Origin of the sequence: Exiguobacterium sp. s64 (assembly GCF_018618035.1) — a bacterium.
Taxonomy (GTDB): domain Bacteria; phylum Bacillota; class Bacilli; order Exiguobacteriales; family Exiguobacteriaceae; genus Exiguobacterium; species Exiguobacterium mexicanum_A.
In genome coordinates, this window is record NZ_JACSLH010000005.1 from 111261 (window position 1) to 167831 (window position 56571).

Below are 56571 nucleotides of genomic sequence, written 5' to 3' on the forward strand. Positions count from 1 at the left end.
CGCCTGTGATTTTGCCCCAACCTGCTGTGAGCCAGTGATAGCCGAGCCAGACGCGAAGGACTGTCAAAATACCGGTGGCGACGTTGTGGTTCTGCCAAAATTTTGTGAACATGATAATTCCTCCTTAGAATGAGTGAATGATGACTTATATGTGATTACATTCACAATATACCATCCATGTTCATCTTTTCACATAGGTTAGGACAAAAGTTCACGTTTCGTTCATATGTGCGTCACAGGTCAGTCACTTTTTGGAAATTAGTCAATTCGAAAAGGACGTCCGCGAGGGACGTCCTTGTTTGAGTTACAACTTCACCTCTTGAGGTGGCTGTCCTTTTTTATTCATCACGCGCATCGATTGTGGCGCGATTTTTAAGATGACGAGTTTTGGATCATCCGGACCGTCGAACCAACCTTCGAGTTTCTCGTTCCATACCTTTTCTTTCATCGATTCATCGTCAGATACACTCGTCTCGCCTAAAATCTCGAGGTACGTATCCCCGACGCCGTCCCCGTCATAGCCAATCAAAATATGTGTATACGGATTATTTTTCAGTTCATCCACTTTATCCGTTTCTTTCGAAGTTGCGGTGTAGAGCGTCAAGTCATCATGGAAAAATGTCATATAACGGCTGTGCGGCTTCCCTTTATAAACCGTTGCCATTGTCCCTACGTTACTATGATCTAAAATCTGTTTTGCCGTTTGCATTGCATCCATTCTGAAAAACCTCCTTGTGGTAGTCACTCGTATATTGATTCCCCCGGGGCAAGTGATTAAACACGCGGACAACAAAAAACCTGCTCGCCGAAGCGAGCAGGTTATAAAATTCCTTAGAAAGGAAGATTAGATTTTTTCAACGTTAGAAGCTTGTGGTCCACGAGCTCCGTCAGTGATTTCGAAAGTTACTGCTTGGCCTTCTTCAAGTGTCTTGAAGCCGTCGCCTTGGATTGCTGAGAAGTGTACGAATACGTCGTCTCCGCCTTCCATTTCGATGAAGCCGTAACCTTTTTCTGAGTTAAACCATTTTACTTTACCTGTGTTCATAATGAACCCTCCTGAAATAAACGCTGTGCGTTCTAGTAGTGCCTTACTAGAAAAAACTGACCAATAAAAAATCACAAACCTCTAGGATTATCTTAAACGAAAAATAATCCAAAGCGTTTTGTGAATTATGTTTCCAGCTATTCTTAATTAAGCACATATAGAATATACCATGGATAAATGCTTCTGTCTACTAAATACTTCGGTTTGCTAAAAATACTTCTAAAACGGGTACATCCAATTGTAGTGAACGCTAGGAGGATGAACCATATGACAGCATACATTGACCGTTCGAACATTGCCGCCACGATCGCCCAGCATTCGAATTGGGCACTTGATAAGTTACTGACGGAAACACTCGATTGGCATGAGGCGACTCGACGTACGGCCTATCCCGATCAAGCAAAAACTTATCTCTCCCATTTGCCAATGACGGAGCGTATCGTTCCAGTGACGAGTTCGTTGCCGCTTGAAATAGTAGAAGGAATCGTCCGCCCGGTGTGGATGCGCCGGCTCGACGCCGAGCACTTGAACTTGAGGCAAATGACGCGTCAGCACGTCGACGTCACCGATTATGGCGCCATCGGGGATGGGCAGACGGATTGCACCCTCGCTTTCCGGCTCGCCCTTAGGTCGAACCGCCACGTCCACGTGCCGGCCGGCGTATATATCGTCCGCGGCATCCGTATCCCGTCGAACTGTGTGCTTGAAGGGGCAAGCCAGCAGGAAACGATCATCAAGCTCTCGGACCGGGCCCCGAAACATCGACGATTACTTCGAAATGCGACTCCCTTCGCCGGCAACCACCATATCGAAGTCGCACATTTGACGCTCGACTGGAACGTGGAGCGCCTCGGTGACGTCGACCGGACGTCGAGTGGCGATACCGCTTCGAGCGCGTTGACGTTCGCGCACGTCAAATTCGGTTGGATCCATCACGTCACGGCGAAAAACGCGGGACTGCATGCCTTTGATATCACTGCACCCCACTATCATTACTTGGGAGACGGATTACGCGCCAAAAAAGGTAGCCGCTACGTGTGGCTCGATCATTGCGAGGCGACGAATTACGGCGACGATGGCATCACGACCCACCATAGTGACGCCATCTATATCACGAACTGCTATTGTCATCATCCACACGGACGCACCCATGCCCATGGATTCTCGAACTCGAACGGAATCGAGATTGATGACGGGTCACGCCATGTCACACTCGTCAACAATATGAGCGAGGGTTGCTTCGGGGGCGTCGAAGTGAAGGCGCACGGGACGTCTTCAGCCGCTCACGACGTCCACATATTCGGACACTTCTCATATCACGATAATCGCTCGTTCAACTTCCGGCACATCAGCCACCACTTGGCTGATGATCCGCAGTCGAAGACGGCACGCTTCCTTTCAGGGACGAACCTCGTCTCAATGGAGCCGGTCCGTTCGAGTCTTTATAAGAAGTCTTCTGCGCGTAGCCTCGTCATATCAGCGTATCAAGACGTGTTCATTCACGGGTTCACGGCGATTGGGAATCCTGAATATGACTATCGTGGAAATCCGGCGCTCGCCGTTCAATACAAGTCTCGGAACGTCCGCTTGAAACGGATTGCGGCGAGCGGGTTTACTTCGGGACGGGCCGACATCGAACTGTTCGGCGGCGATAACCGGACCGATCACGTCACGATCGAGGACGTCATTTGCCGTAACTCGGCCCCGGTCGCGTTGAAAGTCGGCGGGCAACTGACGAACGTCATGCTCCGTCGGATTGAAGGCGAACAAAAAAGTGGAGATGTACTCATCTCCACGAGTAGCCCGATCGAGGCCCATGATTTATTCGCTTATGGGTTTTCCGATCGCGTACGCAATGACGCTTGAGCCGACTCGACGAGTTCATCGAGCATCGCCTCATCTAAATTGAGTGAACTCACCGTCTGTTTCGCCATCATGCGGACGATGGCTTTGTCGAGAAAGCCCATTCGTTCGAAATCATAGCCGTTGCCGACGACTTCGACGAAATAAGCATGTGCCCGCAACACTTCTCGATAAGCATCCTCGAGTTCTCGTTGCCGTTCGGCCGCAGTCGGCGTACCGGCACATAAATAGAGGCCGAGCGGTCGTTTGAGCAGTTGGGTTTCGTTCCTGTGCAGCCAAGCCGTCATCTCGTCTTGAATTTTGCCCATCCGGATCGAGCTGCCGACAATCACATGGTCGACCGTCTCCCACTCGACATCCGGCTGCTCGACTACATTTTGGATGTGAACGTCTCCCGGAAGCCGTTCGGCCAACAAATGGGCAACTTTCTCACTCGTCCCGTAGCGGGTCGAATAAGCGATTAACGTATTCATCGCGTTTCCCCCTTTTCGTTCAGACTCTCCTATCCTTATTCCCGAAACGGGGCATCTTTACTAACGACACAACAAAAACTCGCCACGGAGGCGAGTTTTTTTCGTCACACTTTATACACTTGCGCTTCATACGGACGAAGCGTGAACGGTTCGATCGGTTCCATGTTCCCGATGACTCGTTCTGTCACGTCATACGGGAGTTCGCGTGTCACCGTCTCATCCGAGAAGTTGCAGAGCACGAGCCACGTCTCCCCTTCGAACGTTCGAGTGAAGGCGTATACCGCTTCATCGTCTGGGAGTAACAGTTCATACTTCCCGTAGACAACGATCGGATTTTGTTTCCGGAGCTGAATCAACTGGCGATAGTAATGGAACAGCGAGTCTGGATCACGCCGCGCCGCTTCCGCGTTCACGGTCGTATAGTTCGGGTTGACCCCAATCCACGGCGTTCCGGACGTGAATCCGCCTTGCGGTTCGGCCGACCACTGGACCGGTGTCCGCGAGTTGTCACGCCCACGTGCGTGAATACCGCGGAAAATCTCATCATGCGTCAACAAGCCATTCGTCGTGTAATCCCGATACGCGTTGAGTGTCTCGATGTCACGGTACTCATCAATCGAGTCGAACGCCACGTTCGTCATCCCGAACTCTTCACCTTGATAGATGTATGGCGTCCCTTTCAGCATGTGCAGGAGCGTCGCCAGCATCTTGCCAGAGACGACACGATACTCGTCCGAGTCGTTCCCGAACCGTGAAATGGCTCGCGGTTGGTCATGGTTGCTCCAGTAGAGACTGTTCCAGCCATCTTCTTCAAGACCTTCTTGCCAACGCGAGAAGATTGTCTTCAAGTCCGTCAACTTCCAGTCCGTCGGATTCCATTTGCCGAAACTGCCGTTGCCGACGTCGACGTGTTCGAAATGGAACACCATGTTCAACTCGTCACGGTCTGTTCCTGTATAAAGCTTCGCCTCGTCGACGCTGACGCCCGGCATCTCACCAACCGTGATCGTATCGTATTTCGACAGGACCTCACGATTCATCTCCTGCATGAACTCATGGATGCGCGGCCCATTGAAGAAGAACGGTGTGCCGTCCCCGTAACCTGTCCCCCGCGTCTCGCCGTCTGGATAACTCGGATCTTTCGAAATCATGTTGATGACATCCATTCGGAAACCGTCGACCCCTTTGTCGAGCCAGTACGTCATCAAATCGTATACTTCACGGCGCAACGTCTCTGACTCCCAGTTCAAGTCTGGTTGCTTTTTGCTGAACAGATGCAAGTAGTATTCGTCGCTTGCCTCATCGTATTGCCAGGCACTCCCTCCGAAGAAAGCACCCCAGTTCGTCGGTGGCTGACCGTTCTCGCCTTTTTTCCAAATGTAGTAGTCCCGATATGGGCTGTCTTTTGAGGAGCGCGACTCCATGAACCATTGGTGTTCGTCCGACGAGTGGTTGACGACGAGGTCCATCATAATTTTGATGCCGTGACGATGCGCTTCTTCGAGCATCGCATCAAAATCGTCCATCGTTCCGAACTCATCCATGATGGCCCGGTAATCGCGGATGTCGTATCCGTTGTCGTCGTTCGGTGAATCGTACACCGGCGATAGCCAGATGACATCGATGCCGAGTTCCGCCAAATACGACATCTTCTCGGTGATTCCAGGGATGTCCCCAATCCCGTCACCGTTCGAGTCATTAAAGCTGCGCGGGTAAATTTGATAGACGACCGCTTCTTTCCACCATTGTTTCATGTTTCATCCTCCTCATACGTTCTGTCGATTTCATCGTACCCGCTCCTCGCCTTGATTTCTATCCATGATATGATGAGAATATGCACGATTTTGCTATTAAGAAAGGATGATTCGATGGAAATTGGCTTTTGTGGCTATTCGTATCATACAACGACCTACACTTTTCCTTCCCCTAATCGATTGGAGACGTATTTGATTCGCTTGCAGACTGAAGGCACGGCACGAATCGTCGTCAATGGAGAGACGTATACGGTACGGCCTGGCGATTTGTTGCTCGTCAAACCTGGTGACGAGTACGAACTGCATGTCGACACCCCGGCGAGCGGAGATTATCATCTCTTCTGCAACGGTTCATCACTTGATACGTGGTGGACTGCGACGAATCGTTCCCGCATCACGTCCATCTCGATCGACCCTCGCCTGTTGTCACTCTGGCAACACATCACCGAAGAGGCACGACGCCCGACGACTGAACAAAGTCCGGCCTTGATTGAAACGCTGATTGAAGCCTTGCTTCTCATGCTCGACCGTTCCGTCCAAGAAGTGCAAGCGAACGTGCGGCCACCGGTCGTGTCACGCATGATGCGTTATATAGAAGGAAACGTCACGAGCGACTTCAAAGTGGCGGACGTCGCCGACGCGGTCGGGCTCAGTGTATCGCGGACCGTCCACTTGTTCAAAGAAGTGACCGGTATGACGATTGTCGCCTATGCCCAATCGATTCGACTCCAGCTCGCCGAAGAACAGATGCAGTATACGCAACACTCTCTCGAACGGATCGCCGAGCTGTCCGGATTCCGCTCCTATCCATATTTTCATCGAATCTTTAAACGAAAATATGGCGTCGCACCAGGGGTTTATCGCACACTTCAACAAAAAAACGAAAAAAAATAAAAAAAGAGTGATCCATTTTTTGAACCGCTCCGTTAGATGGGTGTAAACAACGACAACCACTCAAAAAAAGGAGCGATTACCCATGAAGAAGAAAACAATGAACAAGATTGTAGCACCGGCACTCGCACTCGGCTTACTCGTCCCATTGAATGCACAGGCAGCGGATCACGCGCCGACAGCAAGCACACCAGCAGGTGACTTACGAGCCACGCTCGATCAATTACTGTCTGAGCATTACGTCTTAGCCGTCACATCGATGATGAAAGCTTATGATGGAGCACCAGACGCTGAAGTCGCGATGAAGGCACTCGATCAAAACGCACTCGACATGACACCGGCCATCGCTTCAATTTACGGAGATGAAGGCGCAGCCCAGTTCGAAGACATCTTCGCTGGTCACAACGACTACTCAGCTGACTTCGTTGAAGCGGCTAAATCAGAAGACAAAGAGCTTCGCGCTGACGCTGAAGCTGAGGTCGACGAATTCGTCGAAGAGTTCTCAACATTCCTTGATGCAGCAACAGAAGGTAACTTACCAAAAGACGCAGCCGCTGACGTACTCGAGCTTCACGAAGACCAAGTTCTCTCAGTATTCGACAACTATGTCGCAGGTGACTACGAGTCGGCATACATGACGTACCGTGAAGGGTACAAGCTCATGTTCGACATCAGTAAAGCCCTCTCAGGCGCAATCGTCACACAGATGCCTGACAAGTTTGAAACTGCTGCTGACACACCGGCCGTCGAGCTTCGTTCAACATTGAACAGCCTTGCTGGTGAACACTTCGCCCTCGCAGCAATCGGCATGCAAAAAGGCTACGATCAAGCAGAAGACTTCGACTACGTGAGCTGGGCTGAAGATCAGAACACACTCGATTTCAAAGCAGCCATCGGTTCAGTCTACGGTGATGAAGGTGCGGCCCAATTCGAAAAAGTATGGAATGGGAACCACATCACAGCACAAGGTGACATCGTTGCCGCTACACTCGAAGGCGATGAAGCTAAAATTGAAGAAGCACGCATGAAGCTCGACCAGTTCGCTGTCGATTTCAGTACATTCCTCGATGCAGCGACAGAAGGTAACTTGCCACAAGAAGCTGGCCAAGAAGCGATCAAACAACATGAGGCCCTCGTGCTTCAAACGTTCGACCAGTATGTAGCTGGTGATGCGGATGCCGCTTGGATGTCATTCCGTGAAGGATACGCGTTCATGTTCGGTGTTGGTGAGACACTCGGTAACGCGATCGTGACACAAATGCCTGACAAGTTCGCTGAAACAACAATGCCTGAAGAGATGCCTGAAACAGGTCTCGGTGGTGCACAAGAACAATCAATGAACACGCTCTACGCTGGCCTTGCTGTACTTGGCGGAATCTTGCTCGCCTTTGTAACGCTTCGCAACCGTAAAGAATCTGTTCAATAATTCAATAAGGAGGGAGCCCCATGAACAAGCGCCATTTGTTTCTGGCGCTCTCTCTCTTTTGTTTTAGCTTCTGGACGTGGACGAGCGCCCAAGAATCGTCGTCACCACCTGTAGAAGAAAAACAAATAGAGGAGAGCCCAGATTTATCGGCTGAATTCTCACTTCTACAGGAAGAGGTGAAGAAGCTCCGATTAGCCGAGGAAGAGGAAAGTGCCAAGGCCGCGACACCCGTCCAACTTCAAATTCCCAAAATCAAGGTCGACACCGCGATCGAACAGGTCGGCGTACTCGACAACGGACAGATGGGCGTCCCAAAAGACGAGAACCAAGTCGGTTGGTTCGAGCCGGGCGTCAAGCCAGGCAGTAAAGGGAATGCCGTCATCGCGGGACATGTGGACAGTAAGACCGGCCCTGCCGTCTTCTATGAGCTCGATCAGCTGAAGACAGGCGATGACGTGACGATCATCGATGAGAATGGCAACACGTTGACGTTTCGTGTCACAAAAACAGAGAGTTACGATACGAAAAACGCACCGATCGAAGATATTTTCGGGGCCACGTCGAGTCGACATTTGAATTTGATCACGTGTTCCGGTACGTTCGGTGACGGCGGTTACGACGAGCGTTTCGTCGTCTATACCGAACTTGTCGATACCGAGATCAATACCGAAGTCGAACTCGACGCACCGACGAGCGTCGAACTCCGCGGGAACTTATTGACGTGGCACGCCGTCCGTGACGACGCCGTCATCGGCTATCGCGTCTATGAGGTCGTCGATGGTGAAGAGACCCATATCGAGAGTATCCCGTCGCACGCTCGGAAGAGTATAGAAGTCATGAACGAACAGGCCACTTATTACGTGACAGCCATCGATCAACTCGGGAACGAGTCGAGTCCTTCCGCACAGACGAAGTGATGACCAAAGCACCCACAGATGGCGGTCTGTGGGTGCTTTGTATCTGATTTCGCCTTCAAAAAAAGCATCCCTCGATGAGGCATGCTTTTTCGTTTAGACGAAACATGGAATCTGCGGATTGAACGTCTTGTTGTTCTCCGTCATAACCTGCTTTTTAATTTTGCCTTCTCCGAGATAGACGATACGGTCGGCGAGCGCCTCCGCATCCTCTTCATCGTGGGTAACGAAGATGGTCGTCGTTCCCGTCTGTTTGAGGAGGCGGCGCAAATCGTCCCGAATGCGATGTTGGAGCGACGTGTCCAAGTTGCTGAACGGCTCATCCAAGATGAGGAGCGATGGTTTCGGTGCCAACGCACGCGCGAGCGCGACACGCTGTTGCTGACCACCACTGAGCTCATACGGATAGCGATGACGGAACTCGGACAAGTTCACGAGCGTCAGCATCTCTTCGACACGCTCGTTCCGCTCTTTCCGGCTCAATTTATGCAGACCGAAGCGGATGTTCTTCTCAACGGTCATATGCGGGAAGAGCGCATAGTCTTGGAACACCATCCCGACACCACGCTGTTCAGGCGGCATGAACTGGCAATCGTCGCAACAGACACAATCGTTGACGACGACGACGCCTTGATTCGGCATCTCAAGTCCTGCGATGAGGCGTAAAATCGTACTCTTCCCAGAACCGCTGTCACCGAGAAGCGAGACGATTTCACCTTTCGTGATCGAGATTGAGAATCCTTTAATCGTCTCGGCTTGCGCACCTTTATAGCTGAAGTGTAAATCGTTGATTTGAACAAACATTAGTCGGCCTCCTTATCAAGCACCTTATGGAACACAAAGATCAACAGTCCGCTCATGAGCACGATGACGATTGAGGCGAGCGCGGCCTCATGTATCTTCTCGTCACTGACATATTTGAACGCCTGTGTGGCGAGCGTCGAAAAATTGAACGGCTGTAAAAACAGCGTCAGCGGCAATTCTTTCATAATATCGATAAAGACGAGGATGAACGCGCTCATGATCGCCCCTTTAATCATCGGGATGTCGACTCGGAAGAACGTCTGCACCGTTCCCCAGCCGAGCATGCGCGACGCTTCCGTGAACGATTTGCCGACTTTCTCAAATCCGCTCTCGATCGAGTTATAGCCGATGGCGAGGAAGCGGATGACGTAGGCGAAGATGAGCATGATGAGCGTCGTCCTGAACACGAACGTCTGGCCTAAATCCAAGGCGAGCGCCACGTTCAGCACCCACTCATCAAGCAGCAAGAACAACGTGATGACGGCGATGGCGATGGCCGCTCCCGGAATCGAATAACCGAGCGTCGTCACTTTCGAGATGACGCGTGTCATGTTCGACGGGAACAGGCGCGTGTAGTTGGCGATGATGAGCGCGAACACGAGAATGATCACGGTCGCAATGAACGCCACGCTCACCGTGTTCCAGACGAGGCGGAAAAACTCGGCCGTGAACACTTGTTCGAACGTCAATACCGTCCAAGCGACGAGCTGCACGAACGGGATGAGGAACGCGACGGCGAAGATGGTCGCCACATAGCCGAATACGGCGTAGCGGTGCCACCCGTTCAATTGTCTCGGTTTGAGCGGCTTCACTTTCGTCGTCGCATAGCTGAACTGCTTCCGACCTCGGACGAGCCGTTCCATCGTCAAGATGGCGATGACGAGAATCATGAGCGTCCCGGCGAGTTTCAGCGCCGAGGACGTATCTTTCATCCCGAACCACGTACTGAAGATGGCCGTGCTGAACGTTTGAATCCCGAAGTATTTGACGACCCCATAGTCGTTCAATACTTCCATCAACACGAGGCTGACCCCGCCGATAATGGCGACACGCGAAATCGGGATGACGACGGTGAAGAAGATATCCCATGAGCCGCGGCCGAGGATGCGGGCGTTCTCAATCATCGAGGACGATTGGTTGTGCAAGAAGGCCCGCGTGATCGTGTAAATGTATGGATACAAGAACAGCGTGAAGATGAACACCGTTCCTTGAATCGTCATGATGTTGAAATACGTCTGGTCGACGGTGATGCCGAACTCATTGCGTAGCGTCGTCTGGATGACGCCCGTATAGTTCAAAATCCCGTGATACGTGTATCCCCCGATATAAGGCGGGATGGCGAGCGGTAAGATGAGCGCCCATTTGAAGAACTTACGGAACGGGAAGTCGTATACCGTGACGAACCAAGCTAAGCTCGTCCCGATAATCGTCGTCAGCAGGCCGGTCGCAAGCATGATGAACAGGGTATTGCGTACGTAAGTCGGCAACAAATACTCGCGGATGTGTTGCCAGTTGTCATTGACCGGTGCGAATAGTTCGACCAAGACGACGACACCTGGCAGGACGATGAACAAGAGCGCGATAAAGCTGAGGATGGCCCATCCATTCAGTTGTCGTTTCAACGCGTACCAGTTCATGTCGTACAACTCCCGTTCTTCTTTCGTTCAGTCACTTCCTGTCCCATCATATCAGGTTCAACGCTCTCGTTGTACCGCTAGCGTGTCGAGAAACGCAAAAATCTTCGGCCTGAACGTCTGTTCAAGCCGAAGTCTTCTTATTTCCAGCCCGCTTCGTTGAAGACGCGGATGGCTTCTTGCTGGTTTTCACCGAGGACAGACAAGTTGATGTCCTGCTCTTTGAACTCACCCCATGATTTAAGGAGTTCGTTCGGTTCAACCGATTCATTTACTGGATACTCGTAGTTTACGCTCGCGAACTGCTCTTGTGCCGACGGATCAGACATGAACTCCATGAGCTTCTTCGCGTTCTCCGAGTTCTTCGAGGCTTTCGTCATCGCGATTCCTGAGATGTTCACGTGTGTCCCCGTCGTATCTTGGTTCGGGAAGAAGACGCCAAGTTGTTCAGCGACTTTCTTCTCTTCCGCATCTTCCGAATTCAACATGAGACCCATGTAGTAGGTGTTCATAATGGCGACATCACCTTCACCGGCCACGACTGCTTTCGCTTGGTCACGGTCGTTCCCTTGTGGGTCGCGTGCAAAGTTGTTGACCATGCCTTTCGCCCACTCTTTTGCCTGGTCGACACCGTTCACTTCGATGAATGAGGCGAGGAGCGAGATGTTGTACATGTTCTCAGACGGACGGACGAGTACTTTGCCGTTCCACTGTTCTTCTGTGAGTGCTTCATACGTTGACAAGTCTTCTGGTTTCACGCGGTCTTTCGCATAGACGATGACACGCGCCCGTTTCGTGAGACCGAACCATTCTTTATCTGTGTCACGATATTTCTCTGGGACGTTCGACTCAAGCACGTCGCTATCGACCGCTTGCAGGTGTCCCGCTTCTTTCGCTTGATACAAGTTCCCTGCATCCGCTGTGATGAAGAGATCGGCTTCCGTGTTATCGCCTTCTGTGTTCAAACGCTCGAGCAACTCATCGCTCTTCCCTTCGACGACGTTGACTTTCACGCCTGTCTCTTCTTCGAACTGCTTGTAAAGCTCTTTATCGACATCATAGTGACGGCTCGAGTAAACATTAACGACTTTTGACTCTTCTGCTGTCTCGTTGTCGCTTGAAGTCGTCGTTTCTTCTGTGCTGGCGCAAGCCGCAAGAAGCGATGTTGTGAGCGCAGCCGAAAGGCCAAGTGCCATGTACTTTTTGTTCATTTCATAATCCCCCACTTATTCATCTCTATTATTGGTAATGATAATTACTCTCAGTTACTATCATCACTGATAATCATTCTCACGTCAACCTTTTTTTGAAATCGTTTACCGTAGTTATACGTATATAACTTAACAGTTTTGACCTTATCATTTCTTGACTTTAAAACGACTAGCCCTCTATAGTGAAAGAGAACAAACCGTCTGGTCGGTACAGAAAGGAGGCATGACATGACAAACCGATCAATGATCACGAAACAGAAATTGTTGGATGCCGCGACGGATATCATCATGGAGCATGGTGTGCATCATCTTACATTAGATGAAGTCGCCAAGACGGCTGGCGTCTCGAAAGGTGGTCTCCTGTATCATTATCCATCCAAAGAAGCGCTGTTGACCGCCATCGTCGAACGGCTCCAAACCGAGCAAAACGAGTTGTACGAGTCGCTTCAAGCGGACGGCAACGGTCCTGTCGAAGCGTTCGTCCGCCTATTTGACGAGACGAAACTCCATCCCGAGCGTTCACCGATTCAAATCGACGCCGAGAAGATGATTGCCTTCTTGACGCTGTTCGCTGTCGACCAAGAGTACGCCGAACGGTGGAAGCATGACCTCGACACGTTCTTCGCAGCGTTTCAACAGACGAGCGACCCCGTCGAGACGATGATCATCCGTTATGCACTCGAAGGCATGATGATGTCCGAGCACTTCAACGTCGGCGTCGCCCCCCCTGCCTTGAAGCACGACATTATCGCTCGCTTGATCGAGCGAGCCCGGCATATCGATGCGGGTAAAACAGACTAAACCATCAGAGGAGAAATGAACCCCATGCAGAAAATCACGTCCTTCTCCGTCAACAACAAGTTCGCAGTCTGGTTGATGACGATCATCTTGACAGCCGCCGGAATTTTCGCCGGCTTGACGATGAAACTAGAAACATTGCCTGACATCACGACACCGACCGTCTCGGTGACGACGATTTATCCAGGAGCCTCACCTGAACAAGTGCTCGATGAAGTGAGCACCGTGCTCGAAGAGCGCTTGAAGAGCTTGAACGGTGTCGAACAAGTTCGTTCGTCTTCGTTCCAGAACGCTTCAAACATTCAAATTGATTACGACTTCAGCACCGACATGGAAGAGGCTGAACAACTCGTCAAAGACGCGCTCAGCAACGTCGAGTTGCCTGAAGCCGTTCAAGACCCGCAAGTGTCGCGTCTCAGCTTTGACGCGTTCCCGGTCATCGGGGCAGCCGTCTCGGATGAGAGTCTCGATTTGGCTGAATTGACGAAATTGGTTGAAGATGAGTTACAACCAGCGCTTGAAGGTGTCGAAGGCGCTCAGACCGTGCAAATCGCCGGACAAGAGATTCGTCGCGTCGAGCTTCAGTTCGACGAGGAGGCACTTGCCGAATACAACTTGACGGAAGACACGGTCAAACAGTTGATTCAAGCGAACGATGCCCGCATCGCGCTCGGCTTGTATGAACTCGGTGATACGGAACAAGCCGTCGTCATCGACGGGAAGTCAGAGACGCTCGAGGCGTTCCGCGACCTCCAAATCCCGTACTCACCCGCACAAACGGAACAGCCGGTGCCAGGTGCGCCAACAGAACTTCCGACTGGCGAGACTCCACAAGTCCCGACTGAAGTGCCAGGTGCCGTGCCACCAGCCAACATCCCGACGACTGTCCCGACCGTCGCCTTGAGCGAACTCGCGACGATTGAAGACCGCGGGATCGAGGAATCGATTTCACGGTCGAACGGGGAACGTTCCATCGGGATTCAAGTGACGAAAACACAAGATGCGAACACCGTCGACGTCGTCAACGCCGTCAAAGACGTGCTCGCCGACTTCGAAGCCGACTATGACACGGCCAAAGTATCGGTCACGCTCGACCAAGGTCAACCGATTGAAGAATCGGTCGAGACGATGGTCTCGAAAGCGTTGCTCGGTGGCTTGTTCGCCATCTTGATCATTCTCGTGTTCCTTCGTAACTTCCGCTCGACGATTATTGCGGTCATCTCGATTCCGCTCTCGCTCCTTATGGCATTGATCGTCTTGAAACAGCTCGACATCACGCTTAACATCATGACGCTCGGCGCGATGACCGTCGCCATCGGACGCGTCGTCGACGACTCCATCGTCGTCATTGAGAACATTTACCGCCGCCTCACCCGTCCGAACGAAACGTTGCGAGGCAAAGAACTGATTATCGCCTCGACGAAAGAAGTGTTCATTCCGATCGCGTCGTCGACGATCGTCACAATCGCTGTCTTCTTGCCGCTCGGGTTCGTCACTGGCTTCGTCGGTGAGCTGTTCTTACCGTTCGCCTTGACCGTCGTCTTCGCCTTGCTCGCGTCATTACTCGTCGCGATCACGGTCGTACCGATGATGGCCGACTCGTTCTTTAAGAACCGCGATAAATTGAAACCAGAAGAAGGACCAGGGAAGCTCGCGCAATGGTATCGTGGTGTCCTCAACTGGTCGCTCAACCATAAACTCGTCGTCTTCGGTCTCGCGACAGCACTCTTAATCGGAAGTTTCGCCCTCGTCCCAGCCATCGGGGTCAACTTCTTGAACCAAGAGTCGGAGAAGACGCTTTACGTCACGTTCGACCCAGAACCGGGCCAAACACTTGACGATTCGATTGCGGCAGCTGAAATCGCCGAAACTTATTTCATGGAAGAGCAAGCAGACGCGACCGACGTCCAATTCACGGTCGGTGGCGAGAACCCGCTCAACCCGGGGAACAACAAACAAGGGATTTTCATCGTCCAGTATGACCCGGACACAGAAGATTTCGCTGACGTCAAAATCGCTGACGTCGAACGCTTGAACGAACTCGCTACAGGCGGGGAATGGAAAGAGCAAGACTTCGCCGGCGGCGCCGGCACGAGTGGCGTGACGTACAACGTCTATGCCAACTCGCTCGAAGATCTAGAAGCCATCGTCCCGACATTCATCGAGACGATTGAAGAAGAGACGGATTACGTCCGTCAAGCGACGTCCGATCTTCGCGAATCTTACGTGCAGTACACGTTCAACGTCGACCAGCAAGCTACTGCTGAGGCAGGCGTCTCGGCCGCTCAGCTCGCCCAGACGATTGGACAGTTCCAAGCGCAAGAAAGCCCGCTTTCGACCGTGACGATCGATGACAAGCAACTCGATGTCATCATCCCGACAGAACAAGTCACGTACGACAGCATCGAAGAGTTGCAAGAACAAGAAGTGACGACGCCGTTCGGCCCTCGGCCAATCTCGGACTTCATCGAAGTCGAGGAAGGTACGACACCGGATACGCTCGTCCAACGCGACGGGAAGCTCCTCGCTCGCGTCAACGTCGAGCTCAGCACGGACAAAGCGACGGAAGCTTCGGCTGCTATCGAAGAACGTGTGTCTGACATCGAGCTCCCGACTGGTGTCTCGTATGACGTCGGTGGGGTCACTGAACAGATTCAAGAATCGTTCACCCAGCTCGGTCTCGCCATGCTCGCGGCCGTCGCCATCGTCTACTTGGTGCTTGTTATCACGTTCGGTGGTGCTGTCACGCCGTTCGTCGTCCTATTCTCGCTCCCTTACGCGATTATCGGGGGACTTGTCGCTCTCCTCATTACAGGCGAGACGATCTCGGTATCTGCCTTGATTGGAGCGCTCATGTTGATTGGGATTGTTGTCACGAACGCCATCGTCTTGATTGACCGTGTTATTCATAAAGAAGAAGCTGGTCTCTCGACGCGTGATGCCTTGCTCGAGGCAGCCGGTACGCGCCTCCGTCCAATCCTCATGACGGCACTCGCGACGATTGGTGCCCTCGCACCGCTCGCGCTCGGTCTTGAAGGTGGCGCTTTGATTTCGAAAGGTCTCGGTGTGACCGTCATCGGTGGATTGACAAGTTCAACGCTATTGACGCTCCTCATCGTTCCAATCGTGTATGAGTTCTTCGCACGGTTCCGTAAGAAAAAAGAAGCGTAATTCAAAAGAGAGTCGCCCGCACAGGGTCGACTCTCTTTTCGATTCGGTCATTTTTGATGTGTTCCACACCTCTTTCCGTACTTTTATAAAACCTCTTTGGAGAGAAGAACTTCACTTTTTGATGATTGCCTAACCTTGACCTGTACAAATAAATCTGAGAAAATTCTTACGTTTTGAACGTATTCGCGAAGGGATGGTATACATGCAACTCTTTATCAAATGGATGATCGGCCTTTCGCTCTTATTCGGGTTAAGCGCGCTCGGCAATTGGATCGTCGCCACTTTAGAATGGAAAGTGCCTGGGAACGTCGTCGGGATGATGCTGTTGTTGATATTCCTTATGACAAAAATCATCCGAGTCGAATGGATCGAGGACAGTGCCGGCTTCCTCACGAAACATCTCGCTTTCTTCTTCATCCCGATTGCGGTCGGTCTCATGTCTTATAGTAATCTATTAAAAGCAGAAGGGATCCCGCTCTTTCTCGCCTTGATGATCAGTCTAAGTGTGGGGCTCATCGTGACCGCCATCATCTCCGGAAGACGAGGTGAAGCGTCATGACATTATTTTGGGTACTCGTCACAGTTGGTGTCTATCTCATCAGCCGAAAACTATCATTTAAATGGGCGTCTCCGTTCACGAACGTCGTCTTCTTGAGCACAACTATTTTGATTGTGATCCTCCTTCTCTTTGAACAACCGTACGACGTGTATGAACCGGCCAAAGATTTGATCACGATTTTACTCGGCCCGGCGACCGTCGCCCTCGGTCTGCCGTTGTACCGCAACTTGCCGACGCTACTCGCACGCGCGAGACGTGCCCTCAGTGCAATCGTTGCCGGTACCGTCTCGACGATTATCGTCGCAGTCATGATTGGAACGGCGCTCAAACTGACGGACCAAGTGCTCATCGGGCTAGCGGTCAAATCCGTCACTGCTCCGATTGCACTCGAACTGGCAAAACAGCTCCAAGGAGACGCGGCGCTTGCTGCCTCCATCACTGTCGCCTGTGGCATACTCGGTGCCATGTTCGGTCCGCTAATGTTGTCGCTTTTCAAAGTGACTGATCCGTTCACGCGAGGACTCGCACTCGGAACGATCAGCCACGGCATCGGCACGGCTCAAGCCGCGACAGAACATCCGCTCTCAGGGGCCACCGGGGGCGCGGCGATGGGCCTGTCCGCCATCTTCACGTCGTTTTTGTTGCCGTTTCTCCTGCCGTTCCTTCTTTAAAAAAGGCCAGCACCCTTGTTTCATACAAATTGAGTAAAAGTAGAGGCCTTAGCGCCTCTCTTTTTATTTTCAAACAATTTCGATACTTCTCAAAACCGGCTCTCATGCTACACTAAACGAGAACAGATTGATTAGAGGAGGCAGACCATGCAATCGAAATTAATTGAACGTTTAATCACGTATGCAAAAATTGATACACAGTCCGACTTCACGAGTGAGACGACACCGTCGACGGCGAAACAATGGGATTTGATTCGCCATCTCGAGGCTGAGTTAAAAGCGATTGGACTCGAGGACGTCGAGACGGATGACTATGGCTACTTGTTCGCCACCCTTCCGAGTAACGTCGACCATGACGTACCGACGATCGGCCTGCTCGCCCACGTCGATACGGCGACCGACTTCACCGGGACGAACGTCAACCCGCAACTCGTCGCACATTACGAGGGCGGCGATATCGTCTTGAACGAGGCGCTCCAAGTCATCTTGTCGCCGCGTGACTTCCCGGAGCTCGATGGCTACGTTGGACATACACTCATCACGACAGACGGCACGACGCTGCTCGGTGCCGACGACAAAGCCGGCATGGCCGAGATCGTCACCGCGGTCGAATACTTATTGGCCCATCCGGAAATCCCGCATGGCCCGGTGCGAATCGCCTTCACACCGGACGAAGAGATTGGCCGCGGACCACATAAGTTCGACGTCGCCCGCTTCAACGCCGATTTCGCCTATACGATGGACGGCGGCCCGCTCGGTGAACTGCAATACGAGAGCTTCAACGCTGCCGGCGCCACGGTCACGTTCCATGGGACGAACGTGCACCCGGGCAGTGCCAAAAACAAGATGGTCAACTCGATGAAGTTGGCGATGGCGTTCCACAACCGCCTTCCGGCTGATGAAGCCCCAGAGCATACGAGCGACTATGAAGGCTTCTTCCATCTGAACGGCTTCTCTGGCGACGTGGAGACGACGACGCTGCAATACATCATCCGCGACCACGACCGCACGAAGTTCGAGGCGCGCAAAGCGTTGCTTGAAAAGCTCGTCGTCGAATGGAAACAGAAGTACGGCGAAGCACGCGTTGACTTAAAAATGGACGACCAATATTACAACATGGCCGAGAAAATCGAGCCGGTGAAACACATCGTCGACACCGTCGCCGACGTCATGCGCGAACTTGGCATCGAACCGAAAATCGAACCGATTCGCGGTGGGACGGACGGTTCGCAACTGTCGTATATGGGACTCCCGACCCCGAACATCTTCACGGGCGGCGAGAACTATCACGGCAAGTTCGAGTACGTCTCCGTCAACAACATGGAAAAAGCGACCCACGTCATCATCCAGACGCTCCGTACGTTCGCTGAACGCGCGCGAGCATAACACATGCGCCTCCAATCGTTCTCTTCTAGAATAGAGACATTGGAGGCGATTTTTTATGAAGCATACGTTTCAAATGAACCTCGACTGGACCGGCGGACGCAACGACGTCGGAACGATCGAGGCCGAACGGTTAAAGACACAGATATCGATTCCCCCGGAAATGGACGGACCGGGCATCGGGACGAACCCGGATGAGATGTTGCTCGGTGCTGCGGCGACCTGCTATATCATCACACTTGCGGCTATGCTCGGGCGAAGCGAACTGCCTCATCAAGGCATCACGATTGACGCCGAAGGCATCGTCGACGTGACGAACGGTGTCTTCACGTATGAGACGATTCGCTACACGACACGAATCAACGTTCCAAAAACGGCCACAGATCGCGATATCACGCTCGTCGAACGAATCGCCAAAAAAGCGAAGGATGGCTGTATGATTTCACGCGCCTTGGCCGGCAACGTCGCGTTCGAACTCGACACGACGGTCACGCGCGTCGTCTGACGATGTATCGCTTTGTATCTCCCCTGCAGGAAGGGGTCATCCTGAAACGCCGCAATCGGTTCGTGATGGACGTATTGCTCGGCGACACTGTCGTCGCCTGCCACTGTCCGGTCACCGGTCGCATTGGCGACCTCGTCTTCGACGGGGTGCCTTGCCTCGTCTCAGCGACGGACGACCCGCGACGGAACACCGCCTTCACAGTGGAGGCCATCTCGATCGACGCGGACCGACAATGGATTGGAATTCATCAAGGCCGCGTCAACGATTTCGTCGAACATTGGTTGCGGACGAACGTGATTTCAGCTTTTCCTTCTCCGAAACATGTGGAACGAGAGAAAGTCGTCGATGCGTCACGAATCGACTTTAAAGTCGATGGCACTTATATCGAAGTGAAAGCACCTCTAGCCGAGTTGTTCGTAACGCCTCTCCCCCGCTTTGAACGGCGTGCGGTGACGAGACCGATCGAGACCGAACGGTTGATTCGACATCTCGAGACACTCATTGCGACGTTGCCGAAAACGGGTCGGGCCGTCTTGCTGTATGTTTTCTTATATGATGCGCCCATCTTCACCGGCAACCCGAATCGGAAACATGACTTACGAATTCGGCAGCTGATTCGCGACGCAATCGCGGACGGACTTGAAATCTGGCAAGTGAATGGCGAGGTGTCTACGGAAGGGATTCGTTTAACCCACTGTGTCGAGACGACGCCTCATTTCAAGTAAAAAAGCCATCAGCGATGGCTTTTTTACTGTAATAACAGTGGGGTCACGTACGTCTCGATGATCGCAGAGATGACGAGGAGCGGAACTGCGACGACGAGGAATGTCTTCACGCCTGCCACGAACAACGCCTTGAACGTGACGTCGGTCTTTTTCCCGCGTAGTTTTTTCCAGATGTAACGGTTGAGCGACAACCCCATCGCCGCTCCGAGCAAGATGGCCGAGATTTCGGTGATGCCGTGGGGCAAAATGCCGAGCACGATGACCCGGATCACGGACTCGCCGGCAACCCCAACGAGCATGGCGACCAGGCCGATGACCGCTGCGTTGATGACGACGAACATATACGGGATGAAGAGCGGGATCATCCCGAGCAGGAAAGCGAGCAACGTGACGCGCGTATTGTTCACGAATAGGGCGATCATCGTCTCGCGTGCGCTCGAATCGAACGTCAATCCTTGTGATTCAAATGATTCGCCGAGCTGAGCTAAAATTTCGTCCACTTGTTCAGGGGCGATGACGGCCCTGAATAGAAAATACGACCCGATGCTCGTCACGAGGAAGATGACCCAGAGCCGGAAGAAATCTCGGCTGTAGTAGTTTGACCACGCTTCTTTCAGCGAGAGCGTTATTTTCATGGCTGATTCCCCCTTTCTTCTCTATACGAATCAGGCTGCTGTTTGTTTCATTTTTACCCACGACTGCGCGTTTTCAAAAAACGTGATACAATACACGTCGTAAACTAATCAGAAAAACGAGGGATCCTATACATGATTACAGTAAATAACGTAAGTCTCCAATTCGGTGGACGCAAGTTGTTCGAAGACGTGAACATCAAGTTCACACCAGGCAACTGCTACGGCTTGATCGGCGCGAACGGTGCCGGGAAGTCGACATTCTTAAAAATTCTTGCCGGTGAGCAAGAAACGACAACAGGTGACGTCAGCTTTTCACCTGGCGAACGCCTCGCCGTCCTCAAGCAGGACCATTATGCGTACGAAGATCAAGCGGTACTCGAGACGGTCATCATGGGCCACGAGCGTTTGTATCAAGTCATGAAAGAGAAAGACGCCATCTATATGAAGGAAGATTTCTCTGACGAAGATGGTATGCGCGCTGCTGAACTCGAAGGCGAATTCGCTGAGATGAACGGTTGGGAAGCCGAATCAGAAGCTGCCATGGTCCTTCAAGGACTAGGGATCACGGATGCATCACACCACAAGCTCATGAGCGAGCTCACAGGTGGCGAGAAAGTCAAAGTCCTCCTTGCTCAAGCATTGTTTGGCAAACCTGACATTCTTCTCCTCGATGAGCCGACGAACGGTCTTGACCTCAAAGCGATCCAATGGCTCGAAGAGTTCTTGATCAACTTCGAGAATACCGTCATCGTTGTATCCCACGACCGTCACTTCTTGAACAAAGTCTGTACACACATGGCCGACCTTGATTTCGGGAAGATCCAATTGTACGTCGGGAACTACGACTTCTGGTACGAGTCGAGCCAACTCGCTTCGCGTATGGCCAACGATCAGAACAAGAAAAAAGAAGAGAAAATCAAAGAACTTCAAAACTTCATCGCCCGTTTCAGCTCGAACGCCTCGAAGGCGCGTCAAGCGACGTCGCGTAAGAAGTTGCTCGATAAAATCACGCTCGACGATATCCGTCCATCATCACGTCGCTATCCGTTCGTCGGTTTCTCAATGGAACGTGAAATCGGGAACGACGTGCTCTACGTCGACAACGTCTCGAAGACGATTGATGGCGTCAAAGTACTCGACAACGTCACGTTCTCACTCAACAAGACGGACAAAGTCGCATTCGTCGGCCGTTCGGACGTTGCCATCACGACGCTCTTCAAAATCATCATGGGCGAGATGGAACCGGACACGGGTACGGTCAAATGGGGCGTGACGACGACACAGTCGTACTTCCCGAAAGACAACTCGGAATACTTCGAAGGCTCGGATAAGAGCATCTTGGATTGGTTACGCCAGTTCTCACCAGCCGACGAGTCGGATACGTTCCTTCGCGGTTTCCTCGGTCGTATGCTCTTCTCAGGCGAAGAAGTCATGAAGAAAGCATCTGTCCTCTCAGGGGGAGAGAAAGTGCGTTGCATGCTCTCGAAAATGATGCTCTCGAACTCGAACGTCCTCGTCCTCGACGATCCGACGAACCACTTGGATCTCGAGTCGATCACAGCGCTCAACAACGGTCTCGAAACGTTCAAAGGCGTACTCCTCTTCAGCTCGCATGACCATCAGCTCATCTCGACGATTGCCACGCGCATCATCGAAGTGACGCCGAACGGGATTGTCGACAAAGAAGCGACGTACGACGAGTTCCTCGAGAACGAATCGCTTCAACAGCAAGTCGAGTCACTCTATCAGAACGCATAAAAAAATCGATCGGCCGCGGCCGATCGATTTTTTTATTTGACCTCGACCGTCTCCATGATATGTTCATGGATGTCGTGTCCTTTCGTCACGTGGACTTGAACGTTGTATATGCCTGACTCTTTGAATGTATGCTCACCTGCATAGCTTCCGCCTTCCGTTTCATCAAGCTTCACCCACTCGTGCTTGTCCGCTCCGTCTTTGAACACTTCGAGTTGGACGTCCGCACCCGTCAACGCCTCATGCTCAATTTCGACGTTGACTGTGAACGGTTGGACTTCATTGGCGACAGCTTGAGTCGGATCAAGGACAATGTCTGCTCCCGCGTGGTTGTGATGGTCTTGCTCAGCTTCAGCCTCAGCCTCGGCCGCCGTCTCCGGATGGCCGACCGTAACGTTAGTCGTCGGCATCGTATGCATCGAACGGGCCGTCACATGGACTTGCACCGTGTAAACTGCTTCTTCGACAAACGTCGTCTCCGCCTCGTAGACTCCATCTTCTGTGAGCGACGCTTTCGTCATCTCACTCTCTTCCTTGGCGCCATTTTTCCAGACCTCGAACTTAATCTCGTCGGCATCATCGACCGCTTCACCGTCTTGTGTGACGCGAACCGCCAACGTGACCGTCTCGTCTTTGTCCGCCGTGGCCGGAACGTTTAATTCTGCTTCTACCGGTTCCATCGACTGCACCGTCTCCGTACCACTGGCCGTTTCATCGGCTCCGCACGCCCCAAGGACGAACAGACCGACGAGACCAAATGCCACCCCGAACCGTTTCATTGATTTGCTCATGTTGAATCCCCCTATTCAATCGCTTACATTCTTCACACATTGTTCATGATAGCACCCTTTTTTAGGAAATGTGTGAGGATTGTGTGATATTTGACACGTTTGTCACTCATAAATTGAACACAAATATTAAGAGTCATTATCCAAAAATTCCTTTCCCTATTTTTAGGGTTAGACGATGTTTACCATCAAAAGGGGGTATATAAAATATATACACAGCTCAATATATGGAAAGCCTTAACATCAAGATACATACACCCAAGAATGGAGGCGAAACCAAAATGAAGAGCAAGTTTGTACGTGTGTTGATGGCCTTGTTGATCATGTTGGCACCGTTAGTCGCTTATCCAAAATCGGCTGACGCCGCCGCTTCGAAATTCATCACGAGCGTGAACACGACGAGTAAAGTTGTCGCGTTGACGTTCGATGACGGGGCGGATGGTACGAATACGAATAAGATTTTGGACATACTTGCCAAGAACAACGTCAAAGCCACTTTCTTTTTGACTGGATCAGGCGCCAATAACCATCCTCAATACATTAAAAACATCGCAGCTAAAGGTCACCAACTCGGTAACCATTCATATACCCATCCAGACTTCACAAAGTTGACCGCCACGCAAATGAAATCAGAACTTGATCGGACGGAAGCGCTCATTAAATCGCTTACTGGCAAAACGACAAAACCAATCTTCCGGGCACCGTTCGGCGCCGTCAATAGCGCCGTGTTGAGCGGAGTCGGCGCTGCCGGCTACGGTTATACGATTCAATGGAACATCGATACCGTGGACTGGAAAGGAGTCACTGCTAGCCAAATCAATACGAAAGTACAGGCGAACATCAAATCAGGCTCAATCGTCTTGATGCACACCGGTGCCGGCGCTCCAGGTACACCACTCGCCTTGCCGACGATGATTGCCCAGTTGAAAGCGAAAGGCTACAAGTTCGTCACCGTCTCGCAATTGCTCGCTTACCAAAACACATCTACCAGCAAAACGTATACCGTCAAATCAGGCGATACCCTTTATAGCATCGCCCGAGCTTACAACGTCACAGTCGCTGCGCTCGCTGGGGCCAACAAAATTACAAACTACAGTCTCATCTATGTCGGACAAGTGCTCGTCATCCCGGGTACCACTGTAACTCCTCCACCTACGACGACCGTCAAGTATACGGTTAAATCGGGTGACACGCTCTATAAGATCGCCACTTTGTACAAAACGACCGTCGCTAAGATTGCAGCCGCCAACAATATTACGAACGTCAACTCCATCTATGTCGGACAAGTACTGATCATCCCAGGTACAACCGTCACACCACCGACGACTACGGTGAAATACACGGTAAAATCAGGGGATACGCTCTACAAGATTGCGACGATGTATAACACGACTGTCGCTAAGATTGCAGCCGCCAACAATATTACGAACGTCAGCTTGATTAGCGTCGGGCAAGTGCTTACAATCCCACGCTAACCAAAAAAGTGTCCTCCGCTTTTCGGGGGACACTTTTTTATGCGCCAAGACACTCATCGACCATCGCGATTGCGACGTTCGCGTCATCGATTCCATGGACGAGCACACGACCGTCTTTAAATAAAAGCATCCGATGATTCCGCCATCGCCATTCTAATGTGAACGGTGTCTGTTTCACAGCGATGTCCGCACGCTCGAGTTGATGTGCGATTGGTTCAAGCCCTTCGATGGACCGACGGACTTGGACGACGTCACGCCCACAGAGGAGTGCTGTCTGTTGCCGATTCGGGACGAGGCTCGGATAGTCGTGAATTTGACAAGAAGGACAAGACACATCGACGAGACGTGCGACATCTAGTCGCTGTCGCGCACGTTTGCCCGGCTAGCGGCAAATGACGCATGAGACAACGAAGACACGGCGCTTCTCCCGGCATCACCGTGTAGTTCATGCCGTATGCCCCGACGCAAGAGGCAAACAAGAACGGAATGCCACGCTCGAGTGCGAAATCGTTCAATAGAAGACGCGTCTCGACGTTATCGGTTGCGTCCAAGATGAGATCAACGGACGGCAAAGGCCGAAGCCAATCCCACGAGACATCGGCGATTTGAGCGTCCAACTCAACGTCTGAGTTGATGGCCCGCAGGCGTTCGAGCGCTGCGACCGCTTTCGGCGTCTCGGAATGTGCGTCCTGTTCCGTATAGAGCGTCTGTCGTTGTAAGTTCGTCACCTCGACATAGTCGCGGTCGACGAGGATGAGCGAGACGCCGGCCCGAACAAGTTGATCGCTAACGGCCGCCCCGAGCGCGCCGAGACCGACGACGAGCACGCATTTTTCCATCAGACGTTCTTGGCCCTCCACCCCGATGCCGTGGAACCGGGCCTGCCGCGCGTAACGTTCTGGGACAGGTGTCATCGGATGTAGTCCCCTGACTTCCCGCCTTGTTTCTCGAGCAAGTACGTCGGTCCGATGACGATGCCTTTATCGACTGCTTTCGTCATATCGTACACGGTCAAGGCGGCGACCATTGCTGCTGTCAACGCCTCCATTTCGACACCGGTATCGCCTTTCGTCTTCACAAACGACTCGATGATGAGCTGTGTCCCGTCCCATTCGAACGTCAAATCGACTTTTTTCAAGGCGACCGTCACCCCTACGATGACTCCACTCACCCGTTTCATGACTAATCACTCCTTTGCCTCCCCTTTATCGTAGCGCTTGATTTGCCTCCCATCTGTATCAAACGTCACAAAAAGACACCCCCACGTAAGTAGAGGTGTGCCACTGCTTAAGCGAACGTGCGCGCCCGCGGGAATAAAATGTTGTTTTCGAGATGAATGTGTTCAAATGTATCCGATTCGAGCGCTTCTAACCGTTGATAGACAAGACGATACGTCCCACACGCTCCTTCAGGCGGCGTATAGTCGTTCGTGATTTGACGCAACTCTTTTAAAATGTCACCGGCTGCCGCGTGTTCTGACTCGAGCGAGGCCAAGATGTCATCAAGCTCCCGTCTCGTTTCAGCTGTCGGTGCCGTCTCGTGACGAAGCAACGTCGGGAAGTCTTCTGTCTCTTCTTTGACGATATGTTGTTCAAGTTCCATTTTCAATTGATTGAACAGTTGATGAATGCGTCCGAGGTGCGGATGGTTTTGTCCGTGAACCCGGAACACTTTTGTCACATATGGTGTGAGCTGTGGCAATTCGTCCGTCAAAAACTGGTGATGCTTATAAATGATGTGCTCAATCAATTCCGATGAAGAAGCAGCATCCCAATCGATGCTCTTCTCGTTCATCTCTTGCTTGCGTTGATAGAGCGCATTGACTTCTTCTAAAATGTCTTCCGTCGACCGTTTCGATTTGTCAGTCGCTTCAGCGAGTGGCCGGTTGCCGCCACAACAAAAATCGATTCGGTTCCGTTTGAAAATGTCTGCCGCTTGCGGGCATTGTTTGACGATTTCAGATACGTGCGTATCGCCCGTGAATGTCTGTGTCATCTGTCATAACCTCCATATTCATTTTGACATGTTCAGCGTAGCAAGAGTTTGACGACAAAAATGTGAAATACGTCACATTTAAGTGAACAGGATGCACGCGTTCTGAATTTGGACACAAAAAAAGCCCCTCTTGTGGAGGGGCGACGCTTAATAGGACGGCGCTTCAAATTGTTCTGCCTCGGTCGATCCGGTGAGCGCCGTCGTTGACGACTGGCCTCCCGAGATGACGAGAGACACCTCATCGAAATACCCGGTCCCGACCTCACGTTGGTGACGTGTCGCCGTATAACCGTGCTGTTCTGCACTGAATTCGGCCTGTTGCAGTTCCGAGTAGGCGGCCATCCCGCGGTCTTTATACCCGCGTGCGAGTTCGAACATTCCGAAGTTGAGCGAGTGGAAGCCAGCGAGTGTCACGAATTGGAACTTGTATCCCATCGCACCAATCTCTTGTTGGAACGTTGCGATCTCGTCATCCGACAACTTCTTCTTCCAATTGAATGACGGCGAACAGTTGTAAGCGAGAAGTTTGCCCGGATACTTCGCATGAATCGCATCCGCGAATTGACGCGCTTCGTCCAAATCAGGCTCGGACGTCTCGCACCAAACGAGGTCGGCGTACGGTGCATAGGCGAGACCGCGTGCGATCGCCTGTTCGATTCCTGCCTCGGTCCGATAAAACCCTTCTGGCGTCCGGTCGCCGACGATGAACGGATGATCGATCGGGTCGATGTCGCTCGTAATCAAGTTCGCGGCGTGGGCGTCGGTCCGGGCGACGATAATCGTCGAAACACCCATGACGTCTGCCGCGAGACGTGCGGCAATCAAGTTTTTCACGGCCGTCTGTGTCGGTAGCAACACTTTGCCGCCGAGGTGACCGCACTTCTTCTCTGAAGAGAGTTGATCCTCCAAGTGGACGCCGGCTGCACCCGCCTCAATCATCGCCTTTGTCAACTCGAACACGTTGAGCACACCGCCGAAACCGGCTTCCATGTCAGCGACGATCGGGGCGAACCAATGCGTATCGCCTTTCCCTTCCGCCGTTTGAATTTGATCGGCCCGTTGAAGCGCCTGGTTAATCCGTTTGACGACGCTCGGCACCGAGTTAGCCGGGTACAGGCTTTGGTCAGGGTACATGTGACCCGACAAGTTCGCATCGGCGGCGACTTGCCATCCGCTCAAATAGATGGCTTCGAGGCCCGCCTTCACTTGTTGGATGGCCTGGTTCCCCGTCAACGCCCCGAGCGCGTGGACGTAGTCCCGCTCGTGGAGTAACTCCCATAACCGTTCCGCTCCTTTTGTCGCGAGCGTATGCTCGATTAGTACCGATCCCCGAAGTCTCATCACGTCTTCGACCCCATATGGACGTTCGACCCCGTTAAACCGTTCCGACTGTAACATATTCTCTAGCTGCATTTGTTGTTCGTTCATATCCATTCCTCCTGTATTATATTAACTCATATATTTACTATTTGTTATATAACAGATAATGCGGGTTTAATCCAAGTATGCACAGCATTCGAGCGCCGCTTTGAATGACGAGTGCTCCATGCCGCAGCAACGACAGACGTTTTTTTCGTCACGATCTTCTGGTTTCCGGAATATGACGACTTCTTCGACCGGCTCTCTCATGATTTGGAGCGATCCGTCGGCCCGGTCGAGCACGAGGCGCATCAAATCGTTCCCATAGACGAACGCCGTGTTAGCGAGCGCCGCTGTCGATTCCCCCGAGACGATCCGACGGACGACCCAACGTTCAATCAACTGTTCGCTTTCGATTTTTTTCGTTGTCATGATGATGCTCCTCCTTTTAAGTTTGGTTCTAATGTCACTTGTTGTAAAAACTGTCGGCGGCGCCGGTGCAAAATGGGTTCCGTATATCCGTTCGGCGACTCGTCGCCTTCGAACACTAACTCTTTCGCCGCTTGATAGGCGATAGAGTGGTCTACATCTGGCGTCATCGGACGATAGTGCGGATCTTCCGCGTTTTGCGCGTCGACGACCTCGGCCATCCGGTAAAGCGTCGCTTCGACTTGTTCACGGCTACAGACTCCATGGTATAGCCAGTTGGCGACATGTTGACTCGAAATACGAAGCGTTGCTCGGTCTTCCATCAACCCGACGTGATGAATATCTGGCACTTTGGAGCAACCGACACCTTGCTCGACCCAACGGACGACATATCCGAGCAACCCTTGCAGGTTGTTCTCGAGCTCCTCGTTCACTTCCTCATCTGTATAGAGACGCGTGGCGAGTGGTACCTCGAGCAGACGCCCTCGCTCAGTTGCTGGATCAAACGAACGATTCACCAACTCACGCTGAACGTCAAACGCATCGACTTGATGGTAATGCAGCGCATGAAGCGTGGCCGCCGTCGGGGACGGCACCCAAGCCGTCGTCGCCCCGGACCGGACGTGATTGCTTTTTTCACGCATCATGTCGCGCATCCGATCGGGCATCGCCCACATCCCTTTCCCGATTTGCCCGCGTTGATGGAATCCTGCGTCAAGCCCGATCTGGACATTCAGACGTTCATAAGCATCGAGCCACTCCGATGTCTTCATCTCGCCTTTCTTGCGCATCGGTCCGAGCGTGAGCGAGGAGTGAATCTCATCACCCGTCCGGTCGAGGAATCCGGTATTGATGAAGACGATGCGTTCCTTCACTTGCTCGATACAGTTCTTCAAATTAAGCGACGTGCGTCGCTCCTCGTCCATCACGCCGACTTTGAGCGTGTGACGCGGTAACTCGAGTACATCTTCAATCGCATCGAACAAGTCGTTCGTGAACGCGACTTCCTTAGATCCATGCATCTTCGGTTTGACGATATAGATGGAGCGTTCGCGGGAATTTCGTCTGGCATCAAGATGGCGGCTCGCGATGAGCGCAGTGAAAATCCCGTCCAAGATCCCTTCCGGTACTTCACGCCCTTCCGCGTCGAGCATCAAGTCTGTCGTCATCAAGTGCCCGACGTTTCGAATAAAGAGGAGCGATCGGCCCGGAAGCGTGACTTCACGCCCGTCTTTCCCGACATACTTCCGGTCAGGGTTCAACTTCCGAGTGAGCGGCCGGCCTCCTTTCGTGAATGTTGCTTCGAGCGTCCCGTCCATCAGGCCGAGCCAGTTCGCGTAAAGGTGGACCTTGTCTTCCGCCCGAACAGCGGCAACCGAGTCTTCACAGTCGACGATGGCAGACAAGGCGGACTCGAGTTCGATGTCAATGAGCCCTGCTCGATCGACCCGTCCGATTGGGTGGTCCCGGTCAAACTGCAACTCGGCGTGAATCCCGTTATGGACGAGCAAGAGCTTATTCGGATCACTCGTTTCCCCGACATAACCGACGAGACAATCGTCTTGAAACGCGATGCGGTTCCCTTCGATGATGGCGTATGGCCTGCCCTCTGACACGAGATAGCCGTTCGCTTCTTCGTGCGAGCCCTCCCGGAGCGGAAATGTATCGTCGAGAAACTGTTTGGCGTAGGCGATGACCGCTTCACCTCGGACTGGATTATAACCACTCGACTTCGTTTTCCCGTCCTCTTCGTCGATGACGTCCGTTCCGTACAAGGCGTCATACAGACTTCCCCAGCGGGCGTTCGCCGCGTTCAATGCATAGCGTGCATTGTCGAGCGGAACGACGAGCTGCGGTCCGGCTTGCCTTGTAATCTCTGAATCGACACCCGTAACGTCGATGTTGAAATCGGGGACGGCTGCTTCGATGTAATCGATGGACCGAAGGAAACGCTCGTAGTCTTCCATGTCAAATGCTTGCTTGTGCTCGCTGTACCATTCCTGTAATAGTCGCTCATACGACTCACGTTCGTGAAGCAGTGACTCATTCCGAGGAATGAACTCATCGAGTAGGCGCCCGACCCCAGGCCAAAATTGTCGGTGTTCCTCTTCGTCAGGCAATATACGAGCCGAGATGAAGTCGAGCAACGTTTCATGTACGTGATAAGTACCTACTTGTTTGTAATGTTCCAAGCCGTCACATCCTTCCATTCAATTGTTATATATCAGTTGACTTTAATATAGACTATTATATAACAGTTTGACAACAGTTTTTTTGAAACTTTTTATTTGCGATCTATTTCAAAACCGATTAGTATACATTGTGTGACCTATCAATGATTGATTCATCAATTAGTTTTTTGAAGGAGGATACCCGATGCGCGACGCCTGTTCGCTCAGCGATGAGATTCTCTACCACGTCATCACCGTACAAAAAGAACTGGCCCAACTGTTCGATACGGAAATGGACGGGCTCAGCTCGACCCGCTTCGATATTTTGAGCAACTTGCATCACGTCGGCCCTTTGCGTCAGCGTGAACTGCAACAACGGGTCGGCGTCGATCATGCCGCCATCACGCGTCATTTGAAACAGCTCGAGACACAGGGCTTGATCACGCGCGAACGCTGCCTCCAAGACAATCGGGTCATCTTTGTCGATTTGACCGATGTCGGTCGGGAGCGGATTGCACATTGGACCGAGCAAAAGAAGTGCTTATCGGACCGTCTTTTTGTAAACATGAAGGTAGAGGAGCAACGACAGTTACTCGAACTTTTAAATACGTTACAAACCAACATTCAACATGAAAGGAAGACCCTTATATGAACACGACAACACAGAAAGACTTTATGGAAATCCTCAAAGGACGCCGCTCGATTCGCGTCTATGATGAGAACGTCAAAATCTCAAAAGAAGAGATGACACAAATCCTGGAGGAAGCAACGACGGCACCGTCATCACTCAACCTGCAACCGTGGCGCTTCGTCGTCATCGATAGCGCAGAAGGTAAAGACACACTCCTTCCGCTCGCAAGCTTCAACAAACGCCAAGTCGAGACGTCATCAGCCGTTATCGCCATCTTTGCCGACTACCAGATGGCCGATTACACACAGGAGATCTTTGATACGGCCGTCGAGCGTGGCCTCATGCCACCAGAAGTCCGCGACCGTCAAGTTGACATGATCAAAGGCATCTTCAAAGACGCACCGAAAGAGTCTGTCAAAGACAGCATCTTGCTCGACTCGGGTCTCGTCGCGATGCAACTCATGCTCGTCGCCCGTGCCCACGGCTACGACACAAACCCGATCGGTGGTTATGACAAAGCGAACATCGCGGAAGCGTTCGGCCTCGAGAAAGAGCGCTACCTTCCGGTCATGCTCCTCTCAATCGGAAAAGCCGCGGAAGACGGTTACCAATCGGTCCGCTTCCCAATCGATCGCATCACCGACTGGAAATAAGCAAAAGCTCAAGCGCCTCGGCGCTTGAGCTTTTTTTATCCGATGTATTTGACGACCTCGTTGAAATCGCGACGTGTCTTCGGCGCGAAATCACGGGCCCGATGTCCGAACGCGACCATGACTGAGAGCGACCAGGCACCTCGTTCCATGACGCCTTCCGAAATCAATAATTCGTCAATCTCCGCTTGATTGAACCCTTCGATCGGACATGAGTCGACGCCGATCTGTGCGGCGGCCGTCATCATGTTGCCGAGCGGGATATACGTCTGGCGTTTGATCCATTCTTGGAACACACGCTCGTCGTCCAACAGTCGATAATCTTGTTCTTGGAACTCACGGACCCGTTTCACCCGAAGGGCGTACTCGTCCTCGGTCCGTCCTTGGACGTCCGTGACGATGTGACGGATGTAGTCCGAGTCGTAGCGCATCGCTTCAGGCGTCCGCGCCAAGATCAACACGAAATGGCTCGCCGTTAACGCCTGTCCTTGGGCACCCCACGCGTGGTCTTTGATCTTCCGGAGCAAGTCTTCGCGACGAACGACGACGAACTGCCAAGGCTCAAAACCGAACGAACTTGGTGACAGGCGGCCTGTCTCCAAGATGAATTCGAAATCTTCCTCATCAATTTTGCGGTCCGCGTCGAACTCTTTCGTCGCTTGACGCCAACGATACGCATCTAAAATATCTTCTTTCTTCACGATGATCCACTCCCCATTTACCAAGATGACTCCATCATATCAAAACGATAAATAAGAAAGCGCTCATGGAGATTCTTTAACGGCAAGCGAACGTCCTGTACGTAGCGGAAAGGCGTCTCGTCATTCAAAAAATGTAAGTACTCATCGGCCGGATAATAGAGGATGAGGTCGACCGGACGCTGTGCGCGCTCGACCGACTCGATGATGTTCGCAACGACCTGCCGGAACACGTTCACCGAGAACGGGTTGAAGAAATAAAAGCGGTTCGCCTCAGCCGGCACCTCAAACTGTTCGGCGTAGCCGCGGACGAGCTGGACACTGCCGCGCGTCCGGTGTTTCTTGGCGTAGTTCATCCAATTCTCAAGTGCCGCTTCGTGGAAGCCGCCATCCATTTCGATGCCAATGGCCCGAACTCGGAACGTATAGGCGAGATAAAACGGGAGGCGCCCTTTCCCCGAGCCGAAGTCGACGACCGTGTCCGTGGCCGCGAGCGGATAGGCGTCACGCAACAAGTCGAGCGCCTCATAAGGAGTCGGTTCATAGCGGTGGTATTCGGCCGAGGCCGGGAACCCTTGTTGCGGTTTCGCCGTCTCGATTTGGAGCAATCGTTCATAGTCTTGTTCAGTCATGAATGTGTCCTTTCTTGGATGGCACGGAAAAACGGATGCCGCTCCATCTCTTGTTTGAACGCCTGTCGTTCTTGCCACATCACATAGCCGACGTAGAGCGGAATGAGCAACTTGAACCAACTCGGTACGAGGAGCATCCCCGTGACGGCAAGCGGGATGAGACGCAGCCATAAGTTCCGATGACGCGGCGTCCGTATATAAAGTAAGATGGCCGTCGTGCGCCGGGCGGTCCCAAACCGATTCGGTCTAGGTCGATAGAGCGGACGCTTGCGCCGGCTCGGCTTCTCGATGGCGCCCGACGTCGATAATAATGCCCGGTCAAAGGCGGTACGCAACGCCTCACTACGTTCGAGTTCTTGGCTAAGATATGGGTGGCGTGACAGCCACCCTTCTCCGACATACATCGCAAATGCAACAAGACCACTGCCGAGTACGGCCGACCATAAAGGTGAGTCGATGAGGAGCGCATACATACAAACGAACGTCACACACGTGACCGTAACTCGTAACATCCAATGGCTGTGCCGGACCGTCAACTGATAACGGATCCACGTATGAATCCCGGTCAAAAACAGGAGGCTGATTCCGAATGCGAATATAGAGGCAACGGACCAACCGTCAAGCCAAAGCACGGGCATGAACGCCGACAAAACAAAGAGGAGCATTGCACCGAGTTTGAGGGCTTGATAGAGCAACGAATCGTGCTTCAATTTATCAATTAAAGAACGTTTGGCCACCAGCGTCACGTCCGCCCGTTCGACCCAGACGAAAAACGGATTTCTAAGGAGGACGATTCCAATTCCAAGCGCCCAAACGAACATCGGCACCTGACTCACCCACTCGATTTCGCCTTGCCAAAGCAATCGGTATTGATACCCGAGAAAGATGGTGAACGGAATGACGCCGTATAGAACGACTGTCCAATCCAAGATGAGCCGCCACGTCTCCCACTGTTTGGTCACATGGGTGCGGACACGTCTAACGAACAGCTGATGTTCATTCATCGCATGACCACATCTTCCATCATATCGAACAGCGACTCGCCTCCGGTTTGCAGGCTGAGACGCAACTCTTCTTTTGTCCCGCCCGCGAGCATGCGTCCGTCATCGATCCAGACGAAGCGGTCGCATAACCGCTCTGCCGTATCGAGGACGTGGGTGACGAGAAGCACCCCGGTACCTTGACGACGTTCCGCTTCAAGTAAACGAAGCAACTGGATCGTCGTCGTCGCATCGAGTCCAACGAACGGTTCGTCGACAAGGAGAAACTTCGCTTCTTGGATGAGCGCCAAGAGGATCATCGCTTTTTGCTTCATCCCTTTTGAGAACGAGGCGATATAGTCGTGGCGAACCGTCTCGAGCCGAAACAACCGGATCAGTTCTTCCGTCCGCTCACGATTATCAACGTCCATCAATTCCAACACGAGAGCGATATGTTCCTCGAGCGTCAAATAATCATAGTACACCGGTTGCTCGGGGATATAGGCGTAGCGGTCAATTTGCACCGTTCCACGCATCCACGGGATCGTTCCGGTGAGACAGGCGAGCGTCGTACTCTTCCCGGCCCCGTTCGATCCAATCATCCCGACGATTTCGCCCGGGCGGACCTCGAACCGGATGGCCTCGATGACCGCCTCACCGCGTTCATACCCGGCTTGTTCAATGTGAACGTTCATGAGAGAGAACCTCCCGATTTACGAATATGTTTTTTACTATGTTTATCATAACACGCAAAAAAAATGTGTCATAATATCCCTTGTCATCCTCCACATAAAGGAGTAGAACAGCATGCAACATTATTTAGCCATCGATATCGGTGGAACCAGTATCAAATACGGAGTCGTCCGATCCGATGGCACCCTACTGTCAAACAAACACGTCCCAACCCCTGCGACGTGGGACGGCTTGCTCGAACAAGTCGATGTGATCTTTAACGAAACGACCGCCGAAGCCCGCTTCGACGGTATCGGCTTCAGTGCGCCCGGCGCCGTCGATTCGACGACCGGCGTGATTCATGGAATCAGTGCACTTCCCTACATTCATGATCGTCCTTTCTTACAGGCGTTCAAAGAGCGGTACGACTTGCCTGTCACTGTCTTGAACGATGCCAACGCGGCAGCGCTCGCAGAAGGATGGACCGGTGCCGCGGCGTCGGTGACGAGCTACGCGATGGTCGTCATCGGGACGGGCGTTGGCGGAGCATTCGTCGACCATGATCAGGTGATGATCGGATCCCACTTCCATGGCGGTAAGTTCGGATATTGGATTCTCGACCCGTCTCTTCCCCACCCAGATGGGACATGGAGTAAAATCGGTGCCACGGCCGCTCTTGTCCATCGATGCAGTGAGCAACTCGGACGTCCCCTTACCGGAAAAGATGTGTTCGCGCTTCAAAGCGACCCAATCATCCAGGCGGAACTAGAGCGCTTCTGTCGCTGGAACGCGATTGGCATCTACAACCTCCAATTCGGGCTCGACCCGGAGCGTATTTTAATCGGTGGCGGCATCAGTCGTCGCCCGGAAGTTCGGGACGGCATCAAGCGACACTTGGACGCGCTTTGCGACGCGTTCGGAACGTTCCGCATCGACGTCGAGACGTGTGCCCACTTCAACGAGGCCAACTTGATCGGTGCCGCACGATTTCACATGTTGGCGCAGTGAAAAAAGGGGTTCCGCCACGAGTCTGTGATGGAAACCCTTTTATTGTGCCAGGCGGTCTTCATGAATGTGATGGTACACCTCGTCTCGAATCGCTGCGAGCGTACGCTCATGAACGATCATGTGTGCCCGAATCGTTCGGTTGACGTGTTCATTAACCTTGCCGGCCTCCAAGTGTCGATCCAACACGGGAAGGCTGAAATCGTCAATCGGCAAATAGGCGATAGGAATCACGGCGGACCCTGATTTCACCGAGACTTGCACGCCGTTCACTTCTGGAAAGAAATACGACTCATAATACGGTTCGACGGCCAGCTCTTCTTTCATCGCATCCCGCACTTCGGGAATCGTTGTCGGCAAGGCGATGAAATACACCATTTGGTCGAACGAGAATGAGACGTCTTTCAACGAGATGTCCAGTGCCTCTGCGTGTCGGTTGGCCACACTACCCGTCACAAACCGATAACTTGGACGGCTCGTAAACAAGATGGTCGCGATAAAGGCGACGGTCATGATCATGACACTGAATTCAGTCATAGCGGTACCCCTTCCCAGCGGCAGACTTGGTTTTTCCCTCGTGATTTGGCCGCATACAACGCTTGATCGGCGCACTCAATCAACTGTTCGCGTGACTGTTCGTGAAGCGTGTGCTTCGAAGCGACACCGAAGCTCAGCGTTAACTGACCACCTGGTTGTCGCTCCCCGTACATGAAGTTGGTGCCGAGCACGGCCGCACGAATCGTCTCCGCGACGTGGGACGCCTCGACTTCGTCGAACTGCGGCAAGAGAACGACAAACTCTTCGCCACCGAACCGATACGCCATCTGTTCATCCGGCACGCTTCGTCGAATGACACTCGCGAGCCGCGTGAGTAACTCGTTTCCAGCCAAGTGACCGTTTGTGTCGTTGAAATGCTTGAAATGGTCAATATCCATCACAATCAGTGACAGCTCGTCCGTTTCGCACTCCCGGAACAAGACATCCAAATCTTGTTCGAACGAACGATGGTTTTTGAGACGCGTCAACCCGTCACGAAGCGCCAACGTCTCGATGCGCTGGTACAACATCGTCTGATGGAGCGCAAGCGAGGCTTGTTCCGCAATCGGTCGGACACTGTCAATCTTTTGAGGGGTGATTGGTTTTTTATTGACGACATTGTCGATGACGAGAAGTCCGTATGGAATTCCTTGATGATGGAGCGGGAAAATTGTGCACTCGTCCATCTGTAAGTCGGTATGTAACATGCGCAGCACCGGATCGTCGGTGATGCTCGCATACACGTGGAGCGGCCGTCCCGAGTCGAGCGTCTGTTTGAACAGGTGGTCTCCATGAAACGGGATCGTCATTTTCCGAATCCGTTCATTCAACTGCTCATCGTGTGACGAGTCCGTCTCTTTCTCATCAATCAGTCCTTGGAGATCATAATGTTGTCGGGTGATTTCTTCCCAAATGTGAAACCCGTCTTCCGGATTCATCGGCCCCGTGCCCATGACTCCGTAAATGCTATCTTTTTCCAAATCAGCGAAAAAGATGATCGATCGGTTAAAGCCGAGTCCGTGCCCTGCCGTCACCGATGTCAAAATCGTTTGCAGCAATCGGTCCGGGTCGAGCGTGTCTTGCATCGTAAAACTGACTTCCCGGAACACGTTCAATTGACGGGAACTCGCCGTCAGCATCCGCAACCGGCCTGATCGTTCTCGCTTCAACTGGTTGATGTAACCAAAGAGCAGCGCGGCTCCTAGGCCAAAAAAGACATAACTGAGCAACAGCGGAAGGGATAATGTCCCGGATTGACTGTATACTAAAAGCCAGCTGACCATGATTGCAACAGTCATGCCTTTCCAGTGAAAACAGACGAGCCCTGTCATAATCAATAACAGCACTGACCAATGTAAATCATAAAAATCGAACAACACCCCGTGCCAAATCACGACAAGGCTGCTCGTCCCGGCGAGCAGCCAGCGATTCAAGGCGGGGGTCGTCATCAACCGAAGGACGTTGAGGACGATGGTGATTAGGATGATGCCGCCAATCAATAGACCATAAACCATGGTTACCCCTCGTTTCATCGAGTCATCTATACTTTTGATTATAAATCGAATCATCGAACGCGGGACCGGATTTGTCCAATCACTGACCAAACTTTTAACTTACTTGAAGTATTTTCCATAAGTTGTCGAACTCGCTTGTTTCTTCTCATATGAGTGATTTCACATAATCCTTTCATTTACTTTAGCGATGTAACGTGGAATGATGGAATTAACTAACCCATTTAAGCGAGGTGGAAGCGTGACCCGTACCGAACATCTTGAAGCAACACGGATTTTACAGCATTTGTTTAACGCGTCTTCCTTCGTCGGAATCGACTTCGGTTCCGGCCCCAATCATCATCTACTCTACTTCAGCCGAGACGGCAACGAGTCGTGGCTCTCGATTGAAGGACCTTGGTACGTCCATTCATCGGGACCGTCGTTCAACGAAGATGAACAACTCCATCACCTCGTCGAACTCCGACGTGAACGCGTCCGTTCCATCCTGTTATCTGAAGACAATCCCCATCTTGAACTGACATTTGAATCTGGAGCCGTCCTGTTCGTGAACGGCTATCACGAACAGTATGAAAGTTGGCAGGCCGGAGACGCCCGTCCGCTCGGAGGCGAACACTTCTTACTCGTCGCCATGCCTCAAGGGGACTTGGCCGTCTTTGCAGAGGAAGACGTCTGATGGCAGCCTGGACGGAGATTCTCACGTATATGTTGATTGCCGGTGGTGTCAGTCTCGCCATCATCGTCTTGCGCAAAGTCACGAAGTCATAAGAAAAGAGCGGCCGCGTCCGCTCTTTTCTTATTTCACCGTCTAATCCTCGAACAGGATGCGTTGCATCCGTTCCGGTGCCGCTAGAAAGTCGCGCATGACACGAACGTGCTCGAGTTCATCGAACGTCGTCGGACGGAGTCCCGTCTCGACTTGGAGGATGTCGGCGTCCGGATACGACATGAGGATTGGTGAATGGGTCGCGATGATGAATTGACTGCCCGATTGCACGAGTTCATGCATGCGTGCGAGCATCGTCAATTGCCGCATCGGCGACAAGGCGGCCTCGGGCTCATCTAAAATATACAGTCCGCCGTCTCGGAATCGATGGAGCATGAGCGACAAAAACGCCTCCCCGTGCGACTGCTCATGGAGCGATCGACCGCCGTAGGACGCATAAAACCGTTCCGGGTCGGGCGACGTTCGCGCGATCTCATCCACATAGCTCGACAGTTGATATGCCGTCTCGGCCCGGAGGAAAAATCCGTCTTTCGGCCGGTACGCGCCCCGAATCGGACGAAGCGCTTCGAACAGCGGGCTATGTGTCGACTCGGTCTCAAAACGGAACGTCGTCGCGCCGCCTTCCGGATTGAATCCAGCGGCGATGGCCATCCCTTCGACCAACGTCGATTTTCCACTCCCATTCTCACCAACCAAGAACGTGACCGGTTTCGTCAGCGTCAATTCATCAAATCCATCAAAAATCGGTAGCGAGAACGGGTAACCTGGCTTTTCAATCCGATCTCGCTCTAAGCGGACACCCCGCAAAAATAAGTTTAGTCCCATTCGATCCAAAACAACGCCCCCTTTCCCTCTCTCGATTCGACTCCGTAAACGAGCCCTTGAGCCTCGAGCAACAGCTTGTTGATGGCCAGACCAAGTCCGTGACCGTTCGAACGGTCCCCTTTCACATACATATCCCAGATGTTGGCGCGCATCGTCTCGGCAATGCCCGGCCCTTCGTCTTCGATTTCAAGCCGTCGCTCGGAGAGCCTGATCGTGATCACACCTCCTAGTGGACTGGCGTGATACGCGTTCTGAAGAAAGTTCGACAGCACACGCTCCATCGCCAATCGGTCCGCCTGGACGACCGCGTCCTCGACGAGTTCAAGTGTGACCGTCACTTGCTTGTGACGGAACCATTCCTCCATCCGCGCGACCGTCGCTTCAATCAATTCATTCATGTGGACGGACTCAATCGTGAGCGCCAGCTTGCCTGCCGATAGCTTCGAGTATTCGAGCATCTGGGTGACGAGCCGGTCGATGCGATCGACTTCTTCGGTCATGCTACGTCCCGTCGCGGCCACGTCTTCTTGTTTAACGACACCGAGTTCGAGCATTTCTGCCTCGTTTCGGACGATGGCGAGCGGGGTGCGGACGTCGTGCGTGATTCCGGAGATGAACGTGTTTTGCAGTCGCTCTTTCTCTTCGAGCGACGTGTTCATTTGACGGACCGCTTCCGTCAAATCCCCAATCTCGTCGTCGGTGACCGGTGGCAACGTGAGATCATGCCGACCCGACATGATGGACGCGGTCGCCTGCTTCAGCTCGATGAGCGGGGACGTCAAACGCCGACCCATCCAATACGTGACACCGACGGCGACGAGGAGTGCGAGCAAAAAACCGCTGCCAAGAATGACATAAATTTGGCGAAACTGAGGGTTCGACAGCGGGACAGGTGCATACGTCACGATTTGTACATCCCCTTCTTCCCGAAGGAACGTCAATAGCCGCATCCCGTTCACGCTGACTTCGTCTCGTTCGGACAATCCGTCCGGGTCAAGCATCGGCGTCATATGTCGACGCATCCTGCCCCCACGATCCAGATTGACCGCTTCCCCGTCTTGAAACACGAGAACATCGAGTTGACCCGGTATGCCGCGTCCATCCACAAGCGCCTCATACACGATGTCCGCTTCACGCTCGAGTTGGTCATAGCTCTCCGTCTCCGCGAAACGCCCAATCAGGAGTGATGTCAGACCAAATGTGAGCACCGCCATGACGACGAGAGGGAGAATCGCGGTCCAGAGCAACTTCTTCATCAACCGGCTCATCGGACTTCCTCCAATCGATAACCGACGCGATGCACCGTCTTCAAGTACCGCTTCATCGTCGGCAATTTGTCACGCAACTGTTTGACGTGCGTGTCGACCGTGCGCGTGTCCCCGGCGAACGTATAATCCCACACCTCGTCAAGTAGGCGGTTGCGATCGAGCGCTTCTCCGCTATGTTTCAAGAAGAAGAGGAGCAACTCGTATTCTTTATTGGTCATCCGAATCGCTTGGCCGTGATCGGTCACCGTACGGGATCGTGCGTCCACCATCATGTCGCCGAACGAGATCTCGTCCGTCTGTTTGACGAGACGTTTCAGGCGAATTTCGAGTTCCTTTAACACGATCGGTTTGACCAAATAATCGTCGGCCCCGAGCTCGAGGCCGAACACACGGTCATCCGCCTCTCCCCGTGCCGTCGCCAAGATGATGGCCGGCCGCGGCTTGAGCGTCTTCAGTTTTGGAATGAGCATCCATCCTTCCCCGTCCGGCAGACGAACGTCGAGCAGGACCGCATCGAACGGTTGCTCGAGCTGCCGCTTCGCTTCGGCGAGTGTGCCGACCACACTGACATGAAACCCCGCGTACGTTAAAAAGCGGGCAAGCCCGTCCGCTAATTTCGGTTCATCTTCGACTACGAGTACGTTCATCTTTATCGCCTCCAACCCCATTATATCGCATCGCGAAACGAACCCATCATTTCCCAAAGACAATTTGCAGAAACCTTGCAACTCCCTCACAACTTTTGAACGTCCACGTCCTACACTTGAAGTAGTAAAGGAGGAGATTAATATGAAAACATCTAAATTAGCCATCGCCCTGGCCGGCCTACTTGCCGTCTCAGGAACCGGCGTCTATGCCGCCACGAACGATACGACAACAACCGACGGAACGGAAACGACGACCCAATGCGAACGCGGAGAACGCGGCGAGCGGGGCATGTTCGGTGACCGGGCAGCCGGGCAGGCCGCTTTGCTCGAGGCGCTCGGTTTGACCGAAGCCGAAGTGGAAGCAGCGCGAGAAGAAGGACAATCGCTTCCTGAACTCGCGGAAGAAACAGGAATCACCATCGAACAGTTCATCGAGGCGATCATCACTTCTCATGAAGCGAAACTTGAGGCAGCCATCGAATCCGGTGACTTGACGCAAGATGAGGCCGACGCGATTCTTGCCGACCACGAAGAACGTTTTGCTGACATCACGAGTTACGACGACTTAGGCGACATGCGCGGCTTTGGCGGTGGACGTCACGGAGGTGGGCATGGCCCACATCACGATGGTCAATTCGGTGGACCGAACCAAGATGAGGACACACCTGCGACTGATAATAACGTAGACAATCAGAGTACCAATTCACTGTAAGCAAAAAGGCAACCGCGAGGTTGCCTTTTCATATGGCCAATAACAGTAAAGCGTACCCGATGAGCCCGACAGCGAACGCGCGAAAGCTGCTGTCCCGTTCTTCTGGTAGCTCTTCTTTCATGACGTTCAAGATGATCCCCCCGGCCAAGAACGCGACAATCATCGACAGCGTCACTTCATGGAGCGCTGAAAAAGCGCCGACTCCCCACCCGGCAAGTACGGCCAACGACAACCACAATCGCCCTCGCCTGTCGTACGACTCCTGATGGTGATGCCTCAGCCCCTGGTCGACCGTAATGAAATGAATCCCCAATGCGACAAAGTAGAGTGTCATTGCCCATGCCGTATCGAACTCGCTCTCCGCGAGCACATAGCCGATGCTGAAGTTGTAGACGATGAACAACGCCATGTGAATCCAAAACACGTTGCCGTTGCCGCGTCTCTTCATTTGCGTGGCCAACCGTTCCAAGCCATAAAACACGGCCAGACCGAGCATGCTGACGACGAGGATGTGATTCTCGATCGAGGCGAACAGTCCGCTCTCGAGATGTCCTTCGAGTTCTTGTTGATAGTCGTTCAATTCAGGCAAGAGATGAAGAAACACATAGGCGACGGCGACACCGCCGGCGAGTGACAGAAACCGGCTCCGCGGCGTCTCGCGCACGTGAATCAACTGTCCTGAAAAGTAGTGAATCAAGGCAAATCCGATGGCGAACAATAAACTTAACCAAAACATCCAGTCACCTCCGACACGTTACCCGAAAGCCGAACTTCACGTGATGACTCCCGGTCCTTGTTCCTTACCCGAGTGTCCTGCCGGATACACTCATTCGCCTCGATCGGCCCGTTGCCGCGCCCGAATCTCTTTCTCGACACGACGGAGCGCCTTCTTCGAGCCACGGGCAAAGTCGTGGGCTTCTTTCCGGTCCCGGTAATCGATGAATAACGTCTCCAAGTCGTACCCAGCCGGATACAAGTCGAGCGCCTTCGCCTCGCGTCGGACCCGTCGGAGCGGATGCTCACTGAAGACACCGTCGACATAGACCGTGACTTGGCGCGACGATTCATCCATCGCGTAGACGAGACCAACTTGATTTGTCTCGAGCAGACGGACCCGGTCGCCTTTATATAGAACTTGATCTGGTTCGACGACTGGTCGGACGACGTCTTGCGTCAGCCGTGACGGATCGAGGAGCGACTGGTCGTACGTCTTGTCATGCATATAACGCGATGCCTGCTTTAAGATTTTCTCGGGCAGCTTCATTTTCCGGGCAATGAATAACGCGTTGCTGTCGCCGGACTGCCCGATCAATAACCGATATTTCGGTTCGAGCGTGTCCGGGTCGAACTGCATGGCCGCGTTCATGAAATCGGGATGCGACTCCGAATATGCCTTGATTTCGCCGTAATGGGTCGAGGCGACGACGAGACAGCCGCGTTGGTACGCCTCTTCTAAAATCGCGATGGCGAGGGCCGCCCCTTCGTTCGGTTCGGTCCCGCTCCCAATCTCATCGAATAGGAGCAACGACCGTTTCCCGGCCTTCTGCATGATGCTCGCCACATTATTCATGTGGGCCGAGAACGTGCTGAGCGCCGACCCCATATCCTGGTTATCCCCGATGTCGACGAACACGTCGTCAAACGTCGAGATGTCTGTGTCCGGATGCGCCGGGATATGGAGTCCGCTCATCGTCATCAAACTGAGCAGACCGATCGTCTTCAAGACGACCGTCTTCCCGCCGGCGTTCGGTCCGGTGATGATGAGTCCACGGTACGTCTCTCCGAGCGAGAAATCGAGCGGGACCGCCCGTTCGAGGAGTGGATGGCGAACTTGTTTCAAACGAATTTTCCCGACCCCGTTCACGCGCGGGGCGATGCCGTCAATCGTTTGACTATACTTCCCTTTCGCGAACACCATGTCGTATTGGGCGATGACGTCGAGCGTCGCTTCAATCGTTGGTAACGCTTCCGCCACCATACCGGTGAGCGTGGCGAGCACTTGATAGATTTCGACCGCTTCCTCCGTCCGTTTGACGACGAGTTCCGCGTTCAGCTTCGCCACCGCCTCCGGTTCGATGAAGACGGTCGTGCCGCGGCTCGACGTGTCGACGATCGCCCCGGCGACTTTATGTTTATACGACGCTTTGATTGGGATCGTGAATCGGTCTTGTTTCTTCGTCACAAAGCCGTCTTGAATCGCTTCCCGGTTCGCGGCGCTCTTCAAGAACTTATTCAATCGCTCTTCAATCCGTCCTTCAAGAATGTCGATTTGTTTGCGGACCCGTTTCAACTCTTTGGACGCCTCGTCGACGACCCGTCCTCCGCGAATCGACTGGATAATGTCTTCCTCGATACTGCGCCACTCGCTCATCTCGCCCGCATACTGTGAGAGAAGTGGTGCAAAGAACGCCTGCTCGGCCATGAACCGCTTCAGTTTTCGGGCACCCCGGAAAAATTCGGCGACGGCTTCGAGTTCGCTCGCCTCGAGTTGGATGCCCCGGCTGATTTTTCCGATGAGCGGTTCCATATCGGATACGCCGATAAACGGGACGTGTGACGTCGCGTCGAGAATCGCGCGTGCTTCCGACGTCTCTTGGAGCCGTTTGTTCACCGTTTGCAGATGGCTCGTCGGACGCTGGCTTCGTAACAAGTTTCGCCCGAATCCGCTGATGCAGTATCGTTCGACGTGTTGAATCAAGTCGTTATATTGTAATTTGTCTAATGTTTGTTCATTCATGATGGAAGTCTCCTTAAAAATGGGATGGAGATACCGCGCAAACAAAAAGCGTCGGCCGATGACGACCAACGCAAAAAGACAGACCGGTGTCTGGCAGTTTATGAAGGGCGGTATCTGTAACAGAACATGAAGGCATGACAAAAACACGCGTCATCCAACATTTTTCAGTTCGTTAGGCAGATACGACCTCACTCATTAACATGCAACACCTTTCTCATTCAGTTTCGCCCTTACTATACACCAGATTTTCGAAGAAGTAAAATTTCTAGAGAACGCTTACAAATTAGTTCTTGATATCTATACATCGGCGTGCTATCTTGAGGGTGACGAAACGAATAATGATCACATGTGACTGATTCGATCAGGCATGGGGTAAGACGAAAGGCTCACGCCACCCGTCTATACTCCATGCCTGTTTTGTTTTTTCACAATCATTTTTCAAGCGAAAGGATGAATCGAACATGTTATTGAATAAGTGGATGAAGAGACATACACTGACACTTTACGCACCCATGGAAGGAGACATCATTCCACTTGAGGAAGTGACCGACCCCGTCTTTAGCGAGAAGATGATGGGCGACGGGATTGCCATCATGCCGACGGACGGAACGGTCGTCGCACCGGTAGATGGAACCATCATTCAGGTCGCACCGACGAAGCACGCGATTGGTATCCGTTCGGGAGACGGAGCTGAAATTTTGATTCATGTCGGACTGGATACGGTCGAGCTTGCGGGAAGCCCGTTCGACGTTCACGTCAAAGTCGGTGACACGATCACGACCGGACAGCCACTGTTGACGGCCGACTTGGAACAAATCCAGCGAGCCGGTAAAGACACGGTCACTCCGATGGTCATCACAAACGGGAGCACGTTAGAGCACCCGTATTCGTTCCATGCAGGAGGCCCATCGCTTCCTGGGAAGACCGTCGTCGCTCAAGCGGAACAATGACTCCTCGTTAGGAGGACACATGTTAAAAATTAAAAAGATTTTAAACAACAACGCGGTCATCGTCTCGGACGAGGGCGAAGAGAAGATCGCCATCGGACCAGGCGTCGCGTTCAAGAAGGCACGCAACGATATCGTCAATCCGCATAAAGTTGAAAAACTGTTCGTCATGTCGGAGAACGATAAGTTTCAACAATTGCTGACGCGGATTCCAATCGAGCACTTCACGATTTCCGAAGAAATCATAACGTATGCGGAAAAGCGGCTCGAGACGACGTTCAACGAACACATCCATATCGTCCTCACCGATCACATCTCGTTCGCCATCGAACGCGAGCAGGAAGGGATATCGCTTCGGAACAAACTGTTGAACGAGATTAAGATTTTATATCGCAACGAGTACGAGATCGGACTATGGGCGCTTCACCTCATCGAGGATAAACTCGGCGTCAAGATGCCGAAAGATGAGGCGGCTTTCATCGCGCTCCACATCCATACACTAAAAGTGAAGGGAGGTGATTTACGCAAGACGGTCAAACAGACGACAATCGTACGTGACATGATTCAATCGATTTCGAGACGACTCGATCTATCTATAGAAGAAGATGACTTATCCTATCAACGCTTATTAACTCATTTACGATTCGTCATGGATCGGGTCAACCATTACGATCACCATACGATCGACGAAGATATGCTTCTCATGATTCAAACGAAGTTCTCGTCGGCCTATGCATGTGCGTCTGACGTCGCAAACGAAATGGAAGACTTATACGGCATCGTCTTGCCCGAATCAGAGCTTGGTTACATCACGCTCCACATTCAACGCCTGCAAGATCAACACCATCAAAAAGGAGGACATTCACAATGATGAACTTTTTACAACGTCTCGGACGTTCCCTCATGTTGCCGGTTGCCGTACTTCCTGCAGCTGCCATTCTCATGGGGATCGGTTACTGGATCGACCCGGTCGGCTGGGGTTCTGAAAACATCGCCGCCGCATTCTTGATCAAAGCCGGTTCAGCGATCATCGATAACATTCCAATTCTCTTCGCAGTCGGGGTCGCCCTCGGGATGGCGAAAAACCGTGACGGCTCAGCCGCTCTAAGCGGACTTGTCGCCTTCCTCACGGTCACGACACTCTTGTCTTCGGCAACTGTCGCCTTGTTCCAAGGTGTCGACGTCGAAGCCGTCAACCCAGCGTTCGGTAAGATTGCCAACGCGTTCGTCGGTATCTTGTCAGGTATCGTCGCCGCTCAAATGTACAACCGCTTCAGTCATGTGAAGCTACCAGATGCACTCGCCTTCTTTAGTGGGAAGCGTCTCGTGCCAATCATGACGGCATTCTCGATGATCCTCGTCTCGGTCGCCCTTTACTTCGTCTGGCCGGTCGTGTACACAGGACTCGTCGGCTTCGGGGAAACCATCTCGAAAATGGGTGCAATCGGGGCAGGCCTTTACGGCTTCTTCAACCGTCTGTTAATCCCAACTGGTCTTCACCACGCCTTGAACTCGGTATTCTGGTTCGATGTGGCCGGCATTAACGATATCGGTAACTTCTGGTCAGGTGAAGGTGTGAAAGGGATCACGGGTCGTTATCAAGCCGGATTCTTCCCGATTATGATGTTCGGTCTTCCGGCAGCAGCCCTCGCTATGTACCATACCGCGAAAACAAAACGTAAAAAACAAGCGGCCTCGCTCCTTCTCGCCGCAGCGTTCGCATCGTTCTTCACAGGTGTCACGGAACCGCTCGAATTCTCGTTCATGTTCCTCGCACCAGTTCTCTACCTCGTCCACGCGGTCTTGACAGGGGTTTCCCTCTTCATCGCGGCGACGTTCCAATGGACGGCCGGATTCGGCTTCAGCGCCGGTCTTGTCGACTTTGTCCTCAGCTCACGGTTACCGCTCGCGAACCAACCGTACATGTTGCTCGTTCAAGGTCTCGTCTTCGGTGCCATCTACTACGTCGTCTTCCGCTTCATGATCGTCAAACTCAACTTGGCCACACCAGGTCGTGAGTCAGACGAAGCGGTTGACGCGGTCGCAACGGAAACAGCACCTGAAGGTGAAACACGCACGGCTCCAGTCGCAGCCGGCGGACAGTACTCTGCCATGGCAGCGATGATTTACGATGGTCTCGGCGGCGATCAAAACGTCACGGGCATCGAATCGTGCGTCACGCGCCTTCGTGTCGATGTGAAAGACATGGATACGGTCGACCAAGCCCAAATCAAGAAAGCAGGCATCCCTGGTATCAAGGTTGTCAGCCCGAACCACATCCAAGTCATCGTCGGAACGAACGTCCAATTCGTCCTCGAAGAGATTGAAAAACTCCGGAGCCATCGCGCCGGGTAACTGACGAAAGCCACCTCGCGCGCGAGGTGGCTTTTTACTGCCTTTGCTCATATGTTAAGTTCAGCTCTTCTTTTTGACTGACATCAACATGAGCGAAACCGTGACTGAGTAAATCAATAAGAAGATGACAATGCCTAACTCAAGTGCCGACTCAAACATGAAGTCCCCTCCAATCCGTCCTCTTTTTACTATCATTCCCATTCAAAATCAATACAAACTGGATATGTAAAATAGGCTGATCCGATTCACGTACAAAGGCCCTCTTCCTAAAAAGAGGACCTTCGTTATGCACTACATACTTCTCAGTCTGGCAATCCGTTCAGACGGGTTCGGGTGCGTGGAGAACAGACCGCTCAGCTTTTTCTTGAGCGGGTCTGAAAAGTAGAGCGACGCCGAGGCACGTGAGGCTTCCTTCACCGGTGTCTGGATATTGGCGATTTTCTCGAGCGCCGATGCGAGGGCATCCGGATTACGTGTCAATTCGGCCCCGCTCGCGTCCGCCAAAAACTCACGATTCCGTGAGATGGCCAAGTTAACGAGCGTGGCAATGAGCGGTGCGAGAACCAACAACACGAGCCCGACAATCATAAAAATCGGGTTTTGGTTGTTGTCGCGGCGGCCGCCAACACTCCGGAAGAACAGCATCCGCGACCCGATATCGCTCATGATGGCGATGACTGAGACAAGGGCGAGCGTCACTGTCGCCAGTCGTACATCGTAATTTTTGATATGGGCGACTTCATGGGCGATGACACCCTCGACTTCTTCTCGCGTCAACTGGTCGAGCAGTCCAGTTGTCACGGCGACGGCTGCCTTTTCTGGTTTCAGCCCGGTCGCGAATGCGTTCGGGGACGCATCGTTAATGATGAAGATGCGCGGCATCGGGACGCGCGCAACCATCGCCATGTTCTCGACAGTGTGCCAGAGAAACCGATGCTGGTCGACCGATGTGATCTCTTGGGCATGGTTCATCTTCATGACGATGTTCGTGCTCGACATGATGACGATGCCGATATAAAACAGCGAGAATACCGGCGTGAAGATGAGTCCCGGGAGCGGGTCGCCATAATTCAAATACGAGATGACCACCCCGACTCCTAAGACGAGCAGGACAAATCCGGCCACGATGAACACGGTCTTGATTTTATTTTTACGAATCTGTTCATATAAAATCATCGTCGCCACTCCAATCCATTAGAATGAGACACGCACGTTTTCACGTTCTTCTTCACGCGCTTCGAGCATGTCGCGTTTTTCGAAGTTGTGAACGGAGGCGATGATGTTCGTCGGGACCGATTCGACTTTCGTGTTATATTTCATGACCGTATTGTTATATAACTGCCGTGAATAGGCGACTTTGTTCTCCGTCTGCGTCAATTCTTCTTGGAGCATCTTAAAATTCTCGTTCGCTTTCAAATCTGGGTATGCCTCCCGGAGTGCGAACAAATTCTTCAATGCGCCGCTCAATTGATCGTTCACTTCCATCTGTTCTTGACGGCTCGTCTTCGAACCGAGTTGATTCCGTAACTCAACAACTTTTGCGAGCGTCTCTTGTTCATGCTTGGCATAGCCCTTCACCGTTTCGACCAAGTTCGGAATCAAATCGTAACGCCGTTTCAGCTGCACATCAATCTGTGCCCATGCCTCGTCGACCCAGTTCCGATACTTGACGAGTCCGTTGTACATCGAAAAATAGATGAACGCCAAGACAACGATGATACCGATTGCGATAATCCAACCCATTTCGACACCTCATTTCATGATTTTCTCCTGTATTAATTCCCTTTTGTCGTATACCATAAGCATAACTTAGGGAATATGTAGAAAATGATTCATATATGCTGTGGGTTCTCTCACGAATTCATACAAAGGAGTGTCATCATGTCCGTTCCTACCATCGTTGTTGCCGTGAAAGCGGTGATTGTGCAAGACGACCACATGCTCATCATCAAACGAGCTGATGATGACGAGGTCAATCCCGGCACGTGGGAACTCGTCGGAGGCAAACTCGACTTTGGCGAGTCGCTCGAACACGCTCTTGAACGGGAAGTGTTCGAAGAGGCCGGTTTGCATGTGGCGGTCCAGCAATTGTTGTACGCCACGACGTTTTTGACCGCCCCGGATCGTCAAGTCGTCATCATGACGTACTTAGCTCACCCGGTCGCGACGACCGTCACCCTCTCCGAGGAGCACAGTGATGCCAGATGGGTGACGGCTGACGAAGCGCAAACCTTATTACATCGTCCGATTCTCGACGATTTGAATTCACACGACGTATGGACCTTGCTTCAACCAAAAATGATCAACGGACAGGAGTGTAAATCATGCTTGTGACTGACCTCGATTCACGCTTGACTGAGCTATACGACGAGATGGTGACGCTCCGCCGCCACTTCCATCAACATCCCGAACTTTCATTCGAAGAACGAGAGACACCTCAGACGATTGCAGCTTATTTGCGCGACCTCGGCCTCGATGTGCGCGAACATGTCGGTGGCAACGGTGTTGTCGCACGCATTCATGGCGGCGAAGGCCCGACCATCGCGTTTCGGGCCGACTTTGACGCCTTGCCGATCCAAGATTTAAAGGACGTCCCGTACCGCTCGAAAGTGAATGGCTCGATGCACGCTTGCGGTCATGATGCGCATACGGCGACGTTGCTCGTCCTTGCGAAAGCACTCACGGAAATCGACCTTCCGGGAGATGTCGTCCTCATTCACCAGTTCGCGGAAGAACTCGCGCCAGGTGGGGCCAAACCGATGATCGAAGATGGATGTCTTGACGGTGTCGATTATATTTACGGCTCTCATATTTGGACCCCGCTTCCATACGGGACGATTGGTGTGAAGACGGGACCGATCATGGCCGCGGCTGATCGCTTCGAACTGACCGTCAAAGGCAAAGGTGGTCACGGGGCCATCCCGCAACACACGGTCGATGCCGTCATGGTCGGAACGAATATCGTCAGCCAGTTGCAACAAGTCATCAGTCGTCGCATCGATCCGCTCGAACCGGCCGTCTTAACTGTCGGCACGTTCGTTGCCGGTCAGGCGTTCAACGTCATCGCCGATGAAGCGAAGCTGTCTGGCACGGTACGGACGTTCACACCGGAGACGCAAACACGCATCATCGCCGAGATGGAGCGGACTATCGCCCATATCTGTTCGGCGAGCGAAGCGCACTACGAGCTCGATTATATCCGGGGCTACCCCGCCGTGATCAACCATCCCATCGAGACCGATCACGTCCGTCGCAGCGCCGCTCGCGTCGTTGGCACCGATGGCGTCATCGAAATGTCCCCGCTCATGGTCGGAGAAGATTTTGCCTATTATATGCAACACGTACCGGGCAGCTTCTTCTTCACCGGAGCCGGTAACCCAGAAGTCGGTGCCGTCTTCCCTCACCATCATCCCCGCTTCGATGTGGACGAACGGGCGATGCTTCATACCGCCCGCGTCCTCATGCAGGCGGCATTCGAGACATGGAACGCGCCTAAAAAAGAAGACTGACGCCGCGGCGTCAGTCTTCTTTTGTTTGTTCAGGCAACATCGATACGAGCACTTGGTCAACACGTTTGCCGTCCATATCGACGACCTCGAATCGAAGACCATATGCTTCGACAACGTCTCCCCGTTTTGGGAAATCGCCGAGCGCATAAATAACAAGGCCGGCAAGAGTATGATACGAGTTACGCCCTTCATCAAAACGATTGTCTCGAATTCCGAACGTCCGCTTCAAATCCTCAATCCCGAGCAAACCATCGGCCAAGTACGAACCGTCTTCACGGCGCACGACTTCCGGTGTTTCTTCTTCAATCATCACTTCGCCGACGATTTCTTCTAGAATATCGAACAATGTGACCATCCCGAGGAATCCGCCGTACTCATCGAGCACGAAGGCGATTTCGACGCCATTCTTTTGCATCATCTGCAACACTTGGCTCGCTTCTCGCTGTTTTGGGACGATGAGTGGTTGTTTGATTCGCTTCAAAATTTGTGAGGGCTCCCGAAGCGTCGATAATGTCAAAATGTCACGGACATCGATATAACCGACGAACTCGTCGAGCGTATCGCGCCCGACCGGGAGTTTATTGTGTTTACTCTCATAAATCGATTTCTTGATATCGTCCATGTCGTCTTCAAGGTCGACCCATTCCAGCGTCGTCCGCGGTTGCATCAATTCATAAATCAGCTGGTCATGGAACGCAAACACACGCTCGACCTGCTGCACTTCCTCGTGTGCGAATGCCCCTTGCTGGGCTCCTTCGAACAAGAGTTGCTTGATTTCGAGCTCGGTCTCACCACTCGATTGCTCCGCTTTCAAGCCAAGCAATTTGAAAAGGAAAAGTGTCGACTTCGACAAAATCCAAATAAACGGTCGCATCACTTTACTAAATAAGTCGAGTGCCGGAATGATCGCCATCGTGACTTTTTCCGGAGCCACGAGCGCAATCCGTTTCGGCACGAGCTCACCGATGATGAGCGACAAATACGTAATAATCGTGACGACGACGACGTAACCGACGGTCGGTGCGTACTGGGGACTCATGCCAAGATTGGCGAACACATCGGCGAGCGGCGCCGAGAAACGCGCACCCCCGTAGGCCCCGTTGATAATCCCGATCAATGTGATTCCGACTTGGACAGTCGATAACAGGTCGGTCGGATCTTTTGAATACTTGAGTGCGATTTCGGCACTGCGTTTACCACGGCTCGCCTCGACTTCAAGTTTGGCCGGTTTGGACGAGATCAGTGCGATTTCCGTCATCGCGAAAATCCCGTTCAACACAATCAAGAATAAAACGATCAGTAAATCGATCACTATGGAAGAATCCACTGTTTTCATCACCTCTGGTATATTTCGTACTACAATCTCATCATATCAGAGATTTGTTATTCACCTGTACCCGTTTCACTCAAGAAAAAAGCCCCTTCAACGTGAAGTGGCTTCGGGTGCGCCTTCCTGATGCAGGGCCGCCGCTTGAGATTGTTTGAAGACGATGACGCCTAAGAGCAACACCATCAACCCGATGACCTGCCCTGGGGACAGTGACAACTGTTGCATCCCGAACGCTCCCGTTAGGTCGACGGCGAGCGCCCATATCAACTGAGATACGAGAATGATGGACACCGATAGCGTCGGTCCGAGCAATTGAATGCTTCGCATCACACAGAAGACGACACCGACCCCGAGCAACCCACCGAGCGCGTATATCGGCGAGATTTCGAATACGCCGTGAACATTACCACCGAACAAAGCGAGTGGGACGAGCGATCCAAGCAAGCCGACAATGAAGACGAGCACCGTTGTCGCCCATGCCCCTAGATGGGCGTTCATTTTGGCATTGACTGCAGCTTGTACACTAATAAATGCGCCGGCTACCGCCGAACAGATGATTCCTACTATCATGAGTTGCCTCCTTATTCGTACAACATGCCATTGGCACGTTCTTTTAATCGAGTCGCATCTAAAATCGTTACTTTTGTCCGCGTCTTTTCGACGAGCCCTTCATCCGCGAACGATTGTAACGTCCGATTCAAATGACGATAACTCGTCCCGAGCCATTCCGCCACTTCTTTTCGTTTCAACTGACTCATCTCGTCTTGGAACAAGTCGTTCCCTGATTCGCTGAGCGAGACGAGATATCCCGCCAATCGTTCTTCGAGTGTCGACATGAGATGGTTCGACGAGGCATTCGCCTCGATGAACAGTTTCTCAGATACGCCGCGCAGAAGATGCTCCGTGAACTCGATCGTTCGGTTATGCGTGCGGAGCACATCAAACGGCACGCGCAGACAGGTTACTGCCCCGACCGCCTCGACCGTGTGGAGTACGTTGCGTCCGCTGGCGTATTCGATATCCCCAATCAATGTTGGGGCCATCTTTAAACGGAGCAAGCGCAACTTGCCTTCCTCGCTCAACGTATAGATTTTGACACGCCCTTCTAACACGACGAAGAGAGACTCGATCGGGTTATCGTTCGTGCAGAGCATCGCTCCGGACGGATACGTCACAATCGTCGATGCCTCTAATGTTTGTTCCGAGAACAGGTGGGCCCACCCGAGTCGTTCTAGTGCTGCCTCTACTTTCATCCGTCTCCCCCTTACGTGAACGTGTAAATGCCAATCCCGGCGACCATCAAGGCAAGTCCTGTGAGCTGACCTTGGTTGAGCGGTTTCCGTTTCACACCAAACCATCCGTTCACATCAATCAAAAACGCCCCGATCAATTGGGCGACGAGCAAGACGCAGATCGCCCAAGTCACACCGAGCTGTTGAATAGCAGTCAGTTCTCCGAAAACGACAAACACCCCGAACAGACCGCCCAAGCTATAGTACCAAGGTACGTGCCGAAACGCCGTCATGTCTGCATCCCGCTTGAACGCATAAATGAGAAGAGCAAGTACAAGACCAACGAGGTGAACGACCGTGACCGACATCCAAGCACCGACCGCGTACCCGAGCTTGGCATTAAAGATCCCTTGCAATGCGATGAACGTGCCCGAAAGCACGGCAAATAACAGACCCATCCGATTTCCTCCTATCTCCTCGTCTGACTTTACGTGAGATGAGAAGGCTTGAAAAGGACATATGTCCGAAAAAAAGACAACTTAGGAGTAACCTAAGCTGTCTGTGGGATTATCCGAGCAATTTGACGATTTCTGCCCCGACTTGTTCTGAAGATTGCGGATTTTGTCCGGTAACGAGACGTTCATCGACCGTTACGTTGACAGCCCAGTTGTCTGCGCCATCAAATTTTCCACCGCGCTCGCGCATCGCCGATTCAAGGAGGAAAGGTACCGCTGAGTCAAGCTGCATCTCGCGTTCCTCGGCATCCGTGAATCCTGTCACGCGCTTGTCTTTGACGAGCGGATCTCCGTTGCTCAAATTAACGTTGACGAGTCCAATCGGTCCATGACAGACGGCCGCGACGACGTTTCCGCCTTCATACGTATCACGGATGACACGCTGTAACGTTTCACTGTTCGGGAAATCAACGACCGTGCCGTGTCCGCCTGGAAGGAAGACTGCGTCATACGTGTCATCGGCCACTTGATCGAGTCGCGCCGTATCTTTCAACAGGTGCTTCGTGTCCAACACCTCTTGCGGCAAATCGCCTTCTAGGCTGTTCGCATCGATTGGCACGTCTCCACCTTCGATGCTCGCTACTGTGACTTTATAACCTTGTTTCTCGAATTGAAGATACGGTGCAGCAAACTCCTCAAGCCAAAGCCCTGTCGCGTGACCGTTCTCCAGTTGATTCGCAGAAGTCGTGACAATCAGTACATGTTTAGACATTGCAAATTCCTCCTTCTAAATTAAGCATACGAAAGAGTTGTTCCCGCTGTGAGTTCATTCAAACCTTGTAACTCTTAACGCTACTCTTTTTTTGACCAGGTCCTATTTTTAGAACGGCAGAAATCCATCCACCATCTATACTGGTCTCATCAGCTGGCAGGAGGGAACGACCGTGATGAAGCATGTACTCGACTGGGGATTTCTTGCCGTCGTCGCTTTGATTGTGTTACTCGTGATTATTGGCGGGTTGTGAATAAAGCCCAAAGCAGTTTCACCGAGATGTCACATGTAGGACTGTTTGAAGGAGGGGCTGTATCGGGAACAAACCTACTGTTGTCCTGTCGTCACTGTTACTTTAGAAAGGATGTTGAATATGTCAGAACGCGTATTTATCAGTCCGGCCAAGTACGTGCAAGGCAAGAATACAATCGATCGAATCGGGGACCATGTCGGTCACTTCGGGTCACAGGCGTTGCTCATCGCCGATGACATCGTCTGGCGCTTGATTGGGGAGCGGGTGACCGATTCACTTAAAGCGAGCGGCGTCAACGCGGAGAAGGCCGATTTCGTCGGTGAGGCCTCCCGTCACGAGATTGAACGGATCGCCAGAGCGGCAGCAGAGAGCCATACTGCTTTCGTCATCGGAATGGGCGGCGGAAAAACGCTCGACACGGCGAAAGCTGTCGCCGACGAACTCGATGCCCGCATCGTCATCGTCCCGACCATCGCCTCAACGGATGCCCCGACGAGCGCCTTGTCCGTCATCTATACGGATGAAGGAAACTTTGAAAGCTATCGCTTCTATAAAAAGAACCCGGATTTGGTCCTCGTCGATACGAAATTGATCGCCGAAGCCCCGGCCCGATTCCTCGCCTCGGGGATTGCCGATGCGCTCGCGACATGGGTCGAAGTCCGGAGCGTCCTCGCCTTCGGTGGCAAAACGATGGCGGGTGGTGTCCCGACGATTGCGGCGGAAGCCATCGCTAAACGCTGCGAAGAGGTGCTATTCGATTACGGAATCCCTGCTTATGAATCGGTGAAGGCCAAAGTCGTCACTCCGGCACTCGAGTCCGTTGTCGAGGCGAACACACTTCTAAGTGGTCTCGGTTTTGAAAGCGGCGGGCTCGCAGCGGCCCACGCCATTCATAACGGCTTCACCGCCCTCCACGGAGACATCCACCATTTGACGCACGGGGAAAAAGTCGCGTTCGGCACACTCGTCCAACTTGCGCTCGAAGGCCGAACGCAGGAAGAGTTCGACCGCTACGTCGCCCTGTATATGGCGCTCGAGTTGCCGGTCACACT

At 52.6% G+C, this 56571-nt stretch carries 57 protein-coding genes and 1 pseudogene (2 of these 58 running past the window's edge); 24 read left to right on the plus strand and 34 right to left on the minus strand.

What is annotated here, in order from left to right:
- From KNP64_RS09335 to KNP64_RS09345, 3 genes are all read right to left on the minus strand, one after another.
- On the minus strand, positions 1-112 hold the 5' end (the start) of the coding sequence (locus KNP64_RS09335) for a DoxX family protein (RefSeq protein WP_029596303.1). 392 nt of this gene lie to the left of the window's left edge; the window shows 112 of its 504 coding nt (coding positions 1-112); the start codon lies at positions 110-112; the stop codon falls past the left edge of the window.
- 192 nt (positions 113-304) lie between these two features.
- Entirely contained in the window at positions 305-718 is a 414-nt protein-coding gene (locus KNP64_RS09340) for a pyridoxamine 5'-phosphate oxidase family protein (protein ID WP_029596304.1), read from the minus strand.
- 126 nt (positions 719-844) lie between these two features.
- Positions 845-1045, minus strand: a complete 201-nt coding sequence (locus tag KNP64_RS09345; protein WP_016507985.1) for a cold-shock protein — start codon at positions 1043-1045, stop codon at positions 845-847.
- Between the two features lie 267 nt (positions 1046-1312).
- Between KNP64_RS09345 and KNP64_RS09350 the strand changes: the two genes are divergently transcribed.
- The gene (locus KNP64_RS09350; RefSeq protein WP_214764079.1) at positions 1313-2911 is read left to right on the plus strand and encodes a glycoside hydrolase family 55 protein; all 1599 of its coding nucleotides are present in this window, start codon (positions 1313-1315) and stop codon (positions 2909-2911) included.
- On the opposite strand, the gene KNP64_RS09355 is transcribed toward KNP64_RS09350, so the two are convergent.
- Together KNP64_RS09355 and KNP64_RS09360 are read right to left on the minus strand one after the other, a co-directional pair.
- Positions 2875-3381, minus strand: coding sequence for a flavodoxin domain-containing protein (locus KNP64_RS09355; protein ID WP_214709715.1), 507 nt, complete (start codon positions 3379-3381; stop codon positions 2875-2877). The genes KNP64_RS09350 and KNP64_RS09355 overlap by 37 nt on opposite strands.
- 104 nt (positions 3382-3485) lie before the next feature.
- Positions 3486-5135 (minus strand): glycoside hydrolase family 13 protein, encoded by a 1650-nt coding sequence (locus tag KNP64_RS09360; RefSeq protein WP_214792939.1) that lies wholly within the window; start codon positions 5133-5135, stop codon positions 3486-3488.
- A gap of 114 nt (positions 5136-5249) precedes the next feature.
- Between KNP64_RS09360 and KNP64_RS09365 the strand changes: the two genes are divergently transcribed.
- From KNP64_RS09365 to KNP64_RS09375, 3 genes are all read left to right on the plus strand, one after another.
- Positions 5250-6029, plus strand: coding sequence for a helix-turn-helix domain-containing protein (locus tag KNP64_RS09365; RefSeq protein ID WP_214764081.1), 780 nt, complete (start codon positions 5250-5252; stop codon positions 6027-6029).
- An 82-nt stretch (positions 6030-6111) separates the two neighbouring features.
- On the plus strand, positions 6112-7452 hold the full coding sequence (locus tag KNP64_RS09370; RefSeq protein ID WP_034780656.1) for a globin family protein: 1341 nt from the start codon (positions 6112-6114) through the stop codon (positions 7450-7452).
- 20 nt (positions 7453-7472) lie between these two features.
- On the plus strand, positions 7473-8369 hold the full coding sequence (locus KNP64_RS09375; RefSeq protein ID WP_214792936.1) for a class F sortase: 897 nt from the start codon (positions 7473-7475) through the stop codon (positions 8367-8369).
- Positions 8370-8462: 93 nt separating this feature from the next.
- On the opposite strand, the gene KNP64_RS09380 is transcribed toward KNP64_RS09375, so the two are convergent.
- The 3 genes from KNP64_RS09380 to KNP64_RS09390 form a co-directional block, all read right to left on the minus strand.
- Positions 8463-9170: an ABC transporter ATP-binding protein gene (locus KNP64_RS09380; protein ID WP_138860111.1), complete on the minus strand. Its 708-nt coding sequence runs from the start codon at positions 9168-9170 to the stop codon at positions 8463-8465.
- Positions 9170-10807: an ABC transporter permease gene (locus tag KNP64_RS09385; protein ID WP_138860112.1), complete on the minus strand. Its 1638-nt coding sequence runs from the start codon at positions 10805-10807 to the stop codon at positions 9170-9172. Before KNP64_RS09385 ends, KNP64_RS09380 begins: the two co-directional genes overlap by 1 nt.
- 137 nt (positions 10808-10944) lie before the next feature.
- The gene (locus KNP64_RS09390) at positions 10945-12015 is read right to left on the minus strand and encodes a Fe(3+) ABC transporter substrate-binding protein (protein WP_138860113.1); all 1071 of its coding nucleotides are present in this window, start codon (positions 12013-12015) and stop codon (positions 10945-10947) included.
- A 228-nt stretch (positions 12016-12243) separates the two neighbouring features.
- Here KNP64_RS09390 and KNP64_RS09395 point away from each other — a divergent pair, with 228 nt between their 5' ends.
- The 7 genes from KNP64_RS09395 (at position 12244) to KNP64_RS09425 (ending at position 19827) form a co-directional block, all read left to right on the plus strand.
- Positions 12244-12816: a TetR/AcrR family transcriptional regulator gene (locus KNP64_RS09395; RefSeq protein ID WP_138860114.1), complete on the plus strand. Its 573-nt coding sequence runs from the start codon at positions 12244-12246 to the stop codon at positions 12814-12816.
- A 24-nt stretch (positions 12817-12840) separates the two neighbouring features.
- On the plus strand, positions 12841-15984 hold the full coding sequence (locus tag KNP64_RS09400) for an efflux RND transporter permease subunit (RefSeq protein ID WP_214764085.1): 3144 nt from the start codon (positions 12841-12843) through the stop codon (positions 15982-15984).
- Between the two features lie 202 nt (positions 15985-16186).
- Entirely contained in the window at positions 16187-16543 is a 357-nt protein-coding gene (locus KNP64_RS09405; RefSeq protein ID WP_214792933.1) for a CidA/LrgA family protein, read from the plus strand.
- Positions 16540-17214, plus strand: coding sequence for an LrgB family protein (locus KNP64_RS09410; RefSeq protein ID WP_138860118.1), 675 nt, complete (start codon positions 16540-16542; stop codon positions 17212-17214). The genes KNP64_RS09405 and KNP64_RS09410 overlap by 4 nt, the downstream gene beginning before the upstream one ends.
- 147 nt (positions 17215-17361) lie before the next feature.
- A complete protein-coding gene (pepT, locus tag KNP64_RS09415; protein WP_138860119.1) occupies positions 17362-18600 on the plus strand; it encodes a peptidase T in 1239 nt (412 codons plus the stop codon).
- Positions 18601-18655: 55 nt separating this feature from the next.
- Positions 18656-19102, plus strand: coding sequence for an OsmC family protein (locus tag KNP64_RS09420; protein ID WP_114164930.1), 447 nt, complete (start codon positions 18656-18658; stop codon positions 19100-19102).
- Positions 19103-19104: 2 nt separating this feature from the next.
- Complete coding sequence (locus KNP64_RS09425; RefSeq protein WP_114164931.1) at positions 19105-19827, plus strand: DNA/RNA nuclease SfsA; 723 nt, start codon at positions 19105-19107, stop codon at positions 19825-19827.
- A gap of 23 nt (positions 19828-19850) precedes the next feature.
- Here KNP64_RS09425 and KNP64_RS09430 read toward each other — a convergent pair whose 3' ends face one another.
- Entirely contained in the window at positions 19851-20462 is a 612-nt protein-coding gene (locus KNP64_RS09430) for a stage II sporulation protein M (protein ID WP_214792930.1), read from the minus strand.
- Between the two features lie 132 nt (positions 20463-20594).
- Here KNP64_RS09430 and KNP64_RS09435 point away from each other — a divergent pair, with 132 nt between their 5' ends.
- Positions 20595-22220, plus strand: coding sequence for an ABC-F family ATP-binding cassette domain-containing protein (locus KNP64_RS09435; RefSeq protein WP_034780623.1), 1626 nt, complete (start codon positions 20595-20597; stop codon positions 22218-22220).
- 32 nt (positions 22221-22252) lie between these two features.
- Here the strand turns inward: KNP64_RS09435 and KNP64_RS09440 are convergent, their stop codons facing one another.
- A complete protein-coding gene (locus KNP64_RS09440; protein ID WP_214764087.1) occupies positions 22253-23008 on the minus strand; it encodes a FixH family protein in 756 nt (251 codons plus the stop codon).
- Between the two features lie 278 nt (positions 23009-23286).
- On the opposite strand from KNP64_RS09440, the gene KNP64_RS09445 reads away from it, so the two are divergent.
- Positions 23287-24480 carry a LysM peptidoglycan-binding domain-containing protein gene (locus KNP64_RS09445; protein ID WP_214764088.1) on the plus strand — a complete coding sequence of 398 codons (1194 nt, stop codon included), beginning with the start codon at positions 23287-23289 and terminating at the stop codon, positions 24478-24480.
- Between the two features lie 251 nt (positions 24481-24731).
- Here KNP64_RS09445 and KNP64_RS09450 read toward each other — a convergent pair whose 3' ends face one another.
- The 6 genes and pseudogenes from KNP64_RS09450 to KNP64_RS09475 all read right to left on the minus strand — a co-directional run bounded on the left by KNP64_RS09450 (position 24732) and on the right by KNP64_RS09475 (position 30455).
- The gene (locus KNP64_RS09450) at positions 24732-25394 is read right to left on the minus strand and encodes a ThiF family adenylyltransferase (RefSeq protein WP_427376849.1); all 663 of its coding nucleotides are present in this window, start codon (positions 25392-25394) and stop codon (positions 24732-24734) included.
- Positions 25391-25666 (minus strand): annotated as a pseudogene (locus KNP64_RS09455) (cyclic pyranopterin monophosphate synthase MoaC); the annotation flags it as partial. The pseudogene KNP64_RS09455 and the gene KNP64_RS09450, both read right to left, overlap by 4 nt.
- A gap of 101 nt (positions 25667-25767) precedes the next feature.
- Positions 25768-26475: an iron-sulfur cluster repair di-iron protein gene (gene ric, locus KNP64_RS09460; RefSeq protein WP_128123069.1), complete on the minus strand. Its 708-nt coding sequence runs from the start codon at positions 26473-26475 to the stop codon at positions 25768-25770.
- Between the two features lie 147 nt (positions 26476-26622).
- Positions 26623-27903 (minus strand): isocitrate lyase, encoded by a 1281-nt coding sequence (gene aceA, locus KNP64_RS09465; protein ID WP_371815320.1) that lies wholly within the window; start codon positions 27901-27903, stop codon positions 26623-26625.
- Between the two features lie 66 nt (positions 27904-27969).
- Positions 27970-28266: a hypothetical protein gene (locus KNP64_RS09470; protein WP_214792928.1), complete on the minus strand. Its 297-nt coding sequence runs from the start codon at positions 28264-28266 to the stop codon at positions 27970-27972.
- Positions 28263-30455 carry a malate synthase G gene (locus tag KNP64_RS09475; RefSeq protein WP_251126389.1) on the minus strand — a complete coding sequence of 731 codons (2193 nt, stop codon included), beginning with the start codon at positions 30453-30455 and terminating at the stop codon, positions 28263-28265. Before KNP64_RS09475 ends, KNP64_RS09470 begins: the two co-directional genes overlap by 4 nt.
- Before the next feature lie 184 nt (positions 30456-30639).
- Between KNP64_RS09475 and KNP64_RS09480 the strand changes: the two genes are divergently transcribed.
- The gene (locus KNP64_RS09480; RefSeq protein ID WP_029596329.1) at positions 30640-31086 is read left to right on the plus strand and encodes a MarR family winged helix-turn-helix transcriptional regulator; all 447 of its coding nucleotides are present in this window, start codon (positions 30640-30642) and stop codon (positions 31084-31086) included.
- A complete protein-coding gene (locus KNP64_RS09485; protein WP_034780571.1) occupies positions 31083-31718 on the plus strand; it encodes a nitroreductase family protein in 636 nt (211 codons plus the stop codon). The genes KNP64_RS09480 and KNP64_RS09485 overlap by 4 nt, the downstream gene beginning before the upstream one ends.
- Positions 31719-31753: 35 nt before the next feature.
- Here KNP64_RS09485 and KNP64_RS09490 read toward each other — a convergent pair whose 3' ends face one another.
- From KNP64_RS09490 to KNP64_RS09505, 4 genes are read right to left on the minus strand one after another with little or no spacing between them, the layout of a single operon-like run.
- A complete protein-coding gene (locus tag KNP64_RS09490; RefSeq protein ID WP_138860127.1) occupies positions 31754-32416 on the minus strand; it encodes an NAD(P)H-dependent oxidoreductase in 663 nt (220 codons plus the stop codon).
- Positions 32417-32433: 17 nt separating this feature from the next.
- Positions 32434-33045, minus strand: a complete 612-nt coding sequence (locus tag KNP64_RS09495) for a class I SAM-dependent methyltransferase (protein ID WP_029596332.1) — start codon at positions 33043-33045, stop codon at positions 32434-32436.
- Entirely contained in the window at positions 33042-34049 is a 1008-nt protein-coding gene (locus KNP64_RS09500; RefSeq protein ID WP_214764092.1) for an ABC transporter permease, read from the minus strand. The genes KNP64_RS09495 and KNP64_RS09500 overlap by 4 nt, the downstream gene beginning before the upstream one ends.
- Positions 34046-34720, minus strand: coding sequence for an ABC transporter ATP-binding protein (locus KNP64_RS09505; protein ID WP_214792922.1), 675 nt, complete (start codon positions 34718-34720; stop codon positions 34046-34048). Before KNP64_RS09505 ends, KNP64_RS09500 begins: the two co-directional genes overlap by 4 nt.
- Positions 34721-34832: 112 nt before the next feature.
- Here KNP64_RS09505 and KNP64_RS09510 point away from each other — a divergent pair, with 112 nt between their 5' ends.
- Positions 34833-35705, plus strand: a complete 873-nt coding sequence (locus KNP64_RS09510) for an ROK family protein (protein ID WP_214764094.1) — start codon at positions 34833-34835, stop codon at positions 35703-35705.
- 39 nt (positions 35706-35744) lie between these two features.
- On the opposite strand, the gene KNP64_RS09515 is transcribed toward KNP64_RS09510, so the two are convergent.
- The gene (locus tag KNP64_RS09515) at positions 35745-36239 is read right to left on the minus strand and encodes a hypothetical protein (RefSeq protein WP_214764095.1); all 495 of its coding nucleotides are present in this window, start codon (positions 36237-36239) and stop codon (positions 35745-35747) included.
- Positions 36236-37753 (minus strand): sensor domain-containing diguanylate cyclase, encoded by a 1518-nt coding sequence (locus tag KNP64_RS09520; RefSeq protein WP_214764096.1) that lies wholly within the window; start codon positions 37751-37753, stop codon positions 36236-36238. The genes KNP64_RS09515 and KNP64_RS09520 overlap by 4 nt, the downstream gene beginning before the upstream one ends.
- Positions 37754-37991: 238 nt before the next feature.
- Between KNP64_RS09520 and KNP64_RS09525 the strand changes: the two genes are divergently transcribed.
- Positions 37992-38426, plus strand: coding sequence for a DUF6188 family protein (locus tag KNP64_RS09525; protein ID WP_214718616.1), 435 nt, complete (start codon positions 37992-37994; stop codon positions 38424-38426).
- Between the two features lie 132 nt (positions 38427-38558).
- Here KNP64_RS09525 and KNP64_RS09530 read toward each other — a convergent pair whose 3' ends face one another.
- The 3 genes from KNP64_RS09530 to KNP64_RS09540 are packed head-to-tail and all read right to left on the minus strand — an operon-like array spanning position 38559 to position 41217.
- Positions 38559-39302, minus strand: a complete 744-nt coding sequence (locus KNP64_RS09530; protein ID WP_214709661.1) for an AAA family ATPase — start codon at positions 39300-39302, stop codon at positions 38559-38561.
- Complete coding sequence (locus KNP64_RS09535; protein ID WP_214792918.1) at positions 39293-40570, minus strand: HAMP domain-containing sensor histidine kinase; 1278 nt, start codon at positions 40568-40570, stop codon at positions 39293-39295. The genes KNP64_RS09530 and KNP64_RS09535 overlap by 10 nt, the downstream gene beginning before the upstream one ends.
- A complete protein-coding gene (locus KNP64_RS09540) occupies positions 40567-41217 on the minus strand; it encodes a response regulator transcription factor (protein WP_214792915.1) in 651 nt (216 codons plus the stop codon). Before KNP64_RS09540 ends, KNP64_RS09535 begins: the two co-directional genes overlap by 4 nt.
- 142 nt (positions 41218-41359) lie before the next feature.
- Here KNP64_RS09540 and KNP64_RS09545 point away from each other — a divergent pair, with 142 nt between their 5' ends.
- Positions 41360-41929 carry a hypothetical protein gene (locus KNP64_RS09545; RefSeq protein ID WP_214792912.1) on the plus strand — a complete coding sequence of 190 codons (570 nt, stop codon included), beginning with the start codon at positions 41360-41362 and terminating at the stop codon, positions 41927-41929.
- A gap of 28 nt (positions 41930-41957) precedes the next feature.
- Here the strand turns inward: KNP64_RS09545 and KNP64_RS09550 are convergent, their stop codons facing one another.
- Together KNP64_RS09550 and KNP64_RS09555 are read right to left on the minus strand one after the other, a co-directional pair.
- Positions 41958-42665, minus strand: coding sequence for a hypothetical protein (locus KNP64_RS09550; RefSeq protein ID WP_214764100.1), 708 nt, complete (start codon positions 42663-42665; stop codon positions 41958-41960).
- A 90-nt stretch (positions 42666-42755) separates the two neighbouring features.
- A complete protein-coding gene (locus KNP64_RS09555) occupies positions 42756-44666 on the minus strand; it encodes an endonuclease MutS2 (RefSeq protein WP_214792909.1) in 1911 nt (636 codons plus the stop codon).
- 461 nt (positions 44667-45127) lie between these two features.
- Here KNP64_RS09555 and KNP64_RS09560 point away from each other — a divergent pair, with 461 nt between their 5' ends.
- The 3 genes from KNP64_RS09560 to nagE are packed head-to-tail and all read left to right on the plus strand — an operon-like array spanning position 45128 to position 47968.
- Positions 45128-45616: a PTS sugar transporter subunit IIA gene (locus KNP64_RS09560; RefSeq protein WP_251126392.1), complete on the plus strand. Its 489-nt coding sequence runs from the start codon at positions 45128-45130 to the stop codon at positions 45614-45616.
- Positions 45617-45635: 19 nt separating this feature from the next.
- Entirely contained in the window at positions 45636-46484 is an 849-nt protein-coding gene (locus KNP64_RS09565) for a PRD domain-containing protein (RefSeq protein WP_214764103.1), read from the plus strand.
- Positions 46481-47968 (plus strand): N-acetylglucosamine-specific PTS transporter subunit IIBC, encoded by a 1488-nt coding sequence (gene nagE / locus KNP64_RS09570; protein ID WP_214792907.1) that lies wholly within the window; start codon positions 46481-46483, stop codon positions 47966-47968. Before KNP64_RS09565 ends, nagE begins: the two co-directional genes overlap by 4 nt.
- 291 nt (positions 47969-48259) lie before the next feature.
- On the opposite strand, the gene htpX is transcribed toward nagE, so the two are convergent.
- Both htpX and KNP64_RS09580 read right to left on the minus strand, forming a co-directional pair.
- Positions 48260-49141: a zinc metalloprotease HtpX gene (gene htpX, locus KNP64_RS09575; protein WP_167491887.1), complete on the minus strand. Its 882-nt coding sequence runs from the start codon at positions 49139-49141 to the stop codon at positions 48260-48262.
- Positions 49142-49162: 21 nt separating this feature from the next.
- Positions 49163-49711, minus strand: coding sequence for a LemA family protein (locus KNP64_RS09580; protein ID WP_034780526.1), 549 nt, complete (start codon positions 49709-49711; stop codon positions 49163-49165).
- 138 nt (positions 49712-49849) lie between these two features.
- Here KNP64_RS09580 and KNP64_RS09585 point away from each other — a divergent pair, with 138 nt between their 5' ends.
- Together KNP64_RS09585 and KNP64_RS09590 are read left to right on the plus strand one after the other, a co-directional pair.
- On the plus strand, positions 49850-50302 hold the full coding sequence (locus KNP64_RS09585) for an NUDIX hydrolase (protein WP_138860142.1): 453 nt from the start codon (positions 49850-49852) through the stop codon (positions 50300-50302).
- Complete coding sequence (locus KNP64_RS09590) at positions 50293-51477, plus strand: M20 metallopeptidase family protein (RefSeq protein WP_138860143.1); 1185 nt, start codon at positions 50293-50295, stop codon at positions 51475-51477. Before KNP64_RS09585 ends, KNP64_RS09590 begins: the two co-directional genes overlap by 10 nt.
- A gap of 10 nt (positions 51478-51487) precedes the next feature.
- On the opposite strand, the gene KNP64_RS09595 is transcribed toward KNP64_RS09590, so the two are convergent.
- The 5 genes from KNP64_RS09595 to KNP64_RS09615 form a co-directional block, all read right to left on the minus strand.
- A complete protein-coding gene (locus KNP64_RS09595) occupies positions 51488-52813 on the minus strand; it encodes a hemolysin family protein (RefSeq protein WP_138860144.1) in 1326 nt (441 codons plus the stop codon).
- 87 nt (positions 52814-52900) lie between these two features.
- Positions 52901-53377 (minus strand): DMT family transporter, encoded by a 477-nt coding sequence (locus KNP64_RS09600; protein WP_214754368.1) that lies wholly within the window; start codon positions 53375-53377, stop codon positions 52901-52903.
- Between the two features lie 11 nt (positions 53378-53388).
- Positions 53389-54060, minus strand: a complete 672-nt coding sequence (locus KNP64_RS09605) for a Crp/Fnr family transcriptional regulator (protein ID WP_084592951.1) — start codon at positions 54058-54060, stop codon at positions 53389-53391.
- A gap of 11 nt (positions 54061-54071) precedes the next feature.
- Positions 54072-54497, minus strand: coding sequence for a DMT family transporter (locus KNP64_RS09610; RefSeq protein WP_138860146.1), 426 nt, complete (start codon positions 54495-54497; stop codon positions 54072-54074).
- 109 nt (positions 54498-54606) lie between these two features.
- Positions 54607-55266 (minus strand): type 1 glutamine amidotransferase domain-containing protein, encoded by a 660-nt coding sequence (locus KNP64_RS09615; RefSeq protein ID WP_034780515.1) that lies wholly within the window; start codon positions 55264-55266, stop codon positions 54607-54609.
- 373 nt (positions 55267-55639) lie between these two features.
- Here KNP64_RS09615 and KNP64_RS09620 point away from each other — a divergent pair, with 373 nt between their 5' ends.
- A protein-coding gene (locus tag KNP64_RS09620; protein WP_214792904.1) for a glycerol dehydrogenase crosses the window boundary here: on the plus strand, positions 55640-56571 show its 5' portion. Its footprint extends 175 nt past the window's final position; 932 of the gene's 1107 nt are visible here — the first part of the coding sequence; it begins with the start codon at positions 55640-55642; the stop codon falls past the right edge of the window.

Excerpts from the sequence above, each read along its gene's own strand:
- KNP64_RS09340 (WP_029596304.1), bottom strand. The coding sequence starts at position 718 with ATGGATGCAATGCAAACGGCAAAACAGATTTTAGATCATAGTAACGTA.
- KNP64_RS09345 (WP_016507985.1), bottom strand. The coding sequence starts at position 1,045 with ATGAACACAGGTAAAGTAAAATGGTTTAACTCAGAAAAAGGTTACGGC.
- KNP64_RS09350 (WP_214764079.1), top strand. The coding sequence starts at position 1,313 with ATGACAGCATACATTGACCGTTCGAACATTGCCGCCACGATCGCCCAG.
- KNP64_RS09355 (WP_214709715.1), bottom strand. The coding sequence starts at position 3,381 with ATGAATACGTTAATCGCTTATTCGACCCGCTACGGGACGAGTGAGAAA.
- KNP64_RS09360 (WP_214792939.1), bottom strand. The coding sequence starts at position 5,135 with ATGAAACAATGGTGGAAAGAAGCGGTCGTCTATCAAATTTACCCGCGC.
- KNP64_RS09365 (WP_214764081.1), top strand. The coding sequence starts at position 5,250 with ATGGAAATTGGCTTTTGTGGCTATTCGTATCATACAACGACCTACACT.
- KNP64_RS09370 (WP_034780656.1), top strand. The coding sequence starts at position 6,112 with ATGAAGAAGAAAACAATGAACAAGATTGTAGCACCGGCACTCGCACTC.
- KNP64_RS09375 (WP_214792936.1), top strand. The coding sequence starts at position 7,473 with ATGAACAAGCGCCATTTGTTTCTGGCGCTCTCTCTCTTTTGTTTTAGC.
- KNP64_RS09380 (WP_138860111.1), bottom strand. The coding sequence starts at position 9,170 with ATGTTTGTTCAAATCAACGATTTACACTTCAGCTATAAAGGTGCGCAA.
- KNP64_RS09385 (WP_138860112.1), bottom strand. The coding sequence starts at position 10,807 with ATGAACTGGTACGCGTTGAAACGACAACTGAATGGATGGGCCATCCTC.
- KNP64_RS09390 (WP_138860113.1), bottom strand. The coding sequence starts at position 12,015 with ATGAACAAAAAGTACATGGCACTTGGCCTTTCGGCTGCGCTCACAACA.
- KNP64_RS09395 (WP_138860114.1), top strand. The coding sequence starts at position 12,244 with ATGACAAACCGATCAATGATCACGAAACAGAAATTGTTGGATGCCGCG.
- KNP64_RS09400 (WP_214764085.1), top strand. The coding sequence starts at position 12,841 with ATGCAGAAAATCACGTCCTTCTCCGTCAACAACAAGTTCGCAGTCTGG.
- KNP64_RS09405 (WP_214792933.1), top strand. The coding sequence starts at position 16,187 with ATGCAACTCTTTATCAAATGGATGATCGGCCTTTCGCTCTTATTCGGG.
- KNP64_RS09410 (WP_138860118.1), top strand. The coding sequence starts at position 16,540 with ATGACATTATTTTGGGTACTCGTCACAGTTGGTGTCTATCTCATCAGC.
- pepT (WP_138860119.1), top strand. The coding sequence starts at position 17,362 with ATGCAATCGAAATTAATTGAACGTTTAATCACGTATGCAAAAATTGAT.
- KNP64_RS09420 (WP_114164930.1), top strand. The coding sequence starts at position 18,656 with ATGAAGCATACGTTTCAAATGAACCTCGACTGGACCGGCGGACGCAAC.
- KNP64_RS09425 (WP_114164931.1), top strand. The coding sequence starts at position 19,105 with ATGTATCGCTTTGTATCTCCCCTGCAGGAAGGGGTCATCCTGAAACGC.
- KNP64_RS09430 (WP_214792930.1), bottom strand. The coding sequence starts at position 20,462 with ATGAAAATAACGCTCTCGCTGAAAGAAGCGTGGTCAAACTACTACAGC.
- KNP64_RS09435 (WP_034780623.1), top strand. The coding sequence starts at position 20,595 with ATGATTACAGTAAATAACGTAAGTCTCCAATTCGGTGGACGCAAGTTG.
- KNP64_RS09440 (WP_214764087.1), bottom strand. The coding sequence starts at position 23,008 with ATGAGCAAATCAATGAAACGGTTCGGGGTGGCATTTGGTCTCGTCGGT.
- KNP64_RS09445 (WP_214764088.1), top strand. The coding sequence starts at position 23,287 with ATGAAGAGCAAGTTTGTACGTGTGTTGATGGCCTTGTTGATCATGTTG.
- KNP64_RS09450 (WP_427376849.1), bottom strand. The coding sequence starts at position 25,394 with ATGACACCTGTCCCAGAACGTTACGCGCGGCAGGCCCGGTTCCACGGC.
- ric (WP_128123069.1), bottom strand. The coding sequence starts at position 26,475 with ATGACACAGACATTCACGGGCGATACGCACGTATCTGAAATCGTCAAA.
- aceA (WP_371815320.1), bottom strand. The coding sequence starts at position 27,903 with ATGAACGAACAACAAATGCAGCTAGAGAATATGTTACAGTCGGAACGG.
- KNP64_RS09470 (WP_214792928.1), bottom strand. The coding sequence starts at position 28,266 with ATGACAACGAAAAAAATCGAAAGCGAACAGTTGATTGAACGTTGGGTC.
- KNP64_RS09480 (WP_029596329.1), top strand. The coding sequence starts at position 30,640 with ATGCGCGACGCCTGTTCGCTCAGCGATGAGATTCTCTACCACGTCATC.
- KNP64_RS09485 (WP_034780571.1), top strand. The coding sequence starts at position 31,083 with ATGAACACGACAACACAGAAAGACTTTATGGAAATCCTCAAAGGACGC.
- KNP64_RS09495 (WP_029596332.1), bottom strand. The coding sequence starts at position 33,045 with ATGACTGAACAAGACTATGAACGATTGCTCCAAATCGAGACGGCGAAA.
- KNP64_RS09500 (WP_214764092.1), bottom strand. The coding sequence starts at position 34,049 with ATGAATGAACATCAGCTGTTCGTTAGACGTGTCCGCACCCATGTGACC.
- KNP64_RS09505 (WP_214792922.1), bottom strand. The coding sequence starts at position 34,720 with ATGAACGTTCACATTGAACAAGCCGGGTATGAACGCGGTGAGGCGGTC.
- KNP64_RS09510 (WP_214764094.1), top strand. The coding sequence starts at position 34,833 with ATGCAACATTATTTAGCCATCGATATCGGTGGAACCAGTATCAAATAC.
- KNP64_RS09515 (WP_214764095.1), bottom strand. The coding sequence starts at position 36,239 with ATGACTGAATTCAGTGTCATGATCATGACCGTCGCCTTTATCGCGACC.
- KNP64_RS09520 (WP_214764096.1), bottom strand. The coding sequence starts at position 37,753 with ATGGTTTATGGTCTATTGATTGGCGGCATCATCCTAATCACCATCGTC.
- KNP64_RS09530 (WP_214709661.1), bottom strand. The coding sequence starts at position 39,302 with ATGGGACTAAACTTATTTTTGCGGGGTGTCCGCTTAGAGCGAGATCGG.
- KNP64_RS09535 (WP_214792918.1), bottom strand. The coding sequence starts at position 40,570 with ATGAGCCGGTTGATGAAGAAGTTGCTCTGGACCGCGATTCTCCCTCTC.
- KNP64_RS09540 (WP_214792915.1), bottom strand. The coding sequence starts at position 41,217 with ATGAACGTACTCGTAGTCGAAGATGAACCGAAATTAGCGGACGGGCTT.
- KNP64_RS09545 (WP_214792912.1), top strand. The coding sequence starts at position 41,360 with ATGAAAACATCTAAATTAGCCATCGCCCTGGCCGGCCTACTTGCCGTC.
- KNP64_RS09550 (WP_214764100.1), bottom strand. The coding sequence starts at position 42,665 with ATGTTTTGGTTAAGTTTATTGTTCGCCATCGGATTTGCCTTGATTCAC.
- KNP64_RS09555 (WP_214792909.1), bottom strand. The coding sequence starts at position 44,666 with ATGAATGAACAAACATTAGACAAATTACAATATAACGACTTGATTCAA.
- KNP64_RS09560 (WP_251126392.1), top strand. The coding sequence starts at position 45,128 with ATGTTATTGAATAAGTGGATGAAGAGACATACACTGACACTTTACGCA.
- KNP64_RS09565 (WP_214764103.1), top strand. The coding sequence starts at position 45,636 with ATGTTAAAAATTAAAAAGATTTTAAACAACAACGCGGTCATCGTCTCG.
- nagE (WP_214792907.1), top strand. The coding sequence starts at position 46,481 with ATGATGAACTTTTTACAACGTCTCGGACGTTCCCTCATGTTGCCGGTT.
- KNP64_RS09580 (WP_034780526.1), bottom strand. The coding sequence starts at position 49,711 with ATGGGTTGGATTATCGCAATCGGTATCATCGTTGTCTTGGCGTTCATC.
- KNP64_RS09585 (WP_138860142.1), top strand. The coding sequence starts at position 49,850 with ATGTCCGTTCCTACCATCGTTGTTGCCGTGAAAGCGGTGATTGTGCAA.
- KNP64_RS09590 (WP_138860143.1), top strand. The coding sequence starts at position 50,293 with ATGCTTGTGACTGACCTCGATTCACGCTTGACTGAGCTATACGACGAG.
- KNP64_RS09595 (WP_138860144.1), bottom strand. The coding sequence starts at position 52,813 with ATGAAAACAGTGGATTCTTCCATAGTGATCGATTTACTGATCGTTTTA.
- KNP64_RS09600 (WP_214754368.1), bottom strand. The coding sequence starts at position 53,377 with ATGATAGTAGGAATCATCTGTTCGGCGGTAGCCGGCGCATTTATTAGT.
- KNP64_RS09605 (WP_084592951.1), bottom strand. The coding sequence starts at position 54,060 with ATGAAAGTAGAGGCAGCACTAGAACGACTCGGGTGGGCCCACCTGTTC.
- KNP64_RS09610 (WP_138860146.1), bottom strand. The coding sequence starts at position 54,497 with ATGGGTCTGTTATTTGCCGTGCTTTCGGGCACGTTCATCGCATTGCAA.
- KNP64_RS09615 (WP_034780515.1), bottom strand. The coding sequence starts at position 55,266 with ATGTCTAAACATGTACTGATTGTCACGACTTCTGCGAATCAACTGGAG.